The sequence below is a fragment of the Paenibacillus sp. D9 genome, from assembly GCF_001188365.1.
GTDB classification, from domain to species: domain Bacteria; phylum Bacillota; class Bacilli; order Paenibacillales; family Paenibacillaceae; genus Paenibacillus_O; species Paenibacillus_O humicus.
Genome location: NZ_JZEJ01000001.1, coordinates 5,103,860 through 5,161,530, shown reverse-complemented (window position 1 = coordinate 5,161,530; position 57,671 = coordinate 5,103,860). Strand labels below are relative to the sequence as shown.

At 50.7% G+C, this 57,671-nt stretch carries 57 protein-coding genes and 1 pseudogene (1 of these 58 cut by a window edge); 6 read left to right on the top strand and 52 right to left on the bottom strand.

All coding sequences use genetic code 11. The features are described from left to right. Nucleotides 1-483 carry the beginning of a 2-isopropylmalate synthase gene (locus VE23_RS23020; protein WP_049869837.1) on the bottom strand. Its footprint begins 1,074 nt before the window's first position, so the window shows 483 of its 1,557 coding nt (coding positions 1-483); it begins with the start codon at nucleotides 481-483; the stop codon falls past the left edge of the window. A 1,162-nt stretch (nucleotides 484-1,645) separates the two neighbouring features. Here VE23_RS23020 and VE23_RS23015 point away from each other — a divergent pair. Together VE23_RS23015 and VE23_RS23010 are read left to right on the top strand one after the other, a co-directional pair. Continuing rightward, nucleotides 1,646-2,071, top strand: coding sequence for a hypothetical protein (locus VE23_RS23015; protein WP_049869271.1), 426 nt, complete (start codon nucleotides 1,646-1,648; stop codon nucleotides 2,069-2,071). Beyond that, nucleotides 2,071-3,147, top strand: a complete 1,077-nt coding sequence (locus tag VE23_RS23010; protein ID WP_048748660.1) for a phosphodiester glycosidase family protein — start codon at nucleotides 2,071-2,073, stop codon at nucleotides 3,145-3,147. Before VE23_RS23015 ends, VE23_RS23010 begins: the two co-directional genes overlap by 1 nt. 71 nt (nucleotides 3,148-3,218) lie before the next feature. On the opposite strand, the gene tsaD is transcribed toward VE23_RS23010, so the two are convergent. From tsaD to VE23_RS27890, 7 genes are all read right to left on the bottom strand, one after another. Next, nucleotides 3,219-4,286, bottom strand: a complete 1,068-nt coding sequence (gene tsaD, locus VE23_RS23005) for a tRNA (adenosine(37)-N6)-threonylcarbamoyltransferase complex transferase subunit TsaD (RefSeq protein ID WP_049869269.1) — start codon at nucleotides 4,284-4,286, stop codon at nucleotides 3,219-3,221. Further along, nucleotides 4,283-4,801, bottom strand: a complete 519-nt coding sequence (gene rimI / locus VE23_RS23000; protein WP_232317022.1) for a ribosomal protein S18-alanine N-acetyltransferase — start codon at nucleotides 4,799-4,801, stop codon at nucleotides 4,283-4,285. The genes tsaD and rimI overlap by 4 nt, the downstream gene beginning before the upstream one ends. 4 nt (nucleotides 4,802-4,805) lie before the next feature. Beyond that, nucleotides 4,806-5,861, bottom strand: a complete 1,056-nt coding sequence (gene tsaB / locus VE23_RS22995) for a tRNA (adenosine(37)-N6)-threonylcarbamoyltransferase complex dimerization subunit type 1 TsaB (RefSeq protein ID WP_049869268.1) — start codon at nucleotides 5,859-5,861, stop codon at nucleotides 4,806-4,808. Next, nucleotides 5,858-6,349 (bottom strand): tRNA (adenosine(37)-N6)-threonylcarbamoyltransferase complex ATPase subunit type 1 TsaE, encoded by a 492-nt coding sequence (tsaE, locus tag VE23_RS22990; RefSeq protein ID WP_021881997.1) that lies wholly within the window; start codon nucleotides 6,347-6,349, stop codon nucleotides 5,858-5,860. The genes tsaB and tsaE overlap by 4 nt, the downstream gene beginning before the upstream one ends. Nucleotides 6,350-6,604: 255 nt before the next feature. Next, nucleotides 6,605-7,480, bottom strand: coding sequence for a YitT family protein (locus VE23_RS22985; protein WP_048744829.1), 876 nt, complete (start codon nucleotides 7,478-7,480; stop codon nucleotides 6,605-6,607). 502 nt (nucleotides 7,481-7,982) lie between these two features. Then, nucleotides 7,983-8,180 (bottom strand): H-type small acid-soluble spore protein, encoded by a 198-nt coding sequence (locus VE23_RS22980; protein ID WP_049869267.1) that lies wholly within the window; start codon nucleotides 8,178-8,180, stop codon nucleotides 7,983-7,985. Between the two features lie 13 nt (nucleotides 8,181-8,193). Then, nucleotides 8,194-8,529: a hypothetical protein gene (locus tag VE23_RS27890; protein WP_373864530.1), complete on the bottom strand. Its 336-nt coding sequence runs from the start codon at nucleotides 8,527-8,529 to the stop codon at nucleotides 8,194-8,196. A gap of 149 nt (nucleotides 8,530-8,678) precedes the next feature. On the opposite strand from VE23_RS27890, the gene ku reads away from it, so the two are divergent. Genes ku through ligD form a run of 3 tightly spaced genes read left to right on the top strand, consistent with a single transcriptional unit; the run spans nucleotide 8,679 to nucleotide 11,656 of the window. Beyond that, nucleotides 8,679-9,611, top strand: a complete 933-nt coding sequence (ku, locus tag VE23_RS22970; RefSeq protein ID WP_049869266.1) for a non-homologous end joining protein Ku — start codon at nucleotides 8,679-8,681, stop codon at nucleotides 9,609-9,611. Further along, nucleotides 9,611-10,735, top strand: a complete 1,125-nt coding sequence (locus VE23_RS22965) for an ATP-dependent DNA ligase (protein WP_049869265.1) — start codon at nucleotides 9,611-9,613, stop codon at nucleotides 10,733-10,735. The genes ku and VE23_RS22965 overlap by 1 nt, the downstream gene beginning before the upstream one ends. 6 nt (nucleotides 10,736-10,741) lie before the next feature. After that, complete coding sequence (ligD, locus tag VE23_RS22960) at nucleotides 10,742-11,656, top strand: non-homologous end-joining DNA ligase (RefSeq protein ID WP_049869264.1); 915 nt, start codon at nucleotides 10,742-10,744, stop codon at nucleotides 11,654-11,656. Nucleotides 11,657-12,027: 371 nt separating this feature from the next. On the opposite strand, the gene cls is transcribed toward ligD, so the two are convergent. After that, the gene (gene cls / locus VE23_RS22955) at nucleotides 12,028-13,455 is read right to left on the bottom strand and encodes a cardiolipin synthase (protein ID WP_049869263.1); all 1,428 of its coding nucleotides are present in this window, start codon (nucleotides 13,453-13,455) and stop codon (nucleotides 12,028-12,030) included. 276 nt (nucleotides 13,456-13,731) lie between these two features. On the opposite strand from cls, the gene VE23_RS22950 reads away from it, so the two are divergent. Further along, nucleotides 13,732-14,199 (top strand): bactofilin family protein, encoded by a 468-nt coding sequence (locus VE23_RS22950; protein ID WP_021877375.1) that lies wholly within the window; start codon nucleotides 13,732-13,734, stop codon nucleotides 14,197-14,199. 50 nt (nucleotides 14,200-14,249) lie between these two features. Here the strand turns inward: VE23_RS22950 and VE23_RS22945 are convergent, their stop codons facing one another. The 43 genes and pseudogenes from VE23_RS22945 to VE23_RS22755 all read right to left on the bottom strand — a co-directional run bounded on the left by VE23_RS22945 (nucleotide 14,250) and on the right by VE23_RS22755 (nucleotide 57,342). Next, nucleotides 14,250-15,230, bottom strand: coding sequence for a copper amine oxidase N-terminal domain-containing protein (locus VE23_RS22945; protein WP_164763023.1), 981 nt, complete (start codon nucleotides 15,228-15,230; stop codon nucleotides 14,250-14,252). A gap of 36 nt (nucleotides 15,231-15,266) precedes the next feature. Then, nucleotides 15,267-16,043 (bottom strand): annotated as a pseudogene (tagH, locus tag VE23_RS22940) (teichoic acids export ABC transporter ATP-binding subunit TagH); the annotation flags it as partial. 15 nt (nucleotides 16,044-16,058) lie between these two features. Beyond that, nucleotides 16,059-16,853, bottom strand: a complete 795-nt coding sequence (locus VE23_RS22935) for an ABC transporter permease (RefSeq protein ID WP_164763022.1) — start codon at nucleotides 16,851-16,853, stop codon at nucleotides 16,059-16,061. Between the two features lie 5 nt (nucleotides 16,854-16,858). Continuing rightward, nucleotides 16,859-18,145, bottom strand: a complete 1,287-nt coding sequence (locus tag VE23_RS22930; RefSeq protein WP_048744818.1) for a nucleotide sugar dehydrogenase — start codon at nucleotides 18,143-18,145, stop codon at nucleotides 16,859-16,861. Nucleotides 18,146-18,185: 40 nt separating this feature from the next. After that, the gene (locus VE23_RS26740) at nucleotides 18,186-18,974 is read right to left on the bottom strand and encodes a hypothetical protein (protein ID WP_021877370.1); all 789 of its coding nucleotides are present in this window, start codon (nucleotides 18,972-18,974) and stop codon (nucleotides 18,186-18,188) included. A 37-nt stretch (nucleotides 18,975-19,011) separates the two neighbouring features. After that, complete coding sequence (locus VE23_RS22925; protein ID WP_049869261.1) at nucleotides 19,012-21,132, bottom strand: glycosyltransferase; 2,121 nt, start codon at nucleotides 21,130-21,132, stop codon at nucleotides 19,012-19,014. Between the two features lie 12 nt (nucleotides 21,133-21,144). After that, on the bottom strand, nucleotides 21,145-23,310 hold the full coding sequence (locus VE23_RS22920) for a CgeB family protein (RefSeq protein WP_049869260.1): 2,166 nt from the start codon (nucleotides 23,308-23,310) through the stop codon (nucleotides 21,145-21,147). Then, nucleotides 23,291-23,560 carry a hypothetical protein gene (locus VE23_RS22915; protein WP_021877367.1) on the bottom strand — a complete coding sequence of 90 codons (270 nt, stop codon included), beginning with the start codon at nucleotides 23,558-23,560 and terminating at the stop codon, nucleotides 23,291-23,293. The genes VE23_RS22920 and VE23_RS22915 overlap by 20 nt, the downstream gene beginning before the upstream one ends. Then, entirely contained in the window at nucleotides 23,560-24,861 is a 1,302-nt protein-coding gene (locus VE23_RS22910; protein WP_157054099.1) for a glycosyltransferase, read from the bottom strand. Before VE23_RS22910 ends, VE23_RS22915 begins: the two co-directional genes overlap by 1 nt. Then, the gene (locus VE23_RS22905) at nucleotides 24,812-26,053 is read right to left on the bottom strand and encodes a glycosyltransferase family 4 protein (protein ID WP_049869258.1); all 1,242 of its coding nucleotides are present in this window, start codon (nucleotides 26,051-26,053) and stop codon (nucleotides 24,812-24,814) included. The genes VE23_RS22910 and VE23_RS22905 overlap by 50 nt, the downstream gene beginning before the upstream one ends. A gap of 237 nt (nucleotides 26,054-26,290) precedes the next feature. After that, nucleotides 26,291-26,908, bottom strand: coding sequence for a hypothetical protein (locus VE23_RS22900; protein ID WP_157054031.1), 618 nt, complete (start codon nucleotides 26,906-26,908; stop codon nucleotides 26,291-26,293). Between the two features lie 127 nt (nucleotides 26,909-27,035). Continuing rightward, entirely contained in the window at nucleotides 27,036-28,748 is a 1,713-nt protein-coding gene (locus VE23_RS27680) for an S-layer homology domain-containing protein (RefSeq protein ID WP_127507131.1), read from the bottom strand. Between the two features lie 942 nt (nucleotides 28,749-29,690). Next, complete coding sequence (locus tag VE23_RS22890; protein WP_232317021.1) at nucleotides 29,691-30,503, bottom strand: ABC transporter permease; 813 nt, start codon at nucleotides 30,501-30,503, stop codon at nucleotides 29,691-29,693. Further along, complete coding sequence (locus tag VE23_RS22885; protein ID WP_049869255.1) at nucleotides 30,487-31,443, bottom strand: ABC transporter ATP-binding protein; 957 nt, start codon at nucleotides 31,441-31,443, stop codon at nucleotides 30,487-30,489. The genes VE23_RS22890 and VE23_RS22885 overlap by 17 nt, the downstream gene beginning before the upstream one ends. 304 nt (nucleotides 31,444-31,747) lie before the next feature. Further along, a complete protein-coding gene (locus tag VE23_RS27675) occupies nucleotides 31,748-31,879 on the bottom strand; it encodes a hypothetical protein (protein ID WP_269746004.1) in 132 nt (43 codons plus the stop codon). A 438-nt stretch (nucleotides 31,880-32,317) separates the two neighbouring features. Continuing rightward, the gene (locus VE23_RS22880; RefSeq protein ID WP_021877359.1) at nucleotides 32,318-32,821 is read right to left on the bottom strand and encodes a DUF1854 domain-containing protein; all 504 of its coding nucleotides are present in this window, start codon (nucleotides 32,819-32,821) and stop codon (nucleotides 32,318-32,320) included. 2 nt (nucleotides 32,822-32,823) lie between these two features. Further along, nucleotides 32,824-35,130: an ABC transporter ATP-binding protein gene (locus VE23_RS22875; RefSeq protein WP_084781635.1), complete on the bottom strand. Its 2,307-nt coding sequence runs from the start codon at nucleotides 35,128-35,130 to the stop codon at nucleotides 32,824-32,826. A 37-nt stretch (nucleotides 35,131-35,167) separates the two neighbouring features. Beyond that, complete coding sequence (locus tag VE23_RS22870; protein WP_048744812.1) at nucleotides 35,168-35,623, bottom strand: hypothetical protein; 456 nt, start codon at nucleotides 35,621-35,623, stop codon at nucleotides 35,168-35,170. A 13-nt stretch (nucleotides 35,624-35,636) separates the two neighbouring features. Further along, nucleotides 35,637-35,915 (bottom strand): PqqD family protein, encoded by a 279-nt coding sequence (locus VE23_RS22865; protein ID WP_048744811.1) that lies wholly within the window; start codon nucleotides 35,913-35,915, stop codon nucleotides 35,637-35,639. After that, on the bottom strand, nucleotides 35,912-36,715 hold the full coding sequence (locus VE23_RS22860; RefSeq protein WP_021877355.1) for a hypothetical protein: 804 nt from the start codon (nucleotides 36,713-36,715) through the stop codon (nucleotides 35,912-35,914). Before VE23_RS22860 ends, VE23_RS22865 begins: the two co-directional genes overlap by 4 nt. 101 nt (nucleotides 36,716-36,816) lie before the next feature. Beyond that, nucleotides 36,817-37,029, bottom strand: a complete 213-nt coding sequence (locus VE23_RS22855) for a hypothetical protein (protein WP_157054030.1) — start codon at nucleotides 37,027-37,029, stop codon at nucleotides 36,817-36,819. A gap of 35 nt (nucleotides 37,030-37,064) precedes the next feature. Further along, a complete protein-coding gene (locus tag VE23_RS22850) occupies nucleotides 37,065-37,277 on the bottom strand; it encodes a hypothetical protein (protein WP_021877353.1) in 213 nt (70 codons plus the stop codon). Further along, nucleotides 37,274-37,411, bottom strand: coding sequence for a hypothetical protein (locus tag VE23_RS26735; protein WP_021877352.1), 138 nt, complete (start codon nucleotides 37,409-37,411; stop codon nucleotides 37,274-37,276). The genes VE23_RS22850 and VE23_RS26735 overlap by 4 nt, the downstream gene beginning before the upstream one ends. A 36-nt stretch (nucleotides 37,412-37,447) precedes the next feature. Next, nucleotides 37,448-37,948: a hypothetical protein gene (locus tag VE23_RS22845; protein WP_049869252.1), complete on the bottom strand. Its 501-nt coding sequence runs from the start codon at nucleotides 37,946-37,948 to the stop codon at nucleotides 37,448-37,450. Between the two features lie 30 nt (nucleotides 37,949-37,978). Further along, complete coding sequence (locus VE23_RS22840) at nucleotides 37,979-38,539, bottom strand: VanZ family protein (protein ID WP_049869251.1); 561 nt, start codon at nucleotides 38,537-38,539, stop codon at nucleotides 37,979-37,981. Between the two features lie 33 nt (nucleotides 38,540-38,572). After that, a complete protein-coding gene (locus VE23_RS22835) occupies nucleotides 38,573-39,526 on the bottom strand; it encodes an LCP family glycopolymer transferase (protein WP_084781634.1) in 954 nt (317 codons plus the stop codon). After that, entirely contained in the window at nucleotides 39,526-40,671 is a 1,146-nt protein-coding gene (locus tag VE23_RS22830) for a nucleotidyltransferase domain-containing protein (protein WP_049869250.1), read from the bottom strand. The genes VE23_RS22835 and VE23_RS22830 overlap by 1 nt, the downstream gene beginning before the upstream one ends. A gap of 10 nt (nucleotides 40,672-40,681) precedes the next feature. Then, entirely contained in the window at nucleotides 40,682-42,019 is a 1,338-nt protein-coding gene (locus VE23_RS22825; RefSeq protein WP_049869248.1) for a UDP-glucose dehydrogenase family protein, read from the bottom strand. A 16-nt stretch (nucleotides 42,020-42,035) separates the two neighbouring features. After that, nucleotides 42,036-43,412 carry a sugar phosphate nucleotidyltransferase gene (locus VE23_RS22820; protein ID WP_049869247.1) on the bottom strand — a complete coding sequence of 459 codons (1,377 nt, stop codon included), beginning with the start codon at nucleotides 43,410-43,412 and terminating at the stop codon, nucleotides 42,036-42,038. Further along, nucleotides 43,378-44,274 carry a dTDP-4-dehydrorhamnose reductase gene (rfbD, locus tag VE23_RS22815; RefSeq protein ID WP_049869245.1) on the bottom strand — a complete coding sequence of 299 codons (897 nt, stop codon included), beginning with the start codon at nucleotides 44,272-44,274 and terminating at the stop codon, nucleotides 43,378-43,380. The genes VE23_RS22820 and rfbD overlap by 35 nt, the downstream gene beginning before the upstream one ends. Next, the gene (gene rfbB / locus VE23_RS22810; RefSeq protein ID WP_049869244.1) at nucleotides 44,267-45,289 is read right to left on the bottom strand and encodes a dTDP-glucose 4,6-dehydratase; all 1,023 of its coding nucleotides are present in this window, start codon (nucleotides 45,287-45,289) and stop codon (nucleotides 44,267-44,269) included. The genes rfbD and rfbB overlap by 8 nt, the downstream gene beginning before the upstream one ends. Before the next feature lie 14 nt (nucleotides 45,290-45,303). Continuing rightward, complete coding sequence (rfbC, locus tag VE23_RS22805; RefSeq protein ID WP_049869243.1) at nucleotides 45,304-45,849, bottom strand: dTDP-4-dehydrorhamnose 3,5-epimerase; 546 nt, start codon at nucleotides 45,847-45,849, stop codon at nucleotides 45,304-45,306. A gap of 17 nt (nucleotides 45,850-45,866) precedes the next feature. Beyond that, the gene (locus VE23_RS22800) at nucleotides 45,867-46,616 is read right to left on the bottom strand and encodes a sugar phosphate nucleotidyltransferase (RefSeq protein ID WP_049869242.1); all 750 of its coding nucleotides are present in this window, start codon (nucleotides 46,614-46,616) and stop codon (nucleotides 45,867-45,869) included. Nucleotides 46,617-46,650: 34 nt separating this feature from the next. Continuing rightward, a complete protein-coding gene (locus VE23_RS26140) occupies nucleotides 46,651-48,114 on the bottom strand; it encodes an MOP flippase family protein (protein ID WP_198156208.1) in 1,464 nt (487 codons plus the stop codon). 16 nt (nucleotides 48,115-48,130) lie between these two features. Continuing rightward, nucleotides 48,131-49,210: a glycosyltransferase family 4 protein gene (locus tag VE23_RS22795; protein ID WP_084781632.1), complete on the bottom strand. Its 1,080-nt coding sequence runs from the start codon at nucleotides 49,208-49,210 to the stop codon at nucleotides 48,131-48,133. Then, nucleotides 49,185-50,492, bottom strand: a complete 1,308-nt coding sequence (locus tag VE23_RS22790) for an O-antigen ligase family protein (RefSeq protein WP_049869239.1) — start codon at nucleotides 50,490-50,492, stop codon at nucleotides 49,185-49,187. Before VE23_RS22790 ends, VE23_RS22795 begins: the two co-directional genes overlap by 26 nt. Before the next feature lie 13 nt (nucleotides 50,493-50,505). Next, nucleotides 50,506-52,611: a DUF1972 domain-containing protein gene (locus VE23_RS26135; RefSeq protein WP_084781631.1), complete on the bottom strand. Its 2,106-nt coding sequence runs from the start codon at nucleotides 52,609-52,611 to the stop codon at nucleotides 50,506-50,508. Beyond that, nucleotides 52,580-53,713 (bottom strand): glycosyltransferase family 4 protein, encoded by a 1,134-nt coding sequence (locus VE23_RS22780; protein ID WP_049869236.1) that lies wholly within the window; start codon nucleotides 53,711-53,713, stop codon nucleotides 52,580-52,582. Before VE23_RS22780 ends, VE23_RS26135 begins: the two co-directional genes overlap by 32 nt. Nucleotides 53,714-53,741: 28 nt before the next feature. Then, complete coding sequence (locus VE23_RS22775) at nucleotides 53,742-54,440, bottom strand: sugar transferase (protein WP_049869234.1); 699 nt, start codon at nucleotides 54,438-54,440, stop codon at nucleotides 53,742-53,744. A 6-nt stretch (nucleotides 54,441-54,446) separates the two neighbouring features. Beyond that, entirely contained in the window at nucleotides 54,447-55,346 is a 900-nt protein-coding gene (galU, locus tag VE23_RS22770; protein ID WP_049869232.1) for a UTP--glucose-1-phosphate uridylyltransferase GalU, read from the bottom strand. Nucleotides 55,347-55,622: 276 nt separating this feature from the next. Beyond that, a complete protein-coding gene (locus VE23_RS22765) occupies nucleotides 55,623-56,318 on the bottom strand; it encodes a CpsD/CapB family tyrosine-protein kinase (protein ID WP_049869231.1) in 696 nt (231 codons plus the stop codon). After that, entirely contained in the window at nucleotides 56,299-57,051 is a 753-nt protein-coding gene (locus tag VE23_RS22760) for a YveK family protein (protein ID WP_049869230.1), read from the bottom strand. Before VE23_RS22760 ends, VE23_RS22765 begins: the two co-directional genes overlap by 20 nt. A 30-nt stretch (nucleotides 57,052-57,081) precedes the next feature. After that, entirely contained in the window at nucleotides 57,082-57,342 is a 261-nt protein-coding gene (locus tag VE23_RS22755) for a hypothetical protein (RefSeq protein WP_157054029.1), read from the bottom strand. Nucleotides 57,343-57,671 lie beyond the last annotated feature (329 nt).

The window sequence follows — 57,671 nt, the reverse complement described above, 5'->3', positions numbered from 1 at the left end:
CGCTTCGACCAGCTCGGTCAGAAAAGCCAGATCCGTGCGGGTCGCATCCATCGCCGAAAATTCAATCTCCTCGACGAACTGCTTGCCGTACGCCAGCACCTCCCGGGTTCGGGCGACGACCTGCTCCCTCGTCATCCGCAGCTGATGCTGCAGGTGGATGTCCGAGGAGCTGATGAAGATATGCAGACGGCGCCTTGCGGCATCGGCGGTCGCCTTGACGGCCGCATCGATGTCGCCGCGCACCGCGCGCGCGAAGCCCGCGATCTCCACCTGCTGCAGCTCCCTCGAGATCTGCTGGACGGCGGCGAATTCGCCGGGACTGGATACCGGGAAGCCCGGCTCGATGATGTCGACGCCAAGCTTCGCCAGCTGCCGGGCGATGATGATCTTCTTCTCCGGAGCGATCGCGGCTCCCGGCGACTGCTCCCCGTCTCTCAACGTCGTATCGAATATGTGGATCGTTCTGTTTCCGGCTGCGTTCATCATTTGGAATCCCTCCGAATTTGGTTTGGTCGACATGCAAAAAGCCCGCCGTCCCTCGCGGAAGAAAGAACCTATCGTTCTGTCTTCCGCAAGAGACGGCGGGCTGAAAAAAAGGCCTCGCCGCGGTACCACTCTTGTTGCCCGTCCTTGCCGCGGCAGCCTGATCAGATGCAGCGGCAGGAGCGGACCCGCTCATGCTCGCCCGCGCGCCGAACTCCATGACGAAGTCCAGCCGCAGGCGGCATCCCGATGACGGGGGACAGCCGTAACCGGGTACCGGCTCGGCCGCAGCGGCCTTGCCCTCCCCGATTCCGCTCCCAGGCGAGTTCGGATCGGCCCTTCGGCTGCGTCGCACCTTGCCGCAGCTCTCTGAAGGTTCCGGACCGGTCCTACTGCTCCTGATCCTAGCGTTTGAACCTATTCAAGTTAAGTTGTCGATTGATTTGCCCTGCCAGATGGATGCCAAAAAGCCTGCCGTCTCTATGCAAGAGACGACAGGCTATGCCCGCGCGGTACCACTCTCGTTGACGCCGCCATGAACGGCGTCCCCTTGATTGCGATTCAGCGCCGTCCGGACGGCGTTGAATCGCAAAGCCGATGACGGGGCCAGCCGTAATGCCCTGCGGCCGCGTCCGAAGCCTCTCCGCCTCAAGGGCGTCCGGCTTCGGAACATGGCGTGACCGTTCAGGCATTCCGCTCCCAGGAGAGCTTCAGACGTCCATCGGCTGCGTCGCACCTCCCCGCAGCTCTCTGCCGGCATCCCTCTCGGGCATGCCCTTCCCGGACGTTCCTACTGTTCCTGTTCACAGCGTTTACACTCTATGGCTGCTCAGCAGCAGCATCCAACTGTTGAACTGAGTATATCGACGGCGGCCCCAGCTGTCAAGCTGGGAATCGGAACATAGGCTCCATCTTTCTTTTCGCGGCTTGACGGGGAAATCGGTTTGGTCCGCTGATTTCCGGCATCGGCACGAACATCCCCATCGTCCGTCGGCCGCCGGAAGGACATGACGGAGCATGGCGCCCTCCCTGTCCGGGGTGACCGGGCAGGGAGGCTATGGTAGAATAGGACCCACACCGGAAATGGATGCAACATGTTCCAGTCTTTTGCCGTCATAGATTCCATTCAGCAATACCGCAATGATCAAGAGGTGATTCCAGCATGAACCAAGACACGCCGGCCGTCTATTCGCGAATGGAAGCGGCCGTTCCCCGACGCACTGCCCGCAGGTCCCCCGTTCCGTTCCTGATCGCCTGGCTCCTCATTACGGCTGCAGGCATAGCCGGAGCCTGGTTTTATACGCAGCACTTGCAGCAGCAGATGTCCTTGCAGATCCAGCAGCAGACCGACATGCAGATCGCCGAGCTCCAAGCCAGGTACGACGAGAAGCTGGACAAGCTGGAATCGGGCTACCAGACCGAGCTCGCCGCCTTGAACAGCAAGGTTCAGAGCCTCAATGAGCTGCTCGCCTTCACCCGCGACAACGCCAGCGACAAGACCGACAACAGCAACAAGCTGTTCACCCAGCTGAGCGAAGTCCAAAAACAGCTCGACGAGCTGAAGAAAAACCTGGATGTGCTGAAATAATGCGGGGCGTCGACGTGCGCGTCATCAATCGGCGCATGCTGCTCATGACCGCCCCATTTCTCGGCGCGCTTCTGTTCCTGCTGCTGCATCAGCCTGAGGTGAGGCTTCCCGGCTCGGCGGCCCCTGTTCCCGCAGCGCCCAAGGATACTTCCGGACAAGTGCAGGCCATCGGGACCGGATTCGATCAGGCCAAGACCAGCGCCGTGCATACGGCCGGCTCCATCCAGAAAGCCGCTGCGCTGTACAGCCAGACCAGCCAGCGGATGAACGCCATTGCAGGCATGGCGCGATCCCAGAGCGGCCGTCCGCTCGCCGTCTACGACCGCCGCATCAGCATTCCGCTCGGAAGTCCGTCGGAGACGATCCAGACGGACAAGCTGACCGCCCAGCTGTATTTCATCAAAGCCCAGAACTTCAACGGCTACGCGCTCAAAGTGAGGCTCAAGCAGGAGGGAGCGATGAAGCTGGCGATCGGCGGAGACAAGCCGGGCCGGGCGGAGACGACGCTCGCAGCGGTCAAGCGCTACAATGCCGTCGCCGGCATCAATGCCGGCGGATTCGCCGACGACGGCTCCGGCCGCCGGTACCCGCTGAGCACGACCGTCATGGAAGGGAAATACATCGGCGGATTCGAGCCGTCCTACAAGGATCTGTTCTTTGTCGGTCTGAACAAGGAGCGCAAGCTGATCGGCGGAAAGTATTCCAGCCGCGAACAGCTGGACCGGGAAAACCCCGAATTCGGCGTCTCGTTCGTCCCTGTCCTGATGAAAGGCGGCATCGCCCAGCCGATTCCGCTGAAGTGGCAGCTGAGCCCTCTGCGGGCGCCCCGAACCGTCGTCGCCAACTACAAGGACGACCAGCTCCTGTTCATCGTCGTCGACGGCTACAATGAAGCCGGCAGCTCCGGGGCGACGCTCGGCGAGATGCAGATCCTGCTCTCCCGGTTCAAGGCCGTGGACGGCTACAATCTGGACGGCGGCGGCTCCTCGACGCTCGTTTTCAACGGCCGCATCGTCAACCATCCGTCGGACAAGAAGCTCCGTCCGCTTGCGACGAATTTCCTTTTCTTCTCTTGAACCGCAAAGGGGCAGCCGCCAAGTCATTCACTGACTTGGCGGCTGCCCCTTTTTCATGATTGCAAAGCAAGTTATTCGGCCGGAATCGAAGGCCTGGCCTCGCGGACGGACCACTCCTCGAGCGACAGGCCGGGATCGGCCTTCAGATCAAAGCCGGTGAACTGGCTCCGCGTCCATTTCAGATGGGCGGCGGCTCCGATCATCGCGGCGTTGTCCGTGCACAGCGATTGCGGAGGAATGAGCAGCGGCAGCCGCTCCGCCGCGCACAGCTCTTCCAGCCGGCTGCGCAGGCCGCGGTTGGCGGCGACGCCGCCGCACAGGAGCAGCTGCCGCGCTCCGAACTGCTTGGCGGCACGGATAGCCTTCACCGTCAGCACTTCGATGACGGATTCCTGGAAGCCGCGCGCAAGCGCAGGCACATCAAGCTCCAGCCCTTTCATCCGGGACTGGTTGATGGCTGCGAGCACGGCGGATTTCAAGCCGCTGAAGCTGAAATCGTAGGAGCCCGGCTCCAGCCAGGAGCGCGGCAGCTCGGCCGCATGCTCCGCCGCCGCTGCCTGCCGGTCGATATGAGGGCCGCCGGGATAAGGAAACTTCAACGCCCGGGCGACCTTGTCGTAGGCCTCGCCGACCGCGTCGTCCCGCGTGCGGCCGACAATGCGGAAGACGCCCTCCTCCTCCAGCATGACGAGCTCGGTATGGCCGCCGGATACGACCAGCGCCAGGCATGGATATTGAATCTCGTGCACGAGAGCATTGGCGTAGATATGCCCGGCGATATGATGGGTGCCGATAAGCGGCACGTCCAGCGCCATCGCGAGGCTCATCCCGGACACGATGCCGACGAGCAGCGCGCCGACAAGTCCCGGTCCCTGGGTGACGGCAATGGCGGACAGATCCTTCGCCTCGATGCCGGCTTCGGAGATCGCCTGCTCGATAATCAGCGTGATGACCTCGACATGCTTGCGGGAGGCGACCTCCGGCACGACGCCGCCGAACTGGCGATGCGTTTCGATCTGGCTGGAGACGATGTTGGAGAGAATTTCGCGCCCGCCGCGAATGACGGCAGCCGAAGTCTCGTCGCAGCTGGTCTCAATGGCTAGAATAAGTTCTTCTTCCCTGTTCAACTGTGCGTTCATTGGGCTCGTCCCTCCGCTTGCGCCTGCCCAAGCTCCGCCCACATGATCAAGGCGTCCTCGTTGTTGTCGGAATAATAGCCCGGACGGATGCCGGACGGCTCAAAGCCGAATTTGCGATACAGCGACTGCGCCACCTCGTTGGTTACCCGAACCTCCAGCGTCATGCGGACGGCTCCGAAAAAGACCGCGAGCTTCTTCAGCTCGGACAGCAGCCGCGCTCCCAGCTTGCGCCCCCGGAACTCCCGGCTTACTGCGATGTTGGTCACATGAGCCTCGTCCATGATCAGCCACATGCCGCCGTAGCCGATGATTTCTCCATGCAGCGTCATGACCATGTACCGCGCGAAATGGTTATGTGTCAGCTCGTTGACGAAAGCATCGGAGGTCCACGGAGAAGTGAACGCTTCATGCTCGATGGCGATGATGGACGGGATGTCGTCGAGCTTCATCGAACGGAACACCAGGTCATCCTCGCCGGATGCAGCGTGAAGCTGCATGACGTCGTAATCCGCCATCGTTTTACGCCTCCCCGGGTTTCTCCAATAATTTAGCTTCCGCTTCAGCCAATTGCGTGTAGTTTGGAACAAATGCGTGCGCGTCATCCGCTTCACCTCCGGCTAGCCGCCTGCTTCCAAGCCAGGCTGCGCTGCGGCCTTCCATGACATGAGGCTGCCTTGCGACAGCAGGAGCTCCGCCGGGCAGGCCCGCTAGGAGGGACTCCAGCAGCGAGATGGATCCCTCCTGCTTTTCCAGGTCTCCCGTAAAGACAATCCGTTCCGGCCTCTCCGCGGCATTCGTAATCTCCAGCCGCTCATAAAGCCTGCGCGCCCAATCCGAAGCGAGCCGGATGGCGTCCGTTTCCAGGCGCTGCCAGCCCTCCCTGCCGGAAGCGGCAAAGAGAGCCGTATAGGCTTGTCCTCTCCGGGCGTCGATCAGGGGAACGGCCCAAGACGCTACAACCGCATCAGCGCCCGCCAGCACAGTACGGCGCTGATTCCTGTCCGTATCCGGCTGAGCAGCGCCGGGCCGATCTCTATCGGGGTCCGCTTGCACGCCGGCCCCCGCCAGCTCCATCGAACCGGCGACGGCTGACGCCGCCGCATCCGCCGCTCCGCCATGGCTGGCTGCAGCCGCCTCGGAGCCTTGGCCTGCATGCTCGCGCCATGCGCCGACGGCCAGCGCCTCAAGCGTCGACACGCCGACAATCGGCAGCTTCCAGGCCCAGGCCAGCGTCTTGGCGACGGATGCCGCGATGCGGACGCCCGTATAGGAGCCCGGGCCGATGCCCGCAGCGATGCCGTCCAGCTGCCCGGGGGAGATGCCGGCATCGGCGAGCAGCTTCTGTACGGCCGGCACGACATGCGCCGAATGGTTGCGCTCGGCCGGCGACTGGACGCTGGCGAGCACCTCGCCGCCCCGCGTCAAGGCGGCGGCAAGCACCGCCGTCGACGTGTCCAGCGCCAGGACGAGCAGCTCTTCGCTCGGCTTGGCCCGCTGCAAGCCCGTCTCCGTTGCGCCCTTAGCTTGCGGAGGGCTCTCCGCCCCGGCTTCTGCGGCCGAATTAAGCTCCGTCATTGCTCTGCTCCTCCCGTCTCGGCGATAAGCCTGCACCATTCCGCATAAGGGAGTCCGCGGCCTTCCAGCCGTATCCGCCTCTCGCTGCCTCCCAGATGCTCGATGTACAGCTCCAGCCTGGATTCCGGAAGCAGCTCCGGAATCAGGCTCGCCCACTCCACGAGGGAGACGCCGCTTCCGTAGAAATACTCGTCCAATCCGAGCTCGTCGGCCTCTTCCTGCGACAGCCGATAGACATCCATATGGTACAGCGGCATCGTTCCGCTGGCATACTCTTTTATAATCGTAAAGGTCGGGCTGTTAACCACGCCCTTCACCCCGATCGCGGCGGCGAACGCCTGCGAGAACCGGGTTTTGCCCGCGCCAAGATCGCCATCCAGCGCGATCACCGTTCCGGGAGCGGCCCATGCGGCCAGCATTTCCGCGAGCCGGACCGTGTCCGACTCCTCCCGCGCGCGCCAACTGGCTGCTGCTGCGGCCTCTGTCATCTGTGTATCCCACCTTGCTCATGTTCCGCTTTCATCCGGTTCCGGAAGCTTGTTCTCATTATATCGGCCCCCTACCTCTGCCGCAACCGCGGCCGGACGGGCTCGCAATGACATCCGGGCGCCATACCGGACAGCAGCATGCCGTCCTTCGCACCGAGCCGTCGAAGCCTTGGCTTGCCTGACCGCTCCGCACAGAAAAAAAACTCCGAAGGCAGATGTCTGCCTTGCGGAGCATGCGTCCTGCCGCCGAGCGCGCTAGTGAATATCGCGCTTCTTGAAGCGGCCGCCCTTGACGTCATGGATATTGCCGACAGCCAGGAAGGCGCCGGGGTCCATGTCGGTCACGATCGATTTGAGCTTGGCTTCCTCGAGGCGCGTCACGACGACGAACAGCACTTTCTTGTCGCCGCCGGTGAACCCGCCTTCGCCGTTGAGATAAGTGACGCCGCGGCCCAGACGGCTCATGATGGCTTCGCCGATCTCGCGGTACTCGTCGCTGATGATCCAGACGGCCTTGGATTCGTCGAAGCCCTCGATGACGATGTCGATCATCTTGTAGGCGATATAGTAGGCGATGAGCGAGTACATCGCACGATCCCAGGAGAACACGAAGCCCGCGCTCGACAGAATGAACAGATTGGCGAACATGACGATCTCGCCGACCGAGAAAGGCAGCTTCTTGGAGAAGAGGATCGCGACGATCTCCGTGCCGTCGAGCGAGCCGCCGAAGCGGATGACGAGACCGACCCCGACTCCGAGCACCATGCCTCCGAAGATGGAGGCGAGGAATTCGTCGATCGTAAGCGGATCGACCTCATGCAGCAGATAAGTCGTCAGCGACATGACGGCTACGCCGTACAGAGTCGACAGCGCGAATGTCTTGCCGATCTGCTTATACCCCAGGAAGAGGAACGGAAGGTTGAGAAGAAAGAGGAAAAGTCCGAGAGGAACGTCCGTCAAATAAGAAAGCATGATGGAAATGCCGGTGATGCCGCCGTCGATAATGTTGTTCGGCACCAGGAATATCTCCAGGCCTACCCCCATCAGGACGGCTCCGACGGTGATGAACAAGACCCGCTTGAACACTTCAAAGAATGGCAGCTTGAGATGCTGCCCCTGCGCTGTTACCATGCCCCCACACCCTTTCAATCTGTCTTGCTTATGACCCTGTATACTAATTATAAAGTATTTTCGCTCTAAATTAAAGGAAAAGGGTGGATTTAGCTAATTTTTAACCTAATTCATGAAGAAAAGAGCTTTTATCTCCGTTTATCGATGGTTATCTTGCTTTACCTTGATTTTAAACCTGTCATGGCATGATAAGGCTTGTATCCCCATCTATCTATATGTATTTTCGCCCCTTCCCGTTATTCCGCTCATTTGGTATCGTTAGGAATGCCGGACATTTCCGGCGGAAGGAGAACCTCCAAGTGGCAGCAGCACGCAACAAGCCGTCGTCGAAGAAATCGTCGCCTCCCGCTCAGCACGAGCTCGATCTGACGAGGGGAGCCTGGTCCCGCAAGCCCGCTACGCAAGTACAGCCGAACCGCAAAAAAGAACAGCGCCGCTCCTGGTGCCGCAAAGGCAACGGGAACGACGCTGTTTTTTTGTGTCCGAAAACTCATCGCGGACATCAGTTTTCTCTGTGCGGCTGTCCTTCATGAAGCTGGTCGACCGATACGGTCTGCGTGTTCTGAGGGGTCGTGCCGACCTGCACGGTCGCCATGCCGTTCGCCTCGTCCACATTCTCGATCCAAACCGAGTGCCCGCCCAAGTGGACGGCCACCATATCCTTGGAGCCGTAGATTTCCATCGCTCTTTTTACATCCACCGCGAGTTCCCTCCTATTCTCCGTCCTCTGCTTCTTCCTTCAGCATCATCGTATCCGTCGTCGATTCTCCGATATGGCCGTTGTGGATCGTAACCTGGCCGCCTCCTAGACCTTCGCCCACCATGCGGTCGATATCCATCTCGTAATCGACCCTGCCGCCATGGTCGGCCGTCCGGCCGACGCCCGCATCCGTCATCGTGCGCGCTCCGCCTTCCTCCAGCGAGCCGTCCAGCTCCGTGCTCATCTCGGCAGCCAGATCCGGAAGGCTCTTCTCGTCGCGGCTGCTGGCCAGCATATGGCGGCTGTCCAGCCTCTGCTCGAGATGGCGGCGTATTTCCTGCTCGTCCATTCGCCTCACGCCTCCTTCCCGGGGCTGTCGTCAGCCTTAATGAGAAATATGCCCGCAGCAGCCGCGCTTCATGCATGGGAACCCCCTCCGGATGGGCACACTGGTAGGAAATAATGCCGGAGCTCCGGCTGCAAGGAGGCGCGACAGCTATGCATACCGTATGGAAGGGCGCGATCAGCTTCGGACTTGTGCATGTGCCCGTCAAGATGTTCTCCGCCACGGAGGACAAGGATATCTCGCTGCGCATGCTGCATTCCGTCTGCGGCAGTCCGATCGCCTATGTGAAGGAATGCCCCGTATGCGACAGGCGGATCGAAACGAATGAAATCGTCAAAGGCTACGAATACGAGAAAGGCCGCTTCGTCACCTTTGAAAAGGACGAGCTGGACCAGCTCGGCGGAGAGAAGTCCAAAACGATTCAGATCATCGATTTTGTCGCCCTGGAGGAGATCGATCCGATCTATTTCCAGAAAACCTATTACCTCTCGCCCGATCAGGCGGGGGGAGGAGCTTACTCGCTGCTGATGGAAGCGATGAAGGAATCCGGCAAGATCGGCATCGCCAAAATTTCCATCCGCTCCAAATCGAGCCTCGCCGCGATCCGCGTTCTCGAAGGCTGCCTCGCGATCGAGACGATCTTCTATCCCGACGAAATCCGGCCGATCCAGCAGGTTCCGAACCTGCCCGGAGCGGTAGCTCTGAATGACAAGGAGCTGTCGATGGCCAAGCTTCTCATCGATCAGCTGACGACGCCGTTCGAGCCCGAGAAATACACCGACGATTACCGGAGCGCCATGCATGATCTCATCCAGGGCAAGATTGCCGGCGAAGAAGTCCGCATCGCGCCGCAGCAGGAGCCCGCACATGTGCTGGATCTGATGGCAGCCCTGCAGGCGAGCCTGGAATCGGTCAAAGGACCTGCCGCAGCGCCCGTGCTCGATACCGGCGCCGCGGACAAGCCCAAGAAGAAAAGCGCGAAAGCGCCGGCAGCCGGTCTTGCCGACTCCGGTGAAGCCGATAAGCCCGCGAAGAAAGCGGCCAAGCCTCGCGCCAAGAAAACCAAGGAATCCGGCGCTTCCTGATGCGCGCCGCGAAAGGCAGCCTTCCGCTTGGCCTGACGGCGCCGATGGCGCCCATAACGAGAGCCGATCTTCCGCAGGGAGAAGACTGGGGCTACCAGATCAAATGGGACGGCGTCAGGCTGCTGGCCGACATCGGGCCGGACGGCAAGGCGCTGCTGTATTCGCGCCAAGGATTGATCAAGAACAACATTTACCCCGAAATTGTCGTCCTAATAGAGAAGGCTGCTCTCGGCCGCTGCATTCTGGACGGAGAGCTGATCGCCTGGACGGGCAGCAGGCCCAGCTTCCAGAGGGTGCTGCAGCGCGAGCGCATGCGCGGCAATCAGGGCGGAACCCGACTGACGCCGCTTCGCAATCCGGCCGTGCCGGCGGAGGTGATGGCCGGCGGCGCGGACAGCAAGCGTTCCACCCCCGGCAGCCTGGCCGGCTCGGACGACAGGCTGCTGCGTCAGCAGCAGCCTCCGGGCTTCGGCAGCCATGCCGATTCGGCCGATCAGCCCCAGCCTCCCGCCGGACTCGCCTATGTGCTGTTCGATGTGCTGGCGGCGGGAGACCGGGATCTTAGAGGCCTGCCTTATCTACAAAGGCATGAAGTCCTTCTGGCCCTCTCTCCGAGGCTGCCGGAGGGGATGCTGGTCACGGAGCTTTACCGCGACGGAGAAGCTCTGTGGCAGTGGGTCGCGCAAGCCGGCTGGGAAGGCGTCGTCAGCAAACGCCTGAATTCTCTCTATAAGGAAGACAAGCAGCACAAGGATTGGTTCAAGAAAAAAACCGCCCTGCTGCTGGATGTGGACATCGTCGGACTCAAGATTCGGGATGGAATGGCCGCAAGCCTCGTCATGAGCGTCGACGGGCAGTATTTCGGCAGCGTATCGCTTGGGTTGACCGGGGAGATGCGCGCGCTCCTGACGAGCCGGCTTGTGCCGGAAGGCGCATTCGCCGACGGCTCTTTGCATGCGGGGACAGCCCTTCCCTTTGCCGCTCTCCCCAATGACCTGAAAAAGGAACGGGTCGTCTGGCTTCAAAATCCCTTTCCTTGCACAGTAACCGGGCTGGAGATCACCGAGGCCGGCCAGCTTCGCCATCCCAAGATCGCCGGCTTCGGCCGCCGGAGAGGAGAGTAGAAGTCCATGCCAGCATCCAATGGCTATCGCAGCGAAAAGGGAAGCATCACGCTGGACGGCCACCGGTTGACGATAACGAACCCGTCCAAGCCGCTGTGGCCGGAGATGGGCATAACCAAGCTCATGTATTTGGAGAAGCTGGTCCAGCTCTCCCCCTTCCTGATTCGGCATTGCCGCGACCGTCATTTGACGACGATCCGTTATCCGCACGGCATCCATGACAAATCCTTTTACCAGAAAAACTGCCCCGAGCCGCGGCCCGAGTTCGTCCGGACCCGGTCGGACGGCAGCATCGATTATGTCGTTCTCGACTCGCTGCCGACCTTGATCTGGCTCGGGAACCTGGCTTGCCTGGAGTTCCACGCTTCCTTCGACCTGGCCGACGATCCCCAGCATCCGACCGAATGGGTCATCGATCTCGATCCTTCCGTGGAAGAGGAGCCGAGAATCATGGAGGCGGCCTGGCTTGTCGGCGAGCAGCTGAGAGGCCTCGGCATCGAGTCGATCGCCAAGACGAGCGGCGCTACCGGCGTACAGCTCATCGTACCGCTGGCCGATCGGCTGAGCTTCGACGAGCTGCGCTCAATCGGACTGTTCGTCGGGGGTTATATGACCCAGAAGCATCCCAAGCTGTTCACCGTGGAGCGGCTCAAGAAAAACCGCGGCGATCGGATCTATTTCGATTACCTGCAGCATTATCAAGGCAAGACGATTGCCGCTCCCTATACGCCGAGAGCCAGAGCCGGAGCGACCGTCTCCACTCCGCTGGAATGGGACGAGATCAGGCAGGGAGCGCAGCCGCGCGACTTTCACCTGCTCAATATTCACGATCGGCTCCAGCAGCGCGGAGATCTTCTGGCGCACGCTCCCAAGCAGGCGCTGAGGCCTATTTTGGATTTTTTGAAAAGCAGGACACCATAATCAAAATATGCTATAATGTGCTACATTATGTATCATTCAATTGAAACATACGGGGTGAACGGGGTTGAGTCTGGCTGTCGTCAAAGTGATCTGCTATAGCTGCGGGAATGCGGATTCATGCCCTTCCCTTGAGGACAAGCTCGGCTTATCCGACCCGGCTTCGAGAGAGCAAATAGCCGCAGGCTTGGAACGGAAAGCCTTGTTCCACACCTGCAGCCTCTGCGGCACGCTGTTTAGAATCATAGAAGCCGATCTTGTTCCTCGGCCGCCTGCGCTTTGAAGCTTCGAGCCGCCGGCTTGCCGGCCGCACCATGCCCTCTCTTCGGCCGGCTCCTCCCGGGCCGGCTTATGCCGGTTGTTAAGCCGGCATCCTACAATAGCGGCGACAGCATATGCGCCGCCACTTCCGCCGCCTTCTGCGTCCATGGACGCGCCTCGAATTCGCCGAGCTTCAGCTCGTAGCAGTCCTTCAAATCAAGCATGAAGTCCTCCTCCAGCCTTCCGATCGCCTTGCTTCCGAACAGATTCGCATTGATCTCGAAATTGCTGAAGAAGCTTCTCATATCCATATTCGCCGTTCCGACCGACGCCATGAGCCTGTCCACGATCATGACCTTCGCGTGGATGAAGCCTTTGCGGTAGCGATAGATGCGGACGCCCGCCTCAAGCAGGTCCTGGACATAGGAGAGCGAAGAATAGAGCACCAGCCTGGAATCCGACTTGTGGGGGAGGATGATTCGAACATCCACGCCGCTCAGCGCCGCAGTCCGCAGTCCCATCAGGACGCTCGGGTCGGGAATGAAGTACGGCGTCGCGATGTAGAGCTTGTCCTTGGCGGCGCTGATGGCGGAGAATACGCTCTCCAGGATGGAGTCCGCGCTCGTATTCGGTCCGCTGGCGACGATCTGGACCTGCTCGGTGCCGCTGCAGCCATGCTCCGGAAGATAGGAGGGATGATCCAGCTTCTCCCGGGCCGTGAACCACCAGTCCCGCATGAACACCAGCTGCAGATAATAGACCGCGTCCCCTTCAATCCGAACATGCGTGTCTCGCCAGAAGCCCAGCTTAGGGTTTTTGCCGAGATATTCGTCCCCGATGTTGATGCCTCCGACGAACCCGATCTTCCCGTCGACGACGACAATCTTCCGATGGTTCCGGAAGTTGACGCGCTTGTCGAAGAAGGCGATGCGCGGAGCAAGGAAGCATTGCATCTTCACGCCTCCGTCCAGCAGCTCCTGCACATAGGCGTTCCGGAGCTCCATGCTGCCGATTCCGTCGTAAATGACTCTGACCTCGACGCCTTCGGCGGCTTTGCGGAGCAGCATCGCCTTGAACTTGCTGCCGATCTCGTCATGGCGGATCGTATAATAGTCGAGATGAATGTGATGGCGGGCCGAATCCAGCGCCTGCAGGATCGAGGCGTAGGTCGGCTCCGCGTTGGTGAGGATCTCCGTCCGGTTGCAGCCGGTGACCGGCAGCATCGAGAAGCTGTCGAGCAGGTTGAACAGCCGCACCTCATGCTTGAAGTCCGGATTTTCCATGTCTCCTGGCCGATGGACGAGAACGCTTTGCCGCAGCGCCTTGAGCTGGACCTCATGGGCGATGACGCCCCTTCGCCGGACCGTGCGCCTCGTCTGGTATTCGCGCGCGACGAAGTAGTACATGACAAAGCCGATGACGGGCAGCACGAACAGGATGAGCAGCCAGGCGACGGTCTTGCTCGGCTGGCGGTACTCGAGAATGAGGATCGTCATGATTTGGAAGAGAAAGATGAACAGGGCGAGCACGAGCCAGAACATGAGGCACCTCTTTTGCGGATTGGCGGAATCGGATTGGACTCATCCGTCATTCGTTATTTTACCTGATGGAGAGAGTCCTTTTCTATCGCAGGAAATAAGGATGGCGCATGAATATATCCATTGGTAGTAGTATCAACGGCAGGCAGGATTTTCAAGCATTTTATCCAAGACGATGCCAGGATGGTGAAGTCCCCTTTCTTTGGGAAATGGAATGAAGGACTCCGTTGGGGAATACATACTACATAGCATGAATTCATCCAAGGGAGGCGGATATCGATGTTCAAGGAAAACAAGCGCTGGTCGGCTTCGGATACGTTGATCGGCCAGGGAACGCGTGCGGAAGGCACCCTATCCTGCCAGGCAAGCCTGAGAATCGAAGGCGAATACCGCGGAGACATCGATTGCAAGGAAGATGTCATTGTCGGAGAAAGCGGCGTGGTCCGCTCCAACATTTCGGCCAAGGACGTTACGATATCCGGCAAAGTGTACGGCGACATTACGACGACCGGACGCTTGACGATCATGTCCAGCGGCGAGCTCCACGGCAGCGCGACAGCCGCCTCGCTCATCGTCCAGGACGGCGGCATTCTCAGCGGCAGCTGCCGCATGGAGCGGCCGGCAGAACCGGCCGCTCCAGCCGTCCGCAATCCTGCCGAGCCTTCGGATGCGGCGGGGCGCGATATCCGGGAAGTTCGCGAGGCCGCCCGGGAAGGCTCCGTGAAGGAGCGGCGCCAGGCTGGTTGATGACAAAAAAGCCCAGCATCGGCTCATCGGCCAATGCTGGGCTTTTTAAATCAGCCTTTCATCATGTCGCTCATCAGGTCACGGCCTGCGTCCAATTCTTCGTTGTATTTCTGACGGTACTCCTGGATGATTGACGTGCTGTAGCCATACTTGTTCAGTTCGGCTTCCACTTGGGAGACAAGGGAATCAAACTGCGAGCTGAAGCTGGCCAGCGATGCTTCGCCTTGTTTCTTCAAAGCGGCTCGCTTAGCTTTATCCGACGTGTCCACATATTGCTGCCCGAGCTTGAGGAAAGTCGTTTTGGCGTTCATATACAGAGTCTGGAGCTTGGCGTCCGCCCGGAATTTGACATCCTCATAAGCGGGGGGAGAAGGCATCACGATGCCGCCGCCCGCCGATCCTCCCGAAGCATTGCCGGTCGAGCCGGAATTGCCGCTGCCAGCGGCATTGCCGGAACCAGGATCTTCCGGCTTAGGCTCCGTCGGTTTGTCGGAAGCCGGTGCCGGTGAAGTGATGGTGATCCGCTTGCTGGAGCTGTCCCATTTCACATTCATGCCCGTGCTTTCGCTCATGAACCGGATGGGAACATACAGGCTGTTATTCAGCATATAAGCCGTCTGGCCGGCAGGGAGCTGTTTTTTCACTCCGTAAAAGACAAACGAAGCTTTAGCCGGTGTAATGGACAGCTTTTGATTCCCGATCGAAGCCGGCGCTCCGGAAGCCCCGATCGCATTGAGAAAATACTCCCTCAGAACGACCTGTTCTTTGTCTGTCGGCTTGGATACCGTTACCGTAGATGTCGAGGCGTTCCATTGAACGGACTGGAGCAGACCGTACGCGATATAACGGATCGGAACGTAAGAAGTACCTTGGTAGGTGAATAAATACTGATTGTCAGGCATCTGCAGCGTTCTGCCGTCAAATATGGTCTCATAGGCAACAGATTGCGTTTTTACCGTTGACGCGGCGGCTTGAGCATAGTGCGGCTGGACGATGAAGGCGAGCAATGTCGCCAGAACTCCGATTTTCAATCGATTCCACATCATAAATCCCCATTTCTATTCTTAAAATTCTCCCCAGTGCGAAGCTCTGAGTTCGGTCCTCTCTGCCGGAGAGAGAGCTTGATAATGCTTCAAGAACCGCTCATACTCCGCTGCGACCTCTTCAATATCTCCGTATTTCTTCAGCTCGCCGTCATGAAGCCAGAGCCCTTTGCCGCAGAAGCTCTTGACTTGCGACAGAGAATGGCTGATAAAAAAGATCGTTTTTCCCCGCTCTTTGAATTCATTTATTTTGGCCAGGCACTTGTCGCTGAACGTCTGATCCCCTACGGAAAGAGCCTCGTCGATGACGAGAATGTCAGGATCGATGTGAACCGATATCGCAAATCCAAGTCTGGCCTTCATTCCGCTGGAATAGCTTTTGATAGGCTGATGAATGAATTTCCCCAGCTCGGCAAACTCGATCACAGCCGGCGTTATCGCTTTGATCTGCTGATGGGACAATCCCATCATCAACCCTTTCAGCTCAATATTTTCAAGGCCGTTGAGCTGGTTGTTCAGACCGGAGGATATCGCGATAAGAGCGGCGTTTCCGTTGATGTGAACCGAACCGCTGGAGGGAATCGTCACTCCGGCAATAAGGTTGGACAACGTGCTTTTGCCGGCGCCATTCAGCCCTATGATTCCGACTACATCGCCCTGGTCGACCGCAAAAGTCAGACTGCGCAGAGCATGATGAACAGGGAAATCCTTCTTGATATAAAATAAATCCCGAATCTTTTCATTTATGCTGGAATGCAGCCGAAAAGATTTGCTTACCTCTTGAAACTGGACTTGATGCACGCTTAGTCAACACCTCTATTGATAATCCATAAAATGCTTGCGGAATCGAACATGGATGAACGCGCCCCACACAAACAACACCGCTACTCCCAGCCAAAATCCGGCGGTATAGGCCGTAGCGATATAAAATTGATTGAAGAGCATCGCATTGCGGTATCCATCCACTAAGTAAGTGACGGGATTGTAGTGGATCACTTTTTTCAGCAGCTCCGGCGTCTTGGCGTTTACCGTCCACATGATCGGAGTAATGAAGAACAGGGCTCTTGTAACCGCGCCGATCACAAACCTGAAGTCGCGGACAAATGCCGAAACGGTCGAGGTAAACAAAGCCAACGCGGATAAAAGGGACAATGATGCGATCAGATAATAAACGATTCCCAAATAAGATAATCCGAAAAAGCCATATTTAATGACGACCGCAATCAAAACCATAACCAGCATAATCAAATGAGAGATCAGCTGTGTAAGGATGGTGATGGAAGGAAGTACGCTCAGCGGAAACTTCATTTTGGATACATGGCCTAGCTGCGAGCTGACTGAGTTGGCTCCCTGCACGATTCCTGAGCCGATAAACAACCAAGGAACAAGGCCGCAGCTCAGCCAGAGGACAAAAGGAACTCCCTCTACGGAAGCTCCCCCCCGGATCCCCAATCCAAAAACAACCCAATAGACGGCCAATTGACTGAGCGGATTCAGAAGCACCCAAAGCAAGCCTAAACGATTGGACATATAAGTGGATTTCAGCTGAAACAAGGCGATTCTTACGATCATATAGCGGTTTTTAAAATGTTCCTTTGCTACGATGTTCAAAAAATTCATGCAATCACGGTTTCAAGATTATTTACAAACTGATATAAGTTTCCGAAATTGACTGTTTGCAATCCTTGAGCATTTTCCGGCTTCACACTATTCCTCGTGTCGAACAGCAGCCGGTTCCTCATTCCCTTCACATACGGACTGAAGTCCATGACCCGAAACTCGGTATGATCCGTTAACAGAAGGATAAGATCGGCATCTCTCAGAGCTTCCTCGGCGGAGACAAATCTCGGATCCAGAGTATTTACATGCGGATCATGAATAGACAAGCGGAAGCCCGTTCCCGACAGCAGCTCTACGATTTCCATGGCAGGGCTTTCCCGGATGTCATCCACATCCGCTTTATAGGTAACTCCCAAGACCGCTATTTTCGGATTGTGGATCCCCCTGACCAGTTTCTCTGCATTTGCCGCCACGTAGTGTGGCATGGATGAATTGGTCTCTCTGGAAAGGTGAATGATCTTGGCCAGATCCGGCGACTTGGCGACGATGAAATAAGGATCAACCGCCAGGCAGTGTCCGCCTACACCTGGGCCGGGATGATGCAAATTGACCCGCGGATGTTTGTTGGCCATCTCGATGACTTCCAGCGTGTTGATGCCCAGATCGTTGCAAACCTTCGTCAATTCATTGGCGAGAGCGATATTCACATCCCGGAAGGTATTTTCCATCAGCTTGGACATTTCCGCCGTGCGGGCATTCGTTTTGATGATTTCACCTTTGACGAATGTCCGGTAGACATTCGCCCCCGCTTCCGCGCAAGCTTCCGTAACGCCGCCGACAATGCGATTGTTGTGGACGATCTCATGCAAGATTTTACCTGGCAGCACTCTTTCGGGGCAATGAACCAGATAAATGTCCTTACCAACAACAAACCCCGCGGCCTCAATAAGAGGTTTCACATGGTCATCCATGCTCCGCGGGGCGATCGTCGATTCAATTATGATTACATTGTGCTTTTTAACGTAGGCAAGGATTTGCTTTGTTGCTTGGAGCACATAGCTCAAGTCGCAGGATTTATGCTCATCATCGATATTCGGAGTCGGAACAGCGATGATAAAGACATCTGCTTCTTCCGGCATTAATGAAGCTCGGAACTTCTTCCTTTCGACCACATCTTTGACTGCTTCTTCCAGCCCCGGTTCCTCGATATGGATTCTGCCGGAGTTCAATGTCTCTACTACTTTATGATAGACGTCTACGCCTACGACGTCGGCTCCGTGCTGAGCGAAGGTGACTGAGGTAGGCAGACCGATGTAACCGAGACCTATGGTACAGATTTTCACGTGAATACCCCCATTAAATAAACTTTCTCAGAAGTTAGATTTAACCTTTGGTGATTTCTTCAATAGACTCTAGGAGATACGGTGGATAGAACGTAGCAACATCATTATGACTAGAATAAGGACCTAAATTTAATATATATTTAAAACCGCACTTATCAAACTCTTCCAGCAAGGGAATAACATGTTTTTTATAATGCATTTCCCCTTCTCCTACATGAATTCGTATATTAGGAGACTTCTCAGCTTTTTTTACTACATCAAAAAGTAAATTATCTAAATAGTTTTTATGATTATCTTTTGTTCCACCAGCTATGAAATGTGCAATATAGGCACCCGCAATAACTTGTTCAATTAGATAATGTCCTAATTTGGTTTGAGGAGAAGCTGAAATTACATTTCCATAGCCATACTTAAAGGAAAAATAAAGAGCAGCATACCCCCCCTTACTTGATCCAAATGTAATTACATTTTCCTTACAAATGTTATTTTCGACTCTGATTTTTTCTATTAATTCATAAACGGATCTTTCAACAGCAAATTCTTTGTTTTCTCCAAGATAATAACATCCGATCATTCCATGATGATCCAAAATAAAAAGTTGGTTTATCTCAGTATTCACAAGAGTTTTAGCATAATTATAATTTGGAGGTGTTCCTATTTTCGGTATTCCAGAAAATCCAACAATTAAATAATCACTATTTCTTTTTTTGAAAACATATTTCACTTCTTTTTCTCCAACATAAATATCTTCTCCAGAAAAAGAGCGAAGTTTACTTTTCAAGATTTCAATTTCTTTGTCTTTCTTTTGTAATTCTAACTCAAAGTTCAATCAATGGCACCCTTTCAATTTCAAATAAAAATAGAACTCAAATATCTATTAGTCTTTTTATTTCTTTTAAGATTTTATTTTCATCAAAATATGTAATTGGATATTTTTCTATATCACTAGAAGTCACATCATATTTAGATTCAAAAATAAATGCAGACATTTCATGTTCATTCTCAAAAATATACTTCTTGGGATAAATCGTTTCTGCTCCAGGCCAATTGAAAATTACTGGGATACTGCCGGAAACCATGCCTTCCATTGGAGCCAAGTGAAAACTCTCATATTCACTAGTAGAAAGAATAAAACCAATTCTCCTGAACCACTCATTCACATCATCCCCAGAAGGATCAAATACGACGTTATTCTTCCAGGGAGCTTGCTCTATTCTACTAAAGGCATTATCGTAGTACAGCTTTTCTTGTTCCCTCTTAAGAACCCAAGGAAGTTCATGAGGTAGTTTGCTTTTAATGAATAGTTTATACCTTTGGTTCTTTTCCCATAAGTTTTCAAAAATATTCAATGCTCTGTCAAATCCTTTGAGAGAGGGAATTATTCCACAGATTCCGACATTAAATTGAATATCCGCATTTTCAATTTTCTTTTTTCTGAATTTTTTAATGTTGATCATATTGTAAATCATAGTAAATTTAGATCTGGGTATTTTAAGAACTCTGTGAAACTCCTCAAGGATGTAGGGAGAAATTGCCACGATATGATCAATATTGTCCAGTTGATAGTTGACTGGAAATACTGTTTCAATTTCTTGGCGATGCATTCTAACAATTAATTTTTGACCTTTTATCTTATGATTCGAGTACCAGACAGCATTGCCCAGACCCCATTCACAGAAAATCACATCTGCCCATTCCAAGCAGTGCTTGCTATGCTCTTCGTTATGCTTGTTATGCCCCGTCCAAGGATCAATCTTCACCTCGTATTCGGGCTGGACTACAAAATAATCAATAGCAGATTGAATAAATTTAAAATCATGTCCTGCAAATACCACATTTATTTTGTCCTTATTAAAGCTCCATAATGTTTCCTTGATTCTCTTATAGGATTCTTCATACCCAAACTTATTACAGGCCTCTTGAATTTTCCTTGATTCTTGCCTGTACAGTTGAGCATTATTCATTATTTGAATTGTCTTCTCAACAACCTCATCCTCAGTTTCTGCATACATAAAATAATCTTTACCTAATATGGATTCATGCAGCTTCGTTCTTCTTACGATCGTCGGTTTGCCTAACCGCCCATATTCCAATAATTTTGTCGATAACTCCGTACTTGAATCATTATCGATACTTTCACTTCTCCAACAAAAGCCGATGTCTGAACTTCTAACCAAATCAATAACAGCACTTCTGGATAAAGCGCCGGTCCATGAAATACCTTCTGTTTGTTGCATTCTCATAGTCAGTTCATTCTTTTTAGCGGCAAGATCACCTTGAAATTTATTTCCCGCTATATTTAATTTCATATTCAAATCCAATGCTCTTAATCTTGCAAAAATATTCAACATCTCTTCAATGTACCACTCTGAAGCAAACTTACCGCTATATACGATTGTATTTGACTTCACACGGGCCCTTGAATCCACGACCTTGAATTCTTCTGGAATCATAGGATATAACAGTCTAAACTTCTGACCGTCCACGTTTAGACTTTCAACTAACAGTTCTCTGGCTTGTTCCGTTTGAACGAAAAAATAAGTAACGTTGTGATATATCTTCTGCAATGCATAAGCATCTTCTGTATTAATGACACTGCCTGTATATTTTATATTTGTGATATACGGAATAACTTTTTGAGCATAGGGCTTGAGACACAACTCTTTTGCCAAATCAAAGCCTCTCACAATAATACAATGGTACTTGTTTTGACCATCAAGTTTCTCAATAGCATGAATGGCATCTTCAATGGACAATCTATTACTTCGAGTTGTAATAACATCATGATGTTGAATTAGTTTCACTCTCGGTTGTTTTTTCAGATCAGATAATACAACCTCGTTGATAGGTTTTGCTTTAAGCAGTACATCCACATCTACGTTTGGATCCTGTGACACTACTCTTGCAGTAGATTGGAGCCAAATCGCCGAGCCATCCAGATGATTTAGGTCAACATCGCCATAGAGCAAAATTTTTAAACGTCGCATAATTACCCTCTTTTATAGATCATATATGACAGGCTGCTTGGAAATGAAATTCTGAATATAATTAAATTTATCTACCGAAAACAACTTATGTCCTTGAGGGAAGTACCTATTGAAATTTTTATTTTCTTTTAAATCAGATAAACATTTAAACAAGTTTTCTTTGAGAATAGACGCTTTAATCATGGAGGAATGCGGCTCCAAATTCATCACGAATACGTACTCATCTTCATCATTATCTATGAACTCATTATTTTTGAAGCAGTACTTGTTGCTCTTGCCGATTATTTCACTATGGCTGTATTCAATAGCTATTGCCATGTCCAACAGGTAGTTTTCGCCGTAATGATCGTTGGGATTAATATAGCAGACATAAGTATCCCCGAAGAAAGAGGCTGCTTTTCCATAAAATTCGGCATAAGAATAAACATATGCGTTCACTTTATCGTTATTATAATGATTAAGGATATCTATGTATCCTTCAAAATTATCTAGAAAAATGCATAGTTTTTTATCATTCCAGGTTTGTTTTGAAAATAAATTGTAGACTCTTTCAAACTCTTCTTTAGAATGCACGACCGAAACCATGCAAATCTGTTTCATCGGCAAAGGATGTTCAACCTTGATTCCGATTTTGTTTACTAAATATTGAAGTCGATGTTGATAAGTATGATTTAAATATATCTCTCTGATTCCTTCAAGAGACTTGCGCCTGTAATAGAGATCATCATTCATTAATAGATTCATTTCTTCTTCAAGGACATGAACCTCGTTAGAATTGATAACTAGGTTGTTAAACATAGCTTGAATACCTTTAGACTTAGTACTCACAACAGGGGTACCGCTTGCCAATGCTTCGAAAACCCTTCTCGAAAACATTGTGGGAGAATCAATGACACTATTAACGTTCAAGCAAATTCTATAACCTTTATAGGCCTTCTCAATATCTTCGTAAGACAAGCTTCCAATGATATGATTCTTCAAGAAATCTGGGAATTGAAAATTACTATTTTTGTTTTTGAGATTAGCCTCGAAGTTCCGATCATAGATATCAAACTCATATTCACAAGCAAGATTAAATAAAATATCCATCGCATTTTGCCGATCCTCGTGTCGGTTCGAATAATAGGAACCCGCAAAATTAATTTTGTGCTTCCGGCCTTCAGGCAGTTTGACCGGATTATGCAAAGAAGGGTCGGCAGAAAAAGGCAGGGCAAAAACACGATTATGTTTAATTTTCTTCTGATAATCAGCAATCATGTTACTATCCGTCGTAAATACGTAGTCAAATAATTGGGCTGTATCTATAAATTTATTGAAATGTATTGGATCCTCTTTGTTCCAAAAAGCGGTGGGAACCCCGTTTTCCCTGCACCAGTTCAGCAATTCCTTCAAGTCTGTTTTATCTTGATTGCTGTAAGTCGCAATTTTATACTCCCAAGTTCCCTGATATCCTTTCCATGCGGATTCAACCAATAAAATATCCGGCACTTCGGAATCAAGAGTTTCTTTCCAGGTGGAAGGTGTAAGATTAATCAGCTGGACATTTTTCTCGTAACAAGTTCTCGAGAATTCGTCTAAAATGCATGCAACTTTAAGGCTCTTTAATGATTTGATTATTTGTTTACGTTTATTTGATATAGGTTTAGTGTTTTGTACATAGAGATCTTTTAATTCAGGTTGCTTTCGAATTAACTCTAATCTTTTAATTTTAGCCGTTCCTTTTCCATTTACCTTAAGAGCGCATCGTACAGCTTTCGTTTCATCCTTTAACCGGAACTCATTACGCTTGCTATTGACTGGCATCACGATTTGATTTATTTTTTCTTTTTCATCATATTCAATGACAATTAAACTAATTTCTATGTTGCCATATTCTTCCATTTCAATATTTATATTTAAAAAATCTTTTGAACATAGCGGGAATCTATGCTTCGGATAGACACTGAAACTGTTGTTTTTCTCTATGTAGGACAGATATCTTTTAGTCTCTTTAGTATTTGATATAACAAGTACATTTGCTTCGTTAACTACCGTGATATCATTAGAAGAGGCAGTCCAATTTTTTCTTAATAACGAATGCTTAGATTTAATTATGTTAGGATCAAGTTGATTTTTAATCAGGTTCATAAGACGATGATTATTATCAATTTGGCTATGGCTACGCTCGTCTTTTTTCATTAATTTTCACTGCCTTTGATAATTTTTTCTTCAATCTCCAATAAAACTTCATCATTACGATTACTTTCATTGTATTCATTTTTTCCAGCTTACGATTTAACTGCTCTACTTCTAACTTATGAGTATGAATTTCTTTTTCAAGATTATTGATTATATGATTATTTTCATCCAATTGTTTTAAAACATCTGCTAATAAAAGAGATACCTTATCCCTATCATTCAAAAAATACGTATTGTTTGGCTCCTCCATTAAATAATCACTTCCTTATATATCTTAATGAAGCTTTCTTTTTCACTTTTCCAATTAAACTTTTGTCTTGACTTCAAGGAGTTTTCTTTCCCACTCTTATAAAGCTGTACATCGCCCAACAGTCTATTCACGCCGCCTGCAATCGACTCCGGACTATGCGAATCCACGCATACACCAATCTGCTCGCCTTCAACAACCCGCTGAATCTCGGGGAAAGAGCAGGCCACTACGGGAACTCCGCTCATCATGTATTCAAACAATTTATTGGAGGAAGCGGAGTAATGATTGAAGCAAATGTTGTTCAGCACCTGGAAGCCGAGGTAGGCGTTTCTTGTATAATGAAGCAGATCTTCCACCGGCACTTTAGGAAGAAACCTCACTTTCTGCTCCAGGCCTCGCTCCCGTACCATCGCAACCAGCTCCGGCTTGATTTTCCCGTCGCCGATCATCACGACCACTCCGCGATCGAACAATGGGACCGCCTCTATAATCTTGTCCAGTCCTCGTCCGATTTGAATTCCGCCCTGGTATAACAGGATCGGCTCATGCAGGGGAATTTCAAGCAGCTCGTGCAGGTTAACTTGGCTGCTCTCTTCAGGCCTGGAGATCTCCGGGTAGTTATGCACGACATTCGGATAAATACCGTACAATTGTTCCGTATACTTGGCTCTCGTATGATTTTCTGCAATCATGACGTCCACACGCTTCACGAGGAAACGTTCAGCCATCCCGTAAATCGGACTGTTGTAACCCGTCCGGCTCGTCTGAACTTCGTGTGAATCATAAACGAGCTTGCTTTTTCTCCATATCCTGCTGCATAGATATCCCTGAGGCAAAGTGTTCAGATCGTTGCTATGATAAAGGTCGTATTTCTTTTTCAAGCCCAGCCTGACCATTTGCAGAAAGATCAACGATTTGTTGATAAACCCTCGACTTTTTCTTGGCAGAACTAGAGCACAGGCTATCATTGCCGAACAAGTCCATAGGGGAATAAAAAAAAGACCTGCCAAGGCAAGTCCTAAGGGTATGGTTATAAGGATTGGATATTGGCGCAGATGCCTTTTCAATCGGTTGGCTATGCCCGCAACAACGGATAGAAAACGGAATGAGCTTCGGACCCGATAAACCGAATAACCTTCCTTTCGGCTTTCGAACCTGGGCAAGTGCGGATTTTTGAAATCATGAATAGCAATCAAGTCCACTTCGTAGCCAGCCTCGGCAAGAGCGGAGCATTCTCTCATGACTCGAGCATCATTTGTAAAGTGGTTCCAAACGAACATGCAAATTCTCTTGCTCATAATCATTCTCCAATATTTGATCTAAAATGGATATGTTTCGCTGCCATTGAAAGTGCTGCAGAGCATATTCATATCCGCTTCTCCCAAGGTTCATTCTCAATTCTTTGCTAGCTAGAAGCTTTTCGATGAATTCAACGATTGCGATCGGATCGCGAGCCTCCGACACGAACCCGCATTTTGCCTGGAGGATGAGGTCGGCGGAATATCCGGATACGGCTCCGATGATCGGCTTGCCCATGGACATATAATCGACGATTTTTCCAGGGAGCACTTTATCGAATACTCTCTGTGGAATCAGGCTAACGAAGGCAATATCCGCTTGATTGACGGCTTCGACCGCTTCCTTTTTGTTGGAGGCGTCAATAATCTCCAGGTTGTCCATCCCAGCCTGGTTCACACGGTCCTTCAGTTCTTTGTAGCGGTATCCATAACCCATGATTTTGAAATTAACATCTCTTCTCTTGCTCATGAGTTCGGCAGCCTTCAAAAAGATGTCCAAATCCTGAGCCAATCCAACGTTGCCGGTATATACCACCGTCAGCGCCTCATTGTCCTTGTGCAGGGAAGGCTTGACTTCAATATCCTTGTTGTTCAAGGAATTCGGCATGAAACTGATTTTGTCCGCTTCGATTCCTTTGCTCACGATATGAGGCTTGAAGCCTTCGCTGTTTACGACAATATGCTTGGCTGCTCTATAAATCCGCTTTTCGATCCAGCCGGCCAGGAAGATGATCGGCCTGTGATTGAACGCGCCTGTACCCAGCAGGGAATCCGGCCATAGATCCCTCACATCGAGAATCAGCGGACATTTCAACCTTTTTTTGGCCGCCATGCCCGCCATTCCCACAAAAATAGCCGGCGTTGAAGCCAGTATGTAATCATATTCAGGGTTGAGCCTGCGCACGGTGCGAATAAATTTATACATCATTTCCGTGTATAACAGCAGCCTGTTATACAGGTTATGACTATACTTCCTTGTCCTCATTTTAAGGCGAATGACCCGATAAGGAGGCTTGTCCTGCTCCCAGAAGCGACTGTCCTTGTACATGTTGCGATTAGGATAGCTTGGCTCCATAGTCAGCACGGTAACCTCGTGCCCCAGAGCCTGGAGTTCGTTCGCCATATTCGTGATTCGGTTGGCGGCGCTACCGATCTCGGGGTAGTAGTTTTGAGCCAGCAGCAATATCTTTTTCATACTATCCCCTCCAATACGACCAGTCTGCCGGTAAATGAAATCGAGCTACATCCTTTAATCGACGTTTGGACAGCTATTTTAAAGGATATAGCTCGATTTCTTTACCATAAAAAAAAGGGGGCATCCAACCCGCCCTCACATCATGCCCCCGACGATGAACGTCTAAGGTCTCATAACCCACAGCATGACCGAGTGTCTCCAGTGATAGAGGTGCAGGAGGCATTACCTTCTATGCTTTTACTTGCTTTTTTCCTGTTTGAGCAGCCGTTCTTCCTGCTTGATCACTTCTTCGTAATTCCGGCCTTGGCTGACGCCATACTTCTTGGCAATCGTAATAAGCTCGTCATACTGCTCCGGCGTGACTTTATCGTGAATGATGGCACGGGCTTCGCGTTTCTTCTCTCGGGTCAAGCCGCCTTGGGCCAGCTGCTGAAGCTTGCGGATGTCGCTCAGGCTCAGCTTTTTCAGGAGAATCGCCATGACGTCCATTTTGTCCGAGACCGAGACATCTTCCTTTATTTCCTTGATTTTTTCTCCGGTCAGATTGGCCGTATATCCTTTTGGATCTTTGGCCGCTTCTTTTTTCGCTGCAGGAGCTTTTTCCCCCGACGAAACGGTATCTTGGGCTGCTTTTTGCACGTTTCCGTCCGCCTGTTTTTCCTTTGAGCCTTCATCTGCAGATGCTTCCGATGACGCACCTGTTTCCCCTGATTTGCCGACTACAGTCGCGACGACCTGCTCCGACATGGAATCCAAAAACTTATTCAAGAGAAAATTTGTCGTTGCAATACCGCCTGTACCAAGTACGACAACAACCGCACCCGTCCAAACCAGTACTTTTGTCTTTTTTCGCATGGGCTTCCCTTCTCGGTCGGAATGATAGCCAGCCGACAGCTAAAGTTTAAAAAGTCTTCCTCTTAGGAGAACAAACAAAAGAGGAAGACGGCGACTATTTTATGCTTCAACCAAAGTGAAGAACATGTTATTTGACTTGCAGTGCCCGGTAGATCATGACGGCCGCTTCGGCGCGGCTGGCATTAGCATTCGGCTTGAAATAGCCGTTGTCCCCGATGACGATGTTGAGGCTGGCTGCCAGAGCAGCGCCTTCTCGGAGGGAAGCGTTGATGCTGGCGCCGTCTTTGAACGCTGCCAGATTCGTGTCCGTCCCTGCCGCGGCTTCCTTGCCGATCTTATTGCTTGCTTTCAGCGTGCGGGATACCATCGTCGCCATCTCGGCGCGGGTGATCGGAGCGTTCGGAGCAAAAAGCGAAGCCGTCCGGCCATTGATGATTCCTTTGTTGACGGCGTACCCGACATACGGAGCAAACCAGGATTGGCTTGGAACATCGCTGAACGAGCCCGCTTCCGATTTGCCCTCCAGATTGAAGGCATGAATCAGCATCTTCGCAAACTCGGCCCGGGTAACGGTGCCTTTAGGATCGAAGCTTCCGTTTCCTCTGCCTTCAATCGCGCCTTTGGCGGCGAGAACCTCGATTTGCCTTCCAGCCCACGCTTTTACGGAGAGAACATCGTTGAAAGCGACTTTGTTCTCCACGACGACATAAGAAGAGAAATGATTGCGCGGCTCAACCAAGTAGTCCCCGTTCAGCTCCCCGCCCTGGAATTTCAGGCTCCCGTTATCGATGCGGGCTGCGCTGAGCAGCTCCTTGTCCACTCCAGCCGAAGCCGCAACCGGAATCCACAGGCTGATCGGATGATCAAAGCTCTCCGTCGCCACTCCGCCAAGGGTAAGGCTGAAGTCATATACGGGAGAAACAGCCTTGTACGCTTTCAGACTTGCTTGTTGAGAAGCATCCTGCTGCTTGATCGTGAAGGCAAACGATTTTTGGAACTCATCCGCACGAGGGAAGGATGCGGTCAAGCCATTCACGGTTACATCCAGAGAACCGAATGGAATCGCTCCCCACTTCTGCATGGATGCTTCCGGAATCTTGAGCGTGACCGTTTCCTGGGCAACATTCCCAAGATCAATCTTGAATGCGACGGATGGAAGGCTTTCCTTGGAGCCCGCTTTATTCAGGAAATCAGCAAGCTTGTCCAGAATAGCCTTTGCTTTGTCCAGCAGATCGTTCAACTCAGGACCCAGCTCTACCAACGCCTCGTTGCCGGCAACTACGGCAAGCTTGGATGCATCCAAGGTTTGAACTTTCTTCAGCTCTTCATTGGCCAGCTGGACGGCTTGCTTCACAAGCTCCTGCTTCTCGGAATCCGATGCATTGGCCAGCTTTTGGAGAAGCTGGTTGAAGGTCGAATCCAAATCCGATGCAGGAGGCGTGACGATAACCGTTGGATAGGTAGGATTTACGGGTGGATCTACAGGATCAACGGGATCTACGGGATCTACAGGATCTACAGGAACTCCCGGATTTGCAGCATCCAGATCAAGGATTTTGAAATAAGCTTTGACCAGAGAATTGACGGCAGCGCTATATACAGGCTGGCCGATTGCATCCCTGATGTTGTTTTTTACTGCCTTCAAGTCCTCGGAATTGATTCCGTAGTGATTCAACAGCTTGTTTACCGGGCTGTTTTCTTCTTTTCGAACGTCAGCCAGCAACGATTCCAGAAACGCCTCCTGCTTGGACTCGTCCTTGGTCAAAGCAGAGAGTTCAACGGCGCTCAAGGCAAGCAGCTTGATCTGAGCGAGGTCTTGGATATGTAGGAAGTATTCCATTACAGCATCTACACTTACGCTTGTATCCAGTCCGGCGGCAGAGGATAGTTCAACAAGAACCTTTCGGTATGCCTCATTGCTGCGCAGCTTTTCAAGGAATGCGCCTTCTGGATCATAGTTCAGGTATAGGATTTCGTTTGCCAGATCTCCTAGAACATGCTTCTGATCTTCCGTAAGATTGAATTTCCCGATTACCGGCCGGATGAGATCATGCTTGCTGTCGTCTGGAACCGCTTGGACAGCCTTTAGCGCGGCCTCAAGATTTTCTTTCCCCGCAGCATCGAGAGCCTCATGCAATTGCTTGATTTTCCCCAGCAGATCCGACTGAGTCGAACTGCTCGCCGCACGGACAACAGGGACACCGAACAGTTGAGAAACTCCATTCGTAGAAAGAGGAATTCCTGAGAGACTGCCCGCCAGTACAGTAGCAGCTACTGTACATTTAATTATATTTTTTCCAACTTTATTTTTACTCAACTCTTCACCCCATTTGTTGTATATATGGAAAATTAATCTTAGGCCATACTAGCACCATATTTAGACAATGGCCAAGGAAAAATCCCGATTTATTATATTTCTTAAGTCCTAAAACGAGTCGAACTGCTAGGAATTAGAACCTATATATCACTATATAATTATTTTTATTACGATATTTGTATGGTCGAATTCTCCTATTTTTCGTATTTATTCGAATCATTAAATACAAATAATTTTCATGGAAATAAATCACCATTTTTAGGATTTCAACATTTTCAGACTGATTATTTTACATTAAGTAATATTTTTTAAGGGATTGAAAATTTCATTCATTACTTCTTTACAGCACCGAAAAAAGCCTCCATGACTATGTCCGCCCCTCCTTAACAGGAGAAATCGACATATCCGGAGGCTCGCTTATTTTTTCCCATAAAATTACTTAAGTTCATCGGTTAAACAAAGCCGTCAAGCGGCGACATCCCGCCTCGTAAACACGAACCATGACAAAGCCATGAAGATGACATAATAGCCGGCAAGGACGGCGAGAGAGAAGCCCAGCGTCATGCCGCCGTTCGCCCCGCTGGAGCCCATGCCGATGTATCGGGTCAGATCGAGATGCTGGAACAGCACGTAATCGACCCATTTGCGGTCGATCAGCCCGAACAGCTGGCCGAGCGTCTTGCCCATCAGCACGACGAACAAGGAAAGTCCGATCGCCAGAGCGCCGCTGCGGAACACCGACGAAATCATGAATGCCAGCGTGACGGTTACGATCAGGGAGATGAACTGCATGAAGAAGGATTGGTTGAAATACGACCAGGCCGACATCGCAGGGTCCGCGGCTCCGAACACCTCAGCCGCCTTGATGCCCTTCTCATAGCCGAAGAAGATGATATTGACCAGCAGCAGCGCGGCATACAGCAGCGCCATGCTGAAAAAACCGAACAGAAGCGTCGCCGCATACTTGGACAGCAGAATCTTCGAACGGGACCAAGGTCGGATCAGCAGCAGCTTGATCGTTCCCGCCGTGAATTCTCCCGCGACGATGTCAGCGGCGACAATGACGGCGAAAATGCTGACAAGCGGCATCATCACAATCATCTCGATGGCTACCATCTGCCACATGGAAGGCGGGTTCGCACTGGATGAATAGGCGATTCCCGATACTGCGGCAACCGCTAGGACCATGAGTCCCCACATGATCCATACCCGGGCGCGCCGGTAGATCTTCATGTTCTCGTTGAGCACGAGATTCCCGAAATCAAACAACCGACTCACCTCCCGTCACTTCCAGGAATTGATCCTCGAGCGACTTCGCCTTGGACCGGATTCCGTATACCCGGATGCCTTCCTTCACCAGAAGAGCGTTGAGCTCCGCTATATCCTCGCGCAGCGCGTCGATGACCAGCAAGCCTTCCCTTACCGATGCGCGGATCTCCCTGCCCCCGTCATCCCCGGCAGGACGGATCGACCGGCGGATGATCGCCAGCGCTTCGTCCGGACGGTCGAGCTCGAACTGGACCGGTACGGGCACCGCCTCCTGAGACCCATCGCCGCTGCGCAGCGAACGGATATCGATCAGCTTGCCGGCCTGGATGATGGCCACCTGATCGCACATCAGCTCCATCTCGGAGAGCAGATGGCTCGAGACGAACACCGTAATCCCTTCCTCTTCGGCGAGCTTGCGCAAGTAATCCCTCAGCTCCCGGATGCCGGCGGGATCAAGGCCGTTGGTCGGCTCGTCCAGAATGAGCAGCGACGGCTTGTGCAGCAGCGCCTGGGCGACGCCAAGCCTCTGCCTCATGCCCAGCGAGTAGGTCTTCACCTTGTCGTGGATCCGCTTGTCCAGCCCCGCTAGGCGAATGACTTCGTCGATGCGGTTCCGCCCGACTCCCGGAATCATCCGAGCGAAGTGAAGCAGGTTCTGGTACCCCGTCAAGTATTTGTACATCTCCGGATTCTCGACGATAGCCCCTACATGGCGGATCGCCTTCTCATAATCCGTGGCGATGCTGGCTCCGCCGATGCGGATCTCGCCTTCCGTCATTCTCATCAGGCCTACCATCATCCGGATCGTCGTCGTCTTGCCCGATCCGTTCGGACCGAGAAAGCCGAATACTTCCCCCCTCGGCAAATCCAGAGTGAGGCCGTCGATAATGGTCTTGCCGCCTATTTTCTTGGTCACGTTCCTGAATTGAACGATCGCGCTCGTCTCCAAACTTGCACCTCCTCATCGACCTTCCAGCCGTTTACATATCCTGTTGTATTATAGACCATCTAGCAGGGGAAGTGGAACCTGGACCTTGGTCGGGAAAGCGGACCGCAGGCTGCCGTACGCAAGGCAGGAGCGGATCCGGGCAAAAAAAAACCTGCCTTGCTCAGGCAGGATCAGCTCTGTGGAAATGTCAGGCCGTCAGAATCTTGCCGCGCCCGATAAATCCGCTTCCCTCTCTCGTCCGGCGCTCCGCAGGCAAGGCCACGATCTCGATATGGGCAACGCCGCTGTCCGAATCATCCGCATCCTAGCTCAAAGCGCAGGACCGGCAGTAGCCGAGACGGTAGGAACGGCGGTAGAAACCGGTTTTGAACAGCATCTCCGCTTCCTGGCGGGACATCAACTTCTCGCAGCATACGCAGTGGAATTGCTCAGTCAAGCTGCATCTCTCCTTGGAGTAAATATAGGACGGCTCGGGTTACGAAATGTATCTGATTCCTGGACCAAAAGCTCAGGATTCGCGGGCGACTGCTCTTCTCGACTGTACCCTCGCCATGACTATGACCTCATCCGACGACATCAACGACAAGATTTTGCTGCATGACGGACAGCTGGCATAGGGCTCTCAATGACCCCAACCATTGTTACGAAATGTATCATAACTCCTTCTATAATTTATGACAAATCTCGATTCCCGTCAAGGGCTAAAACTCATTTTTTTGTCGAATGCCTCCACGGTATGAATACGCTTACATATTTGACGAAAATAGCCAAATTCCTTCTTGGGATACTAATAGATCAAATAGCCCCGGATGCAATACCGTTAGGCATTGCATCCGGGGCTCTGCGGTCCATTTCTACAGGCTCAGGCTCGTGCTCAACTGATTTTGCCCCACTGCTCCCGGCTGTTCCGATCCATCCGCTCCAGCCCGGACAGCTCGTAGCGCCGCTGGTCATCGTCCGTCACGATCCATCTGTCGTCGGACAGCTCATGGATGCCTTCATGGAGGATGCTCATGCGCAGCGTGCTCGGGCCATAATCGGTCTCGACCGACCAGATCCACTCGGAGCCTTTTTTGCGGATGGACACGATCCGTTCGATCCGGGGAATGATGTAGCTTCGCTCCAGTTCCAGGACGGCGGCCTGGCGGCTCTCCTCCTCCAGCAGATCCAGCTCGGCCAGCAGGGCGATCTCCACGTTGTCCTCATAGGATCGGATGGAGATGAGCCGGTCCGGCAGCGAATAGGGGAAACATCGGACCAGCTTCACCCTCCCCATCTGCTCGCCGCCGCGCACCGCCTTCAAATAGCCTTCGCGGTTGTGGTACAGCAGCACGTCGTCCGGCTTGGCTCGGTTCATATAAACGAGATTGTTCGTCATCCCTATCCCACCTCCTGAGGCGACTCGGTCATCTGCTTCTGCGACTCGACCAGCCTGTAATAAGTTCCCTTGCTCTTGTACAGCTCGTCATGCGTGCCCGTCTCGGCTATGCGGCCGTTGTCCAGCACGATCAGCCGGTCCGCCCCGCGGAGCGTGGACAGCCTGTGCGCGATCGCGATCGTCGTCCTGCCGCGGATCAAGCGGGCAAGGGCTTCCTGAATTTCGCGCTCCGTCTCGGTATCGACCGAAGCCGTCGCCTCGTCGAGGATGAGAATCGCCGGATCGAGCAGCACGGCCCGCGCGATCGCGATCCGCTGCTTCTCCCCGCCCGACAGCCGGTGCCCGCGCTCCCCGACCCTCGTCTCGTAGCCCTCGGGAAATCCGCAGATAAAGGAATGGGCGTTGGCGATCCGAGCCGCCTCGATGATCCGCTCGGGAGTGGCTTCTTTCATGCCGTAGGCGATATTCTGGGCGATCGTGCCGTCGAACAGGAAGGTTTCCTGCAGCACGACCCCGATATGGGAGCGCAGGCTTTCCTGCCGGATATCCCGCAGATCGATCCCGTCCAGGCAGATGCGGCCGTCATCGGGATCGTAGAAGCGGCAGACCAGGTTGATCAGCGTCGTCTTGCCCGCTCCGGAATGGCCTACCAGGCCGACCATCTCGCCGGGCCGGATGGCCAGGTCGATTCCTTTGAGAACCGTCCGCTGCTTGTCGTAGCCGTACCTTACACCCTCGAACCGGATCTCGCCCTGGACGGCCGGCAGCGGGGATGCATTCTCCCGGTCCGGCGTATCGCTCGGCGCGTCCATGATCTCGAAGATCCGCTCCGCCGATCCCATGACGCGGTTGATCATCCCGAGCGAGGCGCCCATGAACTGCAGCGGCCCGAAGAACATGACCAGGTAGGAAGCATAGGCCGTCAGCGATCCCAGCGACATGCTGCCGTCGAGGACATGCCTGCCCCCCATATACCAGACGAGCAGTCCGAAGGCCGCAATGACCAGAGAGAAGACGGGCGAGATGCCGATCCACATATTGCCCATGGAGATCATCTTCTTGACGAGCAGATCGTTGGCTTTGCCGAAGCGCTCCTTCTCCCTCTTCTCCTGGGCGAACGCCTTGATGACCCGGATGCCTTGGAGCGTTTCGCCGATGACGTTGTTGACTCCCATCGTGCCCATCCACTGCGAGTACCACATGACCTGCACGCGCGGCCACAGCCAGAGCATCCCGAGAGCGAGGAAGGGGAGCGGAATCAGGATCATCCAGGTCAGAGGGGCGTTGAGGTAGAACAGCAGGCCCAGCACCCCGACCGCCATCAAAACCTGCGACAGAATCTGGATGAATCCCTCCGTCAGGAACTGCTTGAGCTCCTCCGTATCGTTCTGGACGCGCCCGATGAACTGGGACACCTGCCTCCGGTCGAAAAATCCGAGCGACAGCCGCATCAGGGAGGCAAAGGCATCCTTGCGGATGTCGCCCATCAGCTTGCCGCCGAAGCGCAGGCCGATATAGCTCCTGGCCATGGACAAGCCCGTACCGGCCAGATGGGCGCCGGCCATCGCGCCGATGAGCAGGAGAAGCGTCGAAGGATTTCCGCCCAAGGTGAAGTTGTCGATCAGGAGCTTCATGAGATAGGTGGGGAGCAGTTCGAGGAGAATGCTCAGCAGCAGCAGGATGCCGCTGGCCTTCATCAGCTTGCGGTGAGGCGACGCATAAGCGAGTATCCGCCGGAACATCTTGGCCTTGTTGCTGCAGCGCAGGCACTTGGTCCGCCGGTGCAGCAGGCGCCTGCCGCAGACGGCGCAGGCTCTGCCCGGACGCCGGCGGGCGTCTGAGGCAGGTTCCTGCTCGGCCTGGCTGCCGCTGTCCCGACCGCTGCCAGACGCAGGCGCGGACGTCTCCAGCAGCGGGGAGAAGCCCGGGACAGGCACCGGCTCGTCGAGCCACGCTGAGATGGCCGGCATCGCCTTGGCGCATGCCTCCGCATGGCCGGCGGAGAAGCGGCCCGCTTCCCGCATGCCGTCCCTCGTCATCAGGATCAAGGCGCCGCCCGACAAGGCCTGGCGGAATTCGATCTCGTCGATCATGCCTTTGGGGTATCGGCGCTGCAGCTGCCCCCTGTCGTTCAGAACCGCGACCTCCCGGTCGGTGAACAGAATGCGGTAGGATTCGAACTGGCGCGCCTCGTTGATGTCCCCGCTCAGCTTGAGCCAGGCTCCTTCAAGCCTCTGCCTGAGAGCGGAGGCCGCTCCCGCAGCCTCGCCTTCCACTATTGCCTTGTGCTGCTTCGGTGTCCTTGCCATGATTGCTACCGGCCTTTCCGCGCTCGGCTCCGGCGCACTATGATGTGGAGCGGTACAGTGGCTTCCTGGACATGCTCCAATTGCCCAGCTTGCGCAGCACCTTGCGCGTCAGCGGGATGCGGAGCACGAGCAGGCGCAGCGCCCGGGAGCGGAATCCGCTCTCCGGCTTCCATCCCGAGCCGCTCCTGACTCCCGTCCACTTTCCCAGAATCGCTCCGGCCGGCACGGGATCATCCGGGATGAAGCTCGTATCCCCCCGGAACAGAAAGACATCGTCTCCGTCTTCGCTTCCTATGGAGACCAGCCTGTGGCCGGTCATGATTCCATAGGCATTGACGAACAAGCATACATCCCCTACGGCCAGCTCAGCCGCATCCGTCGTGACGAACCGGCTGACATCGCCTTCCTGGATTAGGGGATACATGCTCATCCCGAAGGACGGCAGCTCGATGCTGCCGCGCTTGCGCAGCAAGGCGGCAACGATCGGAGCCATATCCTCTCCCCTGCTATCCATGCGTGACCAGTCCTACCCGGATCAGCTCCGCGATGAAGACTTCCGCGTCCCGCCTGGCGACCTCGCGGTCGACATCGTACTCGGAGGCGATCCGGTCGATAAGCTGCCCGAGCGTGTTGTGATGCTCCAGCTGCTCCCAGATATAACCGCCCATCTCGTTGACCTTGGTAATGGAGTGGCTGTCGAGATCAAGCAGCACCCACTCCCCGTCCATCTCCGCCGACTCGACGGATTCCTGCCGGCGCAGGATCCGGCCTGCCGATATCGTCATGAAATCTGCCCCCAGAATGCATCGTTTTTTTGAAAATAGAGATTGTACGCAGGCACCTTCTCGACAACCTCGCGGCATGCCGCGATCATCTTGCCCGTCTCCAGCTTGCTGTGCTTCCAATAGAACACCTTGTCCATAAGGCCGATCAGGGTGTCCACCTTGCCCAGCCGGACTCTCTGCACCTCCGGCGATTGGATGAGGAAATGGATGCCGCCAAGCGGACAGCTGCTCGCCTCGCCCCGCTCCTCGTTCTCGCTGCGCAGCGGCGAGTCCTGGATGACGATGCCGCCCTGGCCGTCGAACAGCAGGAGAGTCGCCTCGTCGGACAAGATCGGCCGCGGCGCCGACAGCTCGGCGACCGTGGACTTGCCCGCCCCGGAGTGGCCGACGAAAATCCATGCCTTGCCGTTCTCCACGACGCAGGAGGAATGGATCAGGAGGCCTTTGCGGCGGTGGATCAGCCAGGCGCTGTACCAGGTGATGAGCGCATGCTTGAGCGCCAGATCGTCGAATACCTTGAGATCGACGCTGCCGTAATCGGCCGAGACTTCCATCCGGTAGTCGATCCGCTTGTACGTCACCGTCTCGCCGTTGTCTTCGATCTCCACGGGACCGTCATCGTACATGGAGCCGTAGAAATCCGTTATGTACAGGTGGATGGATTCGACGGCTTGACCGCTGCCGTCCGCCGGCTCATCCATTTCTTCCGGAAACCGGCTGGCGATCCATTCCTTCAGATGCTCGGTCTGGACGTTGAAGACAAGCCGGTGATCCCTGATTCTCGACGTATACAGATACATATTGTATCACCCCATATGTGACAATTCGCCGCAACGATGCTCCGAGAGAGGGGAACGGCGGCTTGAAGCCCGTTCCCCCTCAGGATTGCCGGTGCGGTGGATTACTTCGGACCGTCGTAACGGTCCAGATACCCGAGCGGCTTGCTGCAGCCGCAGGGAGGATTGCCCGGATTGGAGCCGTAGAACAGCTTGCAGATGAACGGCTTCATCCCTTGGCTGACGCACCATTTGTAGAACCAGTTGTTGCTGATATTGACCGTTCCGAACTCGACCGTCTGATGCATAAGTACAGTTGGAGCCATATACGGCTTCATTGACATCCACCTCATCCAAAAAGCTGATCATCAACTTATTTTTTCGGAATCCAGCCTTCCGGGAAATCAAGCGGAGTCGAGATGCCTGATGCTCCTTTGGGGCCGATATTGCCATAAAACAGCCTGCAAATGAACGGCTTGAAGTTATAGCACTTGCACCATTCATAAAAGAAATTATTGCTGATATTGACGGTGCCGAACTCAACCGCCTGATGCATGATGATCCGGGGAGACTGATACGATTTCATGACACCCACCTCGCGTCCTTGAAGCTGAACTGCTTGTAGAAAAAGTTGTTGCTGACGTTGATGTTGGCCGTTCCGAATTCAACGGATGGATTCGGAATGACAGTAGGAGGATTGCAAGCCTTGCTATACTCCACCTCCTTTCTCCAATTTACGATACATTTTGTATCACGTCAAGAGGATTCCTTCAAGGAATTCCCTTGATATGACCAGAGGATCTTCCATTCATCGCCTTCCTTCGCCGCGTAGACCGTCTGCTCGAGATCGAAAGCGCCAAAGCTGCTCTCATAGAGCATCGTCACCGGCACGGCATAGACCTCCGGCAGCGCCGGACTGTCCTTGCTCATACGCCAGCCGCTCACCGTCTTGCCGCTTCCGAGCTTGAAGCTGAAGGTGTCGACGCCGAAGTCCTGCATGAATACATGGGCACGCTTCTGGATGTAGCTGTCCTTGGTGAAATGCTCCTTCATCTGGGAATGGAACAGCTCCCAGGACCCTCCGAAGTTGCCCTCCCGCTCCATCGTGTAGAAGCTCTCCACGACTTCGCGGGCGTCCCCCGAACCGTTTCCCTCCGCCAGTCCCGATATGCCCCTGACCAGCATCCAGGCCATCAGCAGCCCGGCTGCCGCAAGCAGAAGCTTGAAGACCGGAAATCTCCTTCTTCTCCGGAACAACGACATGACCCCCTGTCCGCCAAAAGTGCCTTAGAATATGCGGCCGGACAAGGATCTAGACCAGCGGAGGCCGATCGAGCAGCTGTATAGAATGAAGACCCCGAGGCTGCCGCCGATCAGATCGATCAGCACATCCTCGGGGTTCGGGGTACGCATGGTTGAGAATTGTTGGTTCAACTCGTCGCCGCAAGCGACCAGCAAAGTAAGCGCAACGACGTTGAACAGAAGAACCGGCGGATAGATGCGGTAGCACCGCTGCAGAGACCAGGCAATTCCCGCAAGCACTGCATAGACGAACAGATGCGCCGACTTGCGGAAGATGAACTCCAGGACGTCGTAAGGATCGGCGGCCGTGTCATACTCATGCCGGTTGTAGGTGAAACCGAGGCTGGGCAGGAGCGCCGCCGCCTGCTCGGCGCTGAAGCTTCTCTCCAGCGCGGGCTTGATCGTCTGCGTCTGGTAGGACTGGGAGGAGAACAAGAAAATAAGGGCGATCCAGGCTCCCAAGGATAACCATAACACCGGCTTCAGCCATGCTGTGCCGGCAGCAGACGGATTCTTGGCCATCGCTGGCGCGCAGGCTCCCTTCATAGGCGGAGATCCCCTTTCCTTCCATGGACTGTATTAATTCAATGCAGGCTGGACTTCCTGCTCCTGATGCTTCTTGAGCAGCTCGTGGATCTTGTCCCTCTCGCCTTGATCGACAATGTAATACCAGATTCCGTTTATCATCCTGCCTTGGCCGCTGATCTCCTGCTGCTCGATCTTCTCGATCTTGGGCCGGTAATTGATCAGCATATCCTTCATCGTGTCGAAGGAAATGTCCGTCTTCACGTTGCTGCCGATCTCCTCCAGCATGTCGCTGGCCTTCGTCAGGCTGCTGACCGTAAGAGCATTCTTCATTACCTGCTGGATGATATCGCGCTGGCGGGCCGTGCGGCCGAAGTCGCCTCGAGGGTCGTCGTAGCGCATGCGTGAATAGGACAGAGCAAGCTCTCCATTCAGATGGAGCTCCCCTTTATCAAATTTGTGTCCCTCGTAATCAAATGCGAAAGGATTTGTGACCTTAACGCCGCCAAGCAGATCCACGACTTTAGCAAACCCCTCCATGTTGACCTTCACGTAGTAATCCACAGGAAAGTCCAGGAAGCTCTCTACCGTCTGCACGGACATATTCACGCCTCCGAAGGCATAAGCGTGGTTGATCTTGTCCTCGACATCGCGGCCGACGATGGTCGTTCTCGTATCCCGCGGAATGCTCACCATAAGCAGGTCGTTTTTTTGCGGATTTGCCGCGAGCAGCATCATCGTATCGGAGCGGCCTTGATCGCCGGGACGTTGATCGACACCCATCACGAGTACGGTGAAGGGCAGATTATCCGAGTTCACGGCCTGCGCCGTTTTGGTCACGCCCGGATCCTTGCTGACGTAATTCGTGCGGCTGGTCGGCTCATACACCTTGTGGGCCGTCCCTTTCAAGTTGTTGTAGAGGTACCATCCGAAGCCGACGACGGCCAGCCCTGAAACGAGCAGGACGGAAAGAACGGAAATCAAAACCCGCTTTTGAATGATGCTCATCAGATGTCATACTCCTTTGTTCCGGCTCTCGCCGCGCCGCCTCCGAATAAGTTCCGCAGCCGGATCCGGTAAATTCGTGTGTACAGGGACAGCAAAGAGCCGCCCTTGTCTTCCCTGAATTGGGAACGCGCGTAATCGCGGGGCGGCAGGAAAAGATATCGCAAATGATTCAGCATCGCTCCCGCGGAATCATACATGACGAAGATCGACAGGAGACGAAAGAAATAGTACCGTCGGCTCTTGAGGCCAAGACCGGCTTCCCTCATCAGTTCTTCGTTCCAAAGCGGCCATCTTTTCCGCTCCGGCAAAGGCTTGATTTTCTCCAGCGATGGACATAGGGAGTATACCAGGGACAAAACCGTTATCAGCTTTGAGTAGTTTCCGTCTTTTCGAGCACGAGCCGTCATCGTTGCCCATCTGAGGGAAGGAGCTGTCTCGACAACAAGCCGAGCTACATCGAGGATATATTTCAGCGACAGCATCTGATGGTTGAAGCCGTGCAGGCAGATATGATACAAGCTGTCTTCGTCGGACAGCTCCCTCACCCCAGCATAACCCGGATAGGGCTGAGACCTTTCCCATAACCCTCCGGTATCCGTATCCGAAGCATGAGACCGGAGTATGTCCCAGTGGAGCTCAACCGCAAGAAACGGGAACATCGGATTGTCATAGAACTTATTGAACAGAAGATGGAAGTGGTCGCTGTCGGGACTGTCATCCTGTTGGAAGTCCATGCCGGACAGCAGCTTTGATGCTCTCTCCAAATCCTGCGGACGCACAAGCAGATCCAAATCGGTCGTAGGCCTTGCGGCGAAATGGCCGAAATATCTTTCTGCCATTCGAATCCCCTTGAGGGGGATGACAGGAATTCCGGCCGCATCAAATGCCTTCAGCAGCTTCTTGAGCTCCGAGCGGATCAGCATGTTCTGGAACAGGACCCGATCCGATTCCGCCTTGAGCTCGCTCTGCAGCCACGAGGGGACCAGGTCCATCCGGTCCATACGCAACAGATGGTAGAATTGGGTCCCCGTGAACGAATCCTGAATATCCGCCCAAGCCTCTCTCCAGTTCTCCTCTGTCATTCCATTCAAGGAATGGCGTCCATGAATCCGGTCCAGCAGCTTAACCGCTTCGCTTCTGTTCATAAGTCCTCCGTTAAAATAAAAGTGCGGGGCTTTGCTCTTTTACGCCTTTGTTCAGGTTCGGCCTGCCGACGGAATAATAGATGAAGGAAGTCTCCGCGAGCTCTTCTTCGGTGAATTGATTTCTTCCGTCAATAAGAACGGGCCGCTTGAGCAGCGTCTCCAGTCTCGAGAGCGGGAATTCACGGAACTCGGCCCACTCCGTAAGCAAGCAGAGGGCATCCGCCCCAGAAGCGGCCTCTTCCGCCGAGGAGCAGTAGTTGACATCCGGTGCATTCAGCTGGCTCCGGAAGTTGTCTTGGGCGACAGGATCATAAGCACGGATCTTTGCCCCTTTATTCAGCAGGGCTTGAATAATTTCGAAGGCCGGCGCATCCCGCACGTCATCCGTCTCCGGCTTGAAGGCCAGCCCCCAGATAGCGACCGTTCTGCCGCCGAGCTCGCCAAGAGTGGCTTCCAGCTTGCGGATGACGTTGAACCGCTGATCGCGGTTCACATCCACGACCGACTTCAGCAGCTTGAATTCGTAATCCACATGTCCGGCGATCTGGATGAGAGCTTCGGTATCCTTGGGGAAGCAAGAGCCCCCATACCCGATGCCCGCCTTGAGGAAGGACGGCCCGATCCGATGGTCGTAGCCCATGCCTTCCGCCACCAGCGTCACATCGGCTCCGACCTTCTCGCAGATGTTGGCGATTTCGTTGATGAAGCTGATCTTTGTCGCCAGGAAGGCATTCGAGGCGTACTTGATCATCTCCGCGCTGCGGATATCCGTTACCAGGATTTTGTCCGTAAGCGGACGGTGGAGAGCCTTGAGCCGCTCCTTCGCCATGACGCTGTCAGCGCCGATGACGATTCGATCCGGGTTGAGCGTATCCTTTACCGCAGAGCCTTCCCGCAGGAATTCGGGGACCGATGCGATGTCAAAATGATGGATCGAGTATTCAGCCAAAATGGAACCGATTTTTTCGTTCGTCCCTACCGGAACCGTGCTCTTCGTGACCACGATTTTGTAGCCGTTCATCGCCAGCGCAATTTCTTGCGCGGCTTGCTTGATATAGCTTAGATTCGCCTCTCCATTCGGAAGAGACGGAGTGCCGACAGCCAGAATCACGATATCCGATTGCTGGACGGCCGCGACCAGGTTCGTCGTGAAATGGAGCCTCCCCGCTTCGGTGTTTCGTTCGATCAGCTGTTTCAACCCCGGCTCGTAGATCGGCACCTCGCCCTGCTTCAGCATGTCGATTTTGGCCTCGATCTTATCCACGCAGACCACTTCGTTGCCGAGCTCGGAGAAGCATACCCCCGATACGAGGCCGACATAGCCCGTTCCAATGACAGCCAGTTTCATCCCTCTATCCGCTCCCTTATCCGATATGCTGCACATATTGCAAGATGTCTTCCCAGCTCATGCACAGCCGGACGATATCCTCCTCGACCAGCTCCTGGCCGCTCTGGACTTCGATCATCTCCAGATTCGTGACGGCTCTGACGCTATGCATCATTCCTGCCGGAACGAGCACCACATCACCCGGTAGAAGCTCCCGATGCTTGCCGTCCAGGATGAGCTCGCCGCGGCCCGAGGTGATCGTCCACACTTCGCTGCGCCGGGTATGATACTGATAGCTGAGGTTCTTCCCTTCCGCGATGCAGATTCGTTTGGTCAGCACTTCGCGGCCGTCTTCGTACTTGACGTAGTCGACCACCTTGTATGAACCCCATCGCCGTTCCTCGAACATAGGCCTCTGATCCTGGCTGCCATTCACGTCCTTGATTCGCGAGCTCACGGACTTCTCCGATACGAGAATGCCATCCGGGCTTGCCGCTACCACGATTCCTGAAAGGCCCATGACTGTGATGGGAATATCCAGCTCGTTGATGAGATGCGTATCCTTGCAGTCATCCGTTACAATTCCCTTGCCGATCACGCTGTCTTCCATCTCGTCGGTCAGGCTGTTCCAAGTACCCAGATCCCTCCATATGCCCTGGTAAGGAGTGACGACCATGCGGCTTAGATTCTCCACCACCTCATAGTCAAAGCTGTTCTTGGGAAGCTTGCGGTACTGCTTCACCATCTCGTCGTAGGAGATCGGGAGATTCAGCGAGATAAGCAGGTTGATGATCCGGTCCAGCCGGAATGCAAAAACCCCGCAGTTCCAAAGCGCTCCCTGCTCAATCAGAGCAGCGGCTTCTTCCCTCGGGGGTTTTTCCTTGAACTTATTTACCTGTTGATATTTATGCTCGGCATTTCTGGATTCATGAGGAACTATATAACCAAAGTTTTCGGAAGGTTGATCCGGAACGACACCGATCAAGGCGAGCTCGGCATCCGTTTCCTGAATCGCCTCTTCCAGCTTCCGGATGGATGCGTAAAAGGAGTCATCCACATAGGGATCGACCGGCATCACCGTGACCACTTCATGCAAAGATACGCCCACGACCGAGTACAGATAGACAGCAGCCAACGCGATAGCCGGGAAGGTATCCCTTCGCTCCGGTTCCACAATGATCGGAACGGCAGCCCCCAATTGGCTTTGCAGCACTTCGACTTGAGAGCGGCTGGTGGCGATATAGCTGTCGCCGGCCAAGCCTGCTTGCGCCAATTGCCGCCATACCCGCTGCACCATCGACTCATTCGCTCCATCCTCCCGCTTGAGGAGAGGGAGAAATTGCTTGGAGCGCAAATCATTGGAGAGCGGCCATAACCGCTTACCCGATCCGCCCGACAGCAGTACGGTTTTCATCGTTACCCTCCTCTGATTCCAGCGCCAGGAATTCCTTCAATCCCTCTCTCCAGTTCCGCATGGGCGGGAACCCGTTCTCCGACAAGGATTGGTGCCGCAGAACGGAATAGGCCGGCCGCTGAGCGGGACGAATGAATCGACTGCTGTCTACCGGAGCAAGCTCCACCTTCATGCCGGCTTCCTCAAAGATCGCTTGGGCAAATTCATACCATGAACAAGAACCCGAATTAGACACATGATAGGTTCCATAGTGATCGGATTGAATCAATCGCAACACACACTCGGCCAAATCGACCGTAAATGTAGGACTCCCGAACTGATCCTCAACAACGGTCAACGGTTTCCCTTGGCGGCCCAAATTCAGCATCGTCTTGACAAAGTTAGAGCCGTGAAGGCCATATACCCATGAGGTGCGGACAATAAAATAGCGTTTCGCCGCTGCCTTCACAAGCGTTTCCCCCAACAGCTTAGAGGCGCCGTATACGTTGATCGGGTTCGTCGCCGCAGATTCGGGAATCGGCTCAACGGCAGTTCCGTCGAACACATAATCCGTGCTCACGTACACAAGCTTCGCTCCAACGAGTTCGGCAGCTTCCGCCAGATATCCGGACCCATGGCCATTCACTCTCTCAGCCAGCTCACGCTCCGTCTCGGCTTGATCCACCTTGGTATAAGCACCGCAATGAACAATAATATCCGGCTGCAAAGCTTCCACGACTTCCAGAACTTCGCGCCGATCGGTGAAATCCAGCTTCTCTCTGCCGAAGGCGTGGACTTCATATCCCGCTTCCGACAAGAGAGAGGCCATATCCGTACCCAACTGGCCTTTGGCGCCTGTTACAATCAACCTTGTCTCAACCATGCGCAACGGGCTGCCTATACCGGATATCGTAGCTTTTGAGATATTGACCCGATTGGATATCCCTCCACCACTTCTCGTTAGCCAAATACCAGTCGATCGTTTCCACTATTCCGGTCTCAAAAGTGTACTTAGGCTTCCAGCCAAGCTTCGTTTCCAGCTTCTCCGGATCGATGGCATAACGGCGGTCGTGGCCTAGACGGTCTTCCACATAAACGATCAGATCCTTGGATTTGCCCAGGCGCTCCAGAATAAGCTCCACGATCTGGATGTTGGTCCGCTCGTTATGACCGCCTATATTGTAGATCTCGCCGGGAACGCCCTGATGCAGGACCAGATCGATAGCAGCCGCGTGATCCCTCACATGCAGCCAATCCCGGATGTTGAGTCCATCCCCGTAGACAGGAAGCTGCTTGTTGTCGAGAGCGTGGGTAATCATGAGCGGTATCAGCTTCTCCGGGAAATGATAGGGCCCATAATTATTGGAGCAGCGGGTAATATTGACATTCAAGCCATACGTTTCATGGTAGGCGCGAGCAAGCAGATCACCCCCTGCCTTGCTGGAGGAGTAGGGACTGTTCGGAGCCAGCGGCGTCTCCTCCGTGAAGTAACCTGTTTCTCCGAGAGAACCGTACACTTCATCTGTAGAGATTTGAATATACTTGCTTATTCCGTACGCTCTTGCAGCCTCCAGCAGAACCTGTGTCCCGGAAATATTGGTCGTTACGAAAATGCCGGGGTCGCTTATGCTCCTGTCCACGTGCGACTCGGCTGCAAAATTGACGATAGCGTCGATGCGGTGTTCTCTCAGCAGATGCCGGACAAGAGCTTCATTGCAGATATCGCCTTTCACAAAATAATAATTCCCGCTCTCATCGAGATCCGATAAGTTATCCAGATTGCCGGCGTAAGTAAGCTTGTCGATATTCACGATCTTGTACTCAGGATGCTCTTCGTGCATATGGCGGATGAAGTTGCTGCCGATAAAGCCGGCGCCGCCTGTGACCAGTAGGTTCATCTCTCTACAACTCCCTAAAAGTTATGTTCGGCTTCGTGAAATCCAGGATGGATCTTATCCTTATCCGAGAGAACGACTCGATCGGAAGGCCAGTCGATTCCAAGTGCCGGGTCATTCCACAGAATGCCGCGGTCATGCTCCTTGGAGTAATATTCATCCACTTTGTATACAACCTGAGTATTGGAGACGAGGGTACAGAAGCCATGTGCAAATCCGCGAGGCACGAGAAGCTGCCGCTTATTGTCTTCGCTGAGAATGAATCCTTGCCACTCCCCGTACGTAGCCGAACCCTGCCTTAAATCCACCACCACATCATAGATAGCACCGCTAATTGCACGCACCAGCTTGGTTTGGGCCTTTGGACTCAGCTGATAATGAAGCCCCCGAAGCGTTCCCGCCTCTTGGGATAAGGAATGGTTATCTTGAATGAAGCGATGCTCGATTCCTGCTGCTCTGAATGTTTCTTCATTGTAGCTTTCCGTAAAAAAGCCCCGATTGTCACCGAATACATCGGTCTCGACAATCAGGACTCCCTCGAGCTTGCTTGGTATGATTTTCATTTTTGGTCCGGTCCCCTCTACACGGATGCCAGCTTGCGGCCGAAGTTCAGATCGAAGGTATGGTTGCGGACAAGCTCATTGGCATGGGCCCAGGACTCATGCGTACCCGCATCCGTCCACCATCCATCCAGTACATCGTAGGTGAGCGAGCCTTGCTGAATATAGGCATTGTTGACATCCGTGATCTCGAGCTCGCCGCGTCCGGATGGTTTAAGACCTTTTACGATCTCAAATACATCGTTGTCGTACATGTAGATGCCGGTTACAGCCATCGAGCTCTTCGGCTGCTTCGGCTTTTCTTCAATGGACCGAATCAATGTTCCGTCCAGCTCAGCAACGCCATAGCGCTCCGGATCGTGAACTTCCTTGAGGAGAATCTTCGCCCCTCTGCCTTGACGCTTGAAGTTCTCCACAAATGGCCTCATGTCATCCTGGAAGACATTATCGCCAAGGATGACCGCCATCGGCTCGCTTCCAATGAAGCTGCGCGCCAGTCCGAGAGCTTGCGCGATGCCTCCAGCCTGATCCTGTACCTTATAAGAGAAGCTGACGCCGAATTCGAATCCGCTGCCCAAAAGATTAACGACATCGCCCATATGGTCACGTCCCGTGACAATGAGGATGTCGTCGATTCCAGCTTCTTTTAATTTGTAGATCGAATGGTAAATCATGGGGTACTGTCCAACCGGAAGCAAGTGTTTATTGGTCACCTTGGTTAGGGGGTAAAGTCTGGATCCTGTTCCGCCTGCTAGGATGATGCCTTTCATATTCATACAACTCCTTATAAATTCATTTTTAAGTTTAATGTTCTTTAACAACAACATTCTTTTTTATTAGTAATTTCAACATTTCATCTAAAACCCTTTTATTGAGTGTCTTATTTAAAAATAAATAGAATAATGCACTAAAAGTTGTTCCTCCAATACAAATCAGAGAATTATAACTTGATGCACCAAAATTCAGAATAATAATAGGTATCAACATAAGTAAGGATAAAATGAATTGCTTTATTAAGTTCCCATTATATTCCTTGCAACAAAATCCTAAAAATTTTCTAATTACATATATATAATTTAGTTGATATAAAATTAATTGCGAGATTAAACTTCCAAAAGCAATTCCCAAAGCTCCATTTACAAGAGCTCCACTAACGATACAAGGCAGTAATACCAACATAGATATAACAGTCCACTTAAAACTTATATCTGCCCTCCCTAGTGATATCAGTAAAGAACTATTTGGTTGGATTGTAGATCGAATGAGTCCCATAACTGATAATATTTGAATGAATATTATACTCCCGCTCCATTTTTCAGCAAACAACCAAGGAATTAATATTGGCGAAATAAAAATCAATCCAATATAAATAGGAAAATTGATAAAGCTTAAGTAGTGTATAACTTTAATATATCCTCTCTTTAATCTCTGAATATCAGATTGAACTTTTGAGAAAATCGGTAAAGAAACTTGAGTGATTATAGGATTAATTTTCATTACAGGTAATATCGCTATTTGATAAGCAAAAGTGTAATAACCTAAGGTTTGAGCTCCAAAAAATTTACCAATAATTATATAATCTAAATTAGTGCTAAAAAAGTGAATCGTTTTTTCACCCATTTGATAAAGGCCAAACTGAAAGTAGCTTTTAATTTCAGAAAAATTGAGACGGAAACTGGGTCTCCATACTCGTAGACCAAAACATACTAACAAAGAGGTTTTAATTATTGAGGTTGCCATTTGTCCCCATACTAATGACATTACTCCAGCGTTATTTAAAGCACTCATTAAAGCAAAACAAAATCCGCAAGAGTAAGAAATAATATCAAATTTCGCTAATAAATTAAACTTTAAGTCTTTAACAAACATTACCTGGAACTGCTGACCAATTGGGATTATTACAAAGATTAACGATATCCATAATAAAGGCTGGACTAGACGGACTTCGTTGTAAAAATAAGAGATGACTGGGGTAAAACAAATGACAATTATACTGACTAATAAGCCTGATAATAAATTCAAATAATATAAACTTGATAGCTCATTCTTATTTATATTTTGTTTAGATACAATTGCGTTTGAAATGCCTACATCACTATAGATTTGTGCAAATCCCACCACGACATTTATCATTCCCATTAAACCGAACTGGGTAGGTCCCAATAGGTTAGACAGAATAAATAACTGACTGAACTGGATGACTGTAAGTATTATCGTTGAAATAAGATTCCATTTTGATGCTCTAGCGCCCTGTAATGAAAGAGACATTCTCCCACCTGATTCTTTATGCATTTTTTAATTTTAGGACATGGCTATCATTCCCAATAATACTTCCCCAGATCTCAGATGTTCTTTTAATGGAATAGTTTTTTGATTTTTCGACTGCAGTTTGAGATAATCTTTGATAAAATTCGGGATCATCTTTTAATTTCTCAATTATACTTTGCATCCCGGATAAATCATTAGGCTCAAATAAAAACCCATCAGAGTTGTGTTCAATAATAGTTTTGGGACCTATTGCATTGGAAGATATTGGAACAGCACCGCATGCCATCCCTTCAATCAATACAATACCAAATAATTCCTCCCACTGATCATTAGTATTGGATGGAAGAATTATAATATGACTTTGTCTGTATAAATCGGCTAATTCCTTTTTATTTTCAACTTGACCATAAAACTTAATATTACTGTTTTTATTAGATTCATTTTTTATAATTGTTTCATAAGGACCACTGCCAACAAAGATCCATTCAATATTATCATCTTCAAATCTTTTAATCAGCTTTAATATGGTATCAATACCTTTTTCTTTGATAAGTCTCCCAGTATAAATTATCTTGAATTTTTCAAAAGACTTTTTTTCCTTTAAATTAAAGGTATCCTCATTAATACAATGGGGAATGACATTTATATTTTCTTCTTTTGTATATTTTAATAGTCCTTGCTTAACTTTATCTGTAACTCCAACTACTTTTATATCCGTTAAAAATTTGATCCAGAGTTTCTTTTGGCCCCAGAATCTCAACCTTTTGGGATACTTTGAATCATCCCAATAAGGCCACGATGAATAATAAATTATATTGTGTTTATTTTTCAGTAAATATAAATAAAAGATAAATGAATCGTAAGGAGCAGCACCTATAATTATTGTAGAATGTTTCATGAATAGAAATCTGATCAAATAAAACAAGTTAAACAATGACTTCCTCAACAATTTTCCATCTCTTTTTAATATGGATTTAATAAACTGTCTTAGAAAAGTGAATTCCACTTGGACTATATTACTTTGATTATTATAAAAAAATAAAGCCTCAAAATGTCTAGGAGCTCCATTTTCATGAAGAATATAAACTTTTGACATCTACATTCTTCATCCCTTTCCTTTTTGGAATAAATAGTAATGGATTCTGTTTTTTCGAAACAGCAGATGTACCAAGTCCAATCAGCAACCAATAAATAGCACCGGTTTGCTCCCAGTCAATCAATTCAAAGGTTAAACCTACAATTGATTGAGATAGCAAAACACAGCCTATCCACCAGATTACGTCATTTTTATTCACTATTAGTGAGTATATTAATTTTACAACCAATACCAACATTAATATTAAACCAATAAATCCAAAGTTAACCATGAAACTCAGAAACATGTTATCTATGGCTAGAAATTTATCAATTGGTGGATTTAAATTGAGTCTATAGATGCTCCCCCCTGAACCAAATCCAAAAATAAAGGACTTTAGAGATGAAGTTACTTCATTCCATGACCAAAAATACATTAATAGTCTGTGAGAAAATGAAGCGTCTCCTTCCGTAATTAATGATAGGCGATTAATGATGTTTCCTGACATAACCACTAAAAATGTTATAGAGATAATAAACAATACAAACACTCTTTTCTTAACTTTCAATTTTATTAATACTAGTGGAATAACAACGAGCAAAGAAATCCATGTGCCCCTTGAATAAGTGAGATAAATTGAATATGTGAGTAATAGTGTGAAAAATATATTCAATAATTTCATTTTCCGATTAGTCGGCTTGCTATTATTGAAAACACTTATAATCCAACATATTAATGCAGGTGTTAAGACAGCAGCCAGCACAACAGGATGACCTATTGTGCCCACGGCCCTAAAATCTGACATGTTGCTTCCCAAACCATTTCCAAAATTCTTAAATAGGAAACTACCTTCTACCGGTTTTATTATTGGACCAATAAACACAGAATAAATTACTAGGAGTGATTGTATGACCCCTCCATATTTTATTGCATTGATTAGCCTCGCCATATCGCCGTTAATAAAAACCATTCTACCGATAAAATAAGCCATTGTAAGAATTATTACTAAGTAGATACTTTTGGCAATATCAGATATGTTTATTAAATAAGATAGAGTAAAAAAATAAATCAATACATCCATAAAATTTATGTTTATCTTATATTTTTTAATAAAAAATAAACTAAAGAATATTATAGATGTTATAATAATAGTGACTTTTATTAATGAAAAATTACCACCATTAATACTGAATATAGATAAGAAAGGTAATGCCTGCACTGGAGGAAGATTCATCAGGAAGATAATTGACGTTATCAGCAAAATTGAACCTAGATTATATTTTTTTTTTGTTTTTATATTCATAAGTTCACCTACTTTAACTTTTTAGATAATTCCCATTCTTTTTGTTTATAGCATCAAAAATAGCTATGTATATTATCTTATATTTCTTCATCTTATTTGTTTCCTTTCTTAATGCAATTCTTATATTCTTTTTAATAAACTTAAAAATAAAACCTGCAAAAGCTAAAATCCTTCCTCTCCCCTTATAACATTTATTTATAAATAAATAAAAATTCCTGGTGTCATAATAATCTATAAGGGGGGAATGGTCTCTATATTTACTTCCAGTTGAAGCACTAACTTTATGCCACACTAATGAGGATGGTTCGTAATAGATTTTCCAACCATTCTGTTTTGCTCGATGATTTAACTCAGTATCTTCAAAATACAAAAAGAAATCCTCATCTAATTTGCCAATGTCATAAATCATCTTAGACCTTGCAAATAAGCTGCAGCCTGTTACAAAATCAACTTCCTCCGGAATATTAAAGAGTTTATTATCTCTATCACTTGTTAAAGATCCCCGATGTGATGAAATAGCGAATTTATTTATCGAGCCTCCTGCATACCAGATATCACTTGAATTATAAAAGTAAATTTTTGAACCAACTATTCCTATTAATTCGTCACTTTCAGCTCTGACCACAAGATTAGTTAATGTTTTTTCATCAATAATGGTATCATTATTTAATAACCATACATATTTCGACTCTTCTTTTAAAGCAATATCAATAGCAACGTTATTTCCACCAGAAAAACCAATGTTTTTATTCAAAAGTAAAACTTTGATACTCTCTTGGAACTTATCTTGGTTATAATACTCTCTTAGTAGTTGTCCAGAACCATCTGGAGAATTATTATCAACAAGATAAATTTTATAGTTTTTATAATTACTTCTCAGTATTGATTTTATACAACTAATTGTATCTTCAAAACCATTATAATTAACTAGAACAATTCCAATTCGAGGTTCTTTTAATTGATTTGATAATAATCGATCAAAAAAATAATTCACTTTTTCCGATTTCATTATTTTCTCATAAGAGTTTGAGACTGTTTCCCAATTATATAAAGTCAGTACTCGTTCTTTAAGTTCAGCTGACTCATCTTTCAGTTCAAGAACCTGCTTAAATTGCAAATCTAATTTCTCAATATCAAATAAAATTCCATTATTACCCAAAACTTCCTTACTGAACGGTCCGTTAATTGCCATGATTCTGTTACAAGATTTCATCGCTTCTAATAATGCAGGATTCGTTCCTCCAACAGAATTTCCATGCAAATAGCAGAATGCGTTTCTCCTTAATACTTCCAATTCTACGGGATTATAATTTGCTGGTGACACATTTACCCCATTTGAACCCGAAAGTCTTTTTAAGCTCAAAGTATAAGGGTTTTCCTCTTTCATACCTATGAGAAGAAATTTATATCCTTGTTTCCAAATTCCCGAGTTAATAAATCCACAGATAATCTCCAACGGTAAATTATCAGGTTCAAGACGTGTGATTTGTAAAAAATACTTGTTGGCATCTAATTTATATTTTTCAAGAACAGAATGTTTTACCTCTTCTTCAAAATCAACTGATTGTGGAACCCCATACGGTATAATCGAAGTTTTCTTATTAAATTTCTTTTTATAATAATCACTTATTGAAATAGAATCTGAAATTAATGTTTTATTAAACCTCCCTATTAAATATGAGGAAATAAAATAATATGCCTTAAAGGGAAAAGACCACTTTGCCCTTCTCCACTCTAATCCATCGGTATTTATAGCCATTGGTAAGCCAGATAATAATGTTATAAAAATTCCTGGGAAATTAGCATTATTAAACCAAAAGACATAATCATATTCAGCTCTATGTTTCCTAAGATATAGTCCTGTATAAATAGCGGATACAAATGTATCAAGTTTTTTCGATTTGCTACCTTTGACATAGATCATTTTTCTGGAATCATAGACTTCCGATGGTCTTGGAGATTCGCTTCGTCCAAATATATGACATGTATATCCTTTAGATGTAAACCATTTTGTTATTTCATCTACCGCTGTCTCAAAACCACCATATGCTGCTGGAATTCCTCTAGTACCACAAAAAGCAATAGCTTTATGATAGGATGAGGGCAGTTTCTTTCCCATTAGTTAATTCTCCTATACTCTCAAGATATTTTTTAGAAGCTTCTATCCAGGTCCATTTTTTTGCTTGAATTAGTCCTTTCTCTTTTAAAGCAAGTAAAGATGAGGAATTTTCAATAAAGTCCATCAGTTGATTTGCAATATCCTCATGTTTATTCGGATCAATCAATATTCCCGCATCTCCCACAACATCCGGTATGGCTGTTGTATTTGAAGACACCACTGGAACCCCACAAGCCATTGCCTCTATGGGTGGAATGCCGAACCCTTCCGCGAAGGTTGGATAAACAAAAACAGATGCAGCCCGATAAATATGCGGGAGCATCTGATCATCTACAGAATCTATAATGTTCACGTAGGGTTTTAACTGCAATTCATCAATTTTCTTGAAGAAGTCCTGGAAGCCAAAATCCGGCTTGCCCACGATAACAAGATTTCCTACGGGTATATTCTTTTCCAGAAGAATTTTATAGGCTTTAAGCAAGGCAATGTGATTCTTTCGAGGTTCGATACGTCCAACCGTTAAAAGATAATCCCGCACTCCATATTTTTGTTCAATTAATGCTTTTGATTCATCCTTATTTTCAGGAGAGAATCGACTTAAATCGACTCCATTGGGAACGACTTTCACTTTATGCTCCGGTATTCCGTAGAGCTCCATGATTTTGTTTTTCGAGTATTGAGATACGGTGTGGACCTGCTTCGCTTTCTGAGCGGAATACCTGACCAGGATTTTGTTGCGAAGCACTTCTTGTTTGGAGAAGTATTGAGGATGGGTTTCAAACAAGATGTCATGAATGGTGCAGATCGTGTCGCAAGGGACCATCAGAGGGGAAATGTATTGAGTGTGGTATAGATCAATTTTGCTGCTTTTAAGAAGCGGCCGGGATTCATAGGTCAACCGTCTGACTTTGGAACCGGATTTAAAATTGATGTATTCCGCTTCATTGCTATAGGGAAGGTCCGCTTCATTTCCCCAATGTCCAAAGAAGACATAGTCTTCGGGATTGCTTTGCTTTAATACTTCTTTGTATAAGTTGAGCAGATAAGTACGGCTCCCCTGAAACTTCCCGGCAAGAACATGAGCATCCACGCCAATCCTCATTTATCTCTCTCCTTCATTCAAAAAAAAATCAAAATGCGTCCCTGGAACCGAACAAAACCTTGACGGTTTTGAACAAAATATTGATATCAAATGGAAGACTGCGTTTTTGTATGTACCTAATATCCAGTTCCACCATCTCTTTAAAGCTCAAATTATTCCGCCCGCTGACCTGCCACAACCCCGTGCAGCCAGGCGTTACCTTAAGCCGCTGCTTGTCATAAGCCGTATACTCGGCAACTTCCCTTGGAAGAGGCGGCCGCGGTCCGACAAGCGACATATCCCCGCGCACGACATTCCACAATTGCGGAAGTTCATCAATGCTGGTCTTCCGGATAAATTTCCCGATCCTCGTAATTCGCGGATCATCCTTCATCTTGAACATGGCGCCTTGAATTTCGTTCTTCTCCAGCAGATCAGCCAGCAGCTCCTCCGCATTGGATACCATCGAACGGAATTTATACATATGGAACGGCCGCTCTCCCTTGCCGACCCGCTTCTGGGAGAAGAACACCGGGCCCTTGGGGTCCTCGATCTTGATCGCGATGGCGAGCAGAAGAAAGACCGGCATAAGAAAAATCAAGCCAATCGAAGCGGCCACGATGTCCATCGCACGCTTCATCATCAGATAACCCGTCAAATTCCTTTTGTTTTCCGCTGCGTAGGAGGAGTAGTAGGCGCTCGATTCCAGGACAGCTTCCGCTTCCTTGCGGTTCGGGTTCAAACTCATCTTCGATCACCCCAGCTTGATAGAATTGGTTGTATTGGAGTACTCTTCAATGAGCTCTTCAAGGGCGGTCAGCAGCGGATGCTTCAGCTCATCATTGCGCAGCGCGAAGTCGATCGTCGTCAGGATAAACCCGAGCTTCTCTCCGACGTCATACCGTTTCCCGTCAAAGTCGTAGGCGTATACGCCCTGAGACTCGTTCAGCTTCTGAATCGCATCGGTCAGCTGGATCTCTCCGCCGGCTCCGATGTTGTGTTCGCCAAGATAATCGAAGATCTCCGGCGTGAATACGTAGCGCCCCATGATCGCCAGATTGGAAGGGGCTTGCCCTCGCGCCGGCTTCTCCACGAATCTCTTGACTTGAACGAGGCGGCCCATCGTTTCGAGCGGATCCACGATGCCGTACCGATCCGTCTGATCGATGCCCACGGTCTGGACGCCGATGACCGAGCGGCCGGTTTCTTCGTATTGCTGCATCAGCTGCCTCGTGCAGGGAACCTCTCCCTGTACGATGTCGTCGCCGAGCAGGACGGCGAACGGCTCGTTGCCGATGAAGTTGCGGGCGCACCAGACGGCATGGCCGAGCCCCTTCGCTTCTTTTTGCCTTATGTAATGAATATCCACGTTGGAAGACTTCTGCACCTCGCTGAGCAGGCCGAGCTTCCCCTTCTCCATCAGGCTGTGCTCCAGCTCGAATGCGATGTCGAAGTGGTCTTCAATCGCTCTCTTGCCCTTGCCTGTGACGATGATGATGTCCTCGATGCCGGATTGCACCGCTTCTTCCACAATGTACTGGATGGTCGGCTTGTCGACGATCGGCAGCATTTCCTTCGGCATCGCCTTGGTCGCGGGCAGGAACCGGGTCCCCAGCCCCGCAGCCGGAATAATCGCTTTTCGAACTTTTTTCATACCGTCACCTATCCTTATCCTTTTTCTCTCTGGTTCTTCCAGTCCTATCCTTGGGAAAATGCCAAAAAAACGAGTCATGTTTTCGTTGAAAGCGGAAACATAACCCGTTTTTCTGCCATTTCGTTAGTAAAACCGGGGCATTCAACCCCTCCTCACACCGTACCATCGACGATTCACGTCTAAGGCCCACTCATGAGCCCACAGCACGGCCGAGTGCCTGCAGTGATAAAGGTGCAGCAGGCCTTACCTGAAAGTTGGAATTGGAGAGAATAGGCGCTACTTCGCTTCTTTGGTTCCGTAGTAGTAATAGGTGTACTTGTCGCCCTTCCGGCTCTTCATGTTGTTGAGGACGACACCGAGAATCCGGGCCTGCACATGCTCCAGGTTGCTTTTGGCTTTGCGGACAAGCTCGCTCTTGACCTTGCCGGCTTGGACGACGAGGATGACGCCTTGGCAGAGAGAGGAGATAATCAGCGAATCCGTCACGGCGAGCACGGGCGGCGTATCAAAGATGATGATGTCGTATTGAGCCTGCAGCTCCTGCAGAAGAGACTTCATGCTATGGGAGGCCAGCAGCTCGGATGGGTTGGGAGGAATCGGTCCCGATGGCAGCACATCGAGCTGCTCGACATGGGTATCCTGGATGGCATCGGCCCATCGGCATTGGCCGGACACGACCGTCGACAATCCGACCCGGTTGGATACCGAGAAAACCTGGAACACCGATGGCTTGCGCAGATCGGCGTCGATCAGCAGCGTTTTTTTGCCTTCTTGGGCATAAGTGACCGCGAGGTTGGAAGCCGTCGTGCTCTTGCCCTCGCCGGGATTGGCCGAAGCGACCATGATGACCTGGATCGGTTCATCGAAGGAAGAGAACTGGATGTTCGTGCGCAACGTGCGGTAGGCTTCCGAGATCGGAGATTTCGGCTCGTAATAGGTGATGAGGCTGGATTCACTGGTTGAGCGTGGCATAGGAGCCCTCCTTGACCGGACTTGGCTTGGTTGAAGACGGCTTGCGGGACTTCGAGCCGTACTTGTCGATCTTCGTAATCTGGGTCAGCATCGGCAGCTCGAGCTGAGCCTCTACATCCTTCTCCGTCTTGATCGTGTCGTCCAGGTAATGAATCAGGAAGACAAGTCCGACCGAGAGCATGAACGAGACGACAAAGCTGATGAAGATCAGCACGATCGGGCTGGTGTTGATGCTCATGGCGGCCGCATCCGGATTCGCCTTGTTGAGAATGTTCACGTTGTCGACTTTCATGATGGAGGGATTCGTTTCTTTGAAGGTTTGGGCGATGGCATTGACGGCCTTGGCCGCCTGAGGATAAGAGGTGCCGGTGAAGGAAAGATCCATGACTTGCGATTCCGCCGAGGAGCCTACGCCGAGCCCGCCTCTCAGTTCATCTGCCGACATCTTGAGATCGGGGTACTTTTCCACGACTTTGTCGAGTATGGCCGCGGATTGAATGATTTCCTTGTAGGAGTTGATGACGGTGATGTTCGTCTGCATCGTGCTGAGATCCAGCATCGACATTCCCTGGTATTCGAATGCCTGATTGACGATCAGCTTGGCTGATGCGGAATAGATCGGAGTTGTATAGAAAAAGCTTTTGAATCCTGTCGCCAGGCAGGCGATAAGGACGATGGCGGTGATGAGCCACTTGCGCTTGCCCATGATAGTCAAGTATTCTTTAAGTTCCACGTTGTCGAGCCTCCGTCATATAGAAATGGTTCACTTCCGATAAATATAGTGGACTTTATAAGGATGCCGGGCCGGCTGCCCGCTCAGCAGCCAATCGTTCAATTCACGGATCCATTCGAGCCGGCTGACCGATCGGCCGGTTATGTCCAGCTCGTAATGGTACAGATTGCCGGACTTGGCTCTGGACCCGACCGTGCCGGTGATGAGATGCATGCGCCGGTTGAGCATGAGGGTGAGGGTAAGCCGGTAGCCGTTCTGGACGGGGAACAGCAGCGTGGTGGAGAATTCCATCCGATCCGGGCTCATAGTATGTAACAAGACTTTGCGCGATCGGGATTGAACCGCCTTTCCCCGAACTTCGGAGATGCGGATATCCCCAAGAAGCTTGCGGCCCATGCGCGCCTGACTTAATCTGTCAGATCCGGGCTCCAAATTACGACGGACGACCATCCTTCACCTCCGACAAAATGCTGCTGGCCAGCAAGAATAAAGGAGCTTTGAATCGGGAATCATGGCATATATATGATACAGAATGTATCTTTAACATCTCCAACTTTACGATACAATTCGTAACATGTCAAGCGATTTTACATCCCGGATTTGAAAAATGCGACTATTCG

Excerpts from the sequence above, each read along its gene's own strand:
- VE23_RS22820 (WP_049869247.1), bottom strand. The coding sequence starts at position 43,412 with ATGAAAACCGTACTGCTGTCGGGCGGATCGGGTAAGCGGTTATGGCCG.
- galU (WP_049869232.1), bottom strand. The coding sequence starts at position 55,346 with ATGAAAAAAGTTCGAAAAGCGATTATTCCGGCTGCGGGGCTGGGGACC.
- ligD (WP_049869264.1), top strand. The coding sequence starts at position 10,742 with ATGCCAGCATCCAATGGCTATCGCAGCGAAAAGGGAAGCATCACGCTG.
- rfbC (WP_049869243.1), bottom strand. The coding sequence starts at position 45,849 with ATGAAAATCATACCAAGCAAGCTCGAGGGAGTCCTGATTGTCGAGACC.
- rimI (WP_232317022.1), bottom strand. The coding sequence starts at position 4,801 with ATGGCGGATTACGACGTCATGCAGCTTCACGCTGCATCCGGCGAGGAT.
- VE23_RS22795 (WP_084781632.1), bottom strand. The coding sequence starts at position 49,210 with ATGTCAAAAGTTTATATTCTTCATGAAAATGGAGCTCCTAGACATTTT.
- tsaD (WP_049869269.1), bottom strand. The coding sequence starts at position 4,286 with ATGAACGCACAGTTGAACAGGGAAGAAGAACTTATTCTAGCCATTGAG.
- VE23_RS22765 (WP_049869231.1), bottom strand. The coding sequence starts at position 56,318 with ATGCCACGCTCAACCAGTGAATCCAGCCTCATCACCTATTACGAGCCG.
- VE23_RS22775 (WP_049869234.1), bottom strand. The coding sequence starts at position 54,440 with ATGAGTTTGAACCCGAACCGCAAGGAAGCGGAAGCTGTCCTGGAATCG.
- VE23_RS22855 (WP_157054030.1), bottom strand. The coding sequence starts at position 37,029 with ATGAAGCCGTATATGGCTCCAACTGTACTTATGCATCAGACGGTCGAG.
- VE23_RS22825 (WP_049869248.1), bottom strand. The coding sequence starts at position 42,019 with ATGAAACTGGCTGTCATTGGAACGGGCTATGTCGGCCTCGTATCGGGG.
- rfbB (WP_049869244.1), bottom strand. The coding sequence starts at position 45,289 with ATGAACCTACTGGTCACAGGCGGCGCCGGCTTTATCGGCAGCAACTTC.
- VE23_RS22800 (WP_049869242.1), bottom strand. The coding sequence starts at position 46,616 with ATGAAAGGCATCATCCTAGCAGGCGGAACAGGATCCAGACTTTACCCC.
- VE23_RS22915 (WP_021877367.1), bottom strand. The coding sequence starts at position 23,560 with ATGGAGGAGCCAAACAATACGTATTTTTTGAATGATAGGGATAAGGTA.
- VE23_RS22920 (WP_049869260.1), bottom strand. The coding sequence starts at position 23,310 with ATGAAAAAAGACGAGCGTAGCCATAGCCAAATTGATAATAATCATCGT.
- cls (WP_049869263.1), bottom strand. The coding sequence starts at position 13,455 with ATGTTCTGGCTCGTGCTCGCCCTGTTCATCTTTCTCTTCCAAATCATG.
- VE23_RS23010 (WP_048748660.1), top strand. The coding sequence starts at position 2,071 with ATGCGGGGCGTCGACGTGCGCGTCATCAATCGGCGCATGCTGCTCATG.
- VE23_RS22875 (WP_084781635.1), bottom strand. The coding sequence starts at position 35,130 with ATGGCAAGGACACCGAAGCAGCACAAGGCAATAGTGGAAGGCGAGGCT.
- tsaB (WP_049869268.1), bottom strand. The coding sequence starts at position 5,861 with ATGACGGAGCTTAATTCGGCCGCAGAAGCCGGGGCGGAGAGCCCTCCG.
- ku (WP_049869266.1), top strand. The coding sequence starts at position 8,679 with ATGCATACCGTATGGAAGGGCGCGATCAGCTTCGGACTTGTGCATGTG.
- VE23_RS23015 (WP_049869271.1), top strand. The coding sequence starts at position 1,646 with ATGAACCAAGACACGCCGGCCGTCTATTCGCGAATGGAAGCGGCCGTT.
- VE23_RS22865 (WP_048744811.1), bottom strand. The coding sequence starts at position 35,915 with ATGACGATATCGGCAGGCCGGATCCTGCGCCGGCAGGAATCCGTCGAG.
- VE23_RS22950 (WP_021877375.1), top strand. The coding sequence starts at position 13,732 with ATGTTCAAGGAAAACAAGCGCTGGTCGGCTTCGGATACGTTGATCGGC.
- VE23_RS22835 (WP_084781634.1), bottom strand. The coding sequence starts at position 39,526 with ATGAGCATCATTCAAAAGCGGGTTTTGATTTCCGTTCTTTCCGTCCTG.
- VE23_RS22985 (WP_048744829.1), bottom strand. The coding sequence starts at position 7,480 with ATGGTAACAGCGCAGGGGCAGCATCTCAAGCTGCCATTCTTTGAAGTG.
- VE23_RS22965 (WP_049869265.1), top strand. The coding sequence starts at position 9,611 with ATGCGCGCCGCGAAAGGCAGCCTTCCGCTTGGCCTGACGGCGCCGATG.
- VE23_RS22860 (WP_021877355.1), bottom strand. The coding sequence starts at position 36,715 with ATGTATCTGTATACGTCGAGAATCAGGGATCACCGGCTTGTCTTCAAC.
- VE23_RS22790 (WP_049869239.1), bottom strand. The coding sequence starts at position 50,492 with ATGAATATAAAAACAAAAAAAAAATATAATCTAGGTTCAATTTTGCTG.
- VE23_RS27680 (WP_127507131.1), bottom strand. The coding sequence starts at position 28,748 with ATGGAATACTTCCTACATATCCAAGACCTCGCTCAGATCAAGCTGCTT.
- VE23_RS22925 (WP_049869261.1), bottom strand. The coding sequence starts at position 21,132 with ATGCGACGTTTAAAAATTTTGCTCTATGGCGATGTTGACCTAAATCAT.
- VE23_RS22830 (WP_049869250.1), bottom strand. The coding sequence starts at position 40,671 with ATGAACAGAAGCGAAGCGGTTAAGCTGCTGGACCGGATTCATGGACGC.
- rfbD (WP_049869245.1), bottom strand. The coding sequence starts at position 44,274 with ATGGTTGAGACAAGGTTGATTGTAACAGGCGCCAAAGGCCAGTTGGGT.
- tsaE (WP_021881997.1), bottom strand. The coding sequence starts at position 6,349 with ATGACAGAGGCCGCAGCAGCAGCCAGTTGGCGCGCGCGGGAGGAGTCG.
- VE23_RS26135 (WP_084781631.1), bottom strand. The coding sequence starts at position 52,611 with ATGGGAAAGAAACTGCCCTCATCCTATCATAAAGCTATTGCTTTTTGT.
- VE23_RS26140 (WP_198156208.1), bottom strand. The coding sequence starts at position 48,114 with ATGTCTCTTTCATTACAGGGCGCTAGAGCATCAAAATGGAATCTTATT.
- VE23_RS22755 (WP_157054029.1), bottom strand. The coding sequence starts at position 57,342 with ATGGAATTCTCCACCACGCTGCTGTTCCCCGTCCAGAACGGCTACCGG.
- VE23_RS22840 (WP_049869251.1), bottom strand. The coding sequence starts at position 38,539 with ATGAAGGGAGCCTGCGCGCCAGCGATGGCCAAGAATCCGTCTGCTGCC.
- VE23_RS22905 (WP_049869258.1), bottom strand. The coding sequence starts at position 26,053 with ATGAAAAAGATATTGCTGCTGGCTCAAAACTACTACCCCGAGATCGGT.
- VE23_RS22850 (WP_021877353.1), bottom strand. The coding sequence starts at position 37,277 with ATGAAATCGTATCAGTCTCCCCGGATCATCATGCATCAGGCGGTTGAG.
- VE23_RS22900 (WP_157054031.1), bottom strand. The coding sequence starts at position 26,908 with ATGCGAAAAAAGACAAAAGTACTGGTTTGGACGGGTGCGGTTGTTGTC.
- VE23_RS22870 (WP_048744812.1), bottom strand. The coding sequence starts at position 35,623 with ATGGCTCCGATCGTTGCCGCCTTGCTGCGCAAGCGCGGCAGCATCGAG.
- VE23_RS22780 (WP_049869236.1), bottom strand. The coding sequence starts at position 53,713 with ATGAGGATTGGCGTGGATGCTCATGTTCTTGCCGGGAAGTTTCAGGGG.
- VE23_RS27890 (WP_373864530.1), bottom strand. The coding sequence starts at position 8,529 with ATGGACGAGCAGGAAATACGCCGCCATCTCGAGCAGAGGCTGGACAGC.
- VE23_RS22880 (WP_021877359.1), bottom strand. The coding sequence starts at position 32,821 with ATGACGAACAATCTCGTTTATATGAACCGAGCCAAGCCGGACGACGTG.